This is a genomic window from Jutongia huaianensis (assembly GCF_014384985.1).
GTDB lineage: Bacteria > Bacillota > Clostridia > Lachnospirales > Lachnospiraceae > Jutongia > Jutongia huaianensis.
This window is the reverse complement of the sequence record NZ_JACRSX010000008.1, coordinates 1-57,671: the sequence shown is the minus strand read 5'-3', so window position 1 is coordinate 57,671 and position 57,671 is coordinate 1. Positions and strand designations below refer to the sequence as shown.

Annotated in this window: 42 protein-coding genes and 1 rRNA gene (1 of these 43 running past the window's edge); 8 read left to right on the top strand and 35 right to left on the bottom strand. The window is 44.7% G+C overall.

Annotation, left to right across the window (positions count from 1 at the left end):
• From yihA to glmM, 6 genes are all read right to left on the bottom strand, one after another.
• Positions 1-480, bottom strand: the 5' portion of a protein-coding gene (gene yihA, locus H8704_RS07805; RefSeq protein WP_118678062.1) for a ribosome biogenesis GTP-binding protein YihA/YsxC. It extends 138 nt beyond the left edge of the window; only the first 480 of its 618 coding nucleotides appear in the window; the start codon lies at positions 478-480; the stop codon falls past the left edge of the window.
• Positions 481-546: 66 nt separating this feature from the next.
• On the bottom strand, positions 547-2,889 hold the full coding sequence (gene lon, locus H8704_RS07800) for an endopeptidase La (RefSeq protein WP_249297883.1): 2,343 nt from the start codon (positions 2,887-2,889) through the stop codon (positions 547-549).
• 124 nt (positions 2,890-3,013) lie between these two features.
• Positions 3,014-4,303, bottom strand: coding sequence for an ATP-dependent Clp protease ATP-binding subunit ClpX (gene clpX / locus H8704_RS07795; RefSeq protein WP_022465406.1), 1,290 nt, complete (start codon positions 4,301-4,303; stop codon positions 3,014-3,016).
• An 80-nt stretch (positions 4,304-4,383) separates the two neighbouring features.
• Positions 4,384-4,971, bottom strand: coding sequence for an ATP-dependent Clp endopeptidase proteolytic subunit ClpP (gene clpP, locus H8704_RS07790; protein ID WP_022465405.1), 588 nt, complete (start codon positions 4,969-4,971; stop codon positions 4,384-4,386).
• A gap of 178 nt (positions 4,972-5,149) precedes the next feature.
• Positions 5,150-6,436 carry a trigger factor gene (tig, locus tag H8704_RS07785; protein WP_022465404.1) on the bottom strand — a complete coding sequence of 429 codons (1,287 nt, stop codon included), beginning with the start codon at positions 6,434-6,436 and terminating at the stop codon, positions 5,150-5,152.
• Between the two features lie 102 nt (positions 6,437-6,538).
• Positions 6,539-7,882 (bottom strand): phosphoglucosamine mutase, encoded by a 1,344-nt coding sequence (gene glmM / locus H8704_RS07780; protein ID WP_022465403.1) that lies wholly within the window; start codon positions 7,880-7,882, stop codon positions 6,539-6,541.
• 251 nt (positions 7,883-8,133) lie between these two features.
• On the opposite strand from glmM, the gene H8704_RS07775 reads away from it, so the two are divergent.
• Positions 8,134-8,484 carry a helix-turn-helix domain-containing protein gene (locus H8704_RS07775; RefSeq protein WP_022465402.1) on the top strand — a complete coding sequence of 117 codons (351 nt, stop codon included), beginning with the start codon at positions 8,134-8,136 and terminating at the stop codon, positions 8,482-8,484.
• 61 nt (positions 8,485-8,545) lie between these two features.
• Here H8704_RS07775 and H8704_RS07770 read toward each other — a convergent pair whose 3' ends face one another.
• Entirely contained in the window at positions 8,546-9,337 is a 792-nt protein-coding gene (locus tag H8704_RS07770) for a polysaccharide deacetylase family protein (protein ID WP_249297882.1), read from the bottom strand.
• 216 nt (positions 9,338-9,553) lie between these two features.
• Between H8704_RS07770 and H8704_RS07765 the strand changes: the two genes are divergently transcribed.
• On the top strand, positions 9,554-11,995 hold the full coding sequence (locus H8704_RS07765) for a GH36-type glycosyl hydrolase domain-containing protein (protein ID WP_249297881.1): 2,442 nt from the start codon (positions 9,554-9,556) through the stop codon (positions 11,993-11,995).
• Between the two features lie 116 nt (positions 11,996-12,111).
• On the opposite strand, the gene H8704_RS07760 is transcribed toward H8704_RS07765, so the two are convergent.
• From H8704_RS07760 to H8704_RS07710, 11 genes are all read right to left on the bottom strand, one after another.
• The gene (locus H8704_RS07760; protein ID WP_249297880.1) at positions 12,112-12,663 is read right to left on the bottom strand and encodes a hypothetical protein; all 552 of its coding nucleotides are present in this window, start codon (positions 12,661-12,663) and stop codon (positions 12,112-12,114) included.
• Between the two features lie 114 nt (positions 12,664-12,777).
• Positions 12,778-13,266 (bottom strand): dihydrofolate reductase, encoded by a 489-nt coding sequence (locus H8704_RS07755; protein WP_118678076.1) that lies wholly within the window; start codon positions 13,264-13,266, stop codon positions 12,778-12,780.
• A complete protein-coding gene (gene hflX / locus H8704_RS07750) occupies positions 13,266-14,540 on the bottom strand; it encodes a GTPase HflX (RefSeq protein WP_118678078.1) in 1,275 nt (424 codons plus the stop codon). The genes H8704_RS07755 and hflX overlap by 1 nt, the downstream gene beginning before the upstream one ends.
• A gap of 23 nt (positions 14,541-14,563) precedes the next feature.
• Positions 14,564-15,868, bottom strand: coding sequence for a tetratricopeptide repeat protein (locus H8704_RS07745; protein WP_249297879.1), 1,305 nt, complete (start codon positions 15,866-15,868; stop codon positions 14,564-14,566).
• Between the two features lie 182 nt (positions 15,869-16,050).
• Positions 16,051-16,431 carry a BlaI/MecI/CopY family transcriptional regulator gene (locus tag H8704_RS07740; protein WP_022465395.1) on the bottom strand — a complete coding sequence of 127 codons (381 nt, stop codon included), beginning with the start codon at positions 16,429-16,431 and terminating at the stop codon, positions 16,051-16,053.
• A gap of 242 nt (positions 16,432-16,673) precedes the next feature.
• Positions 16,674-17,108, bottom strand: coding sequence for an RrF2 family transcriptional regulator (locus H8704_RS07735; RefSeq protein WP_249297878.1), 435 nt, complete (start codon positions 17,106-17,108; stop codon positions 16,674-16,676).
• Positions 17,109-17,367: 259 nt separating this feature from the next.
• Complete coding sequence (locus tag H8704_RS07730; protein ID WP_249297877.1) at positions 17,368-20,022, bottom strand: hypothetical protein; 2,655 nt, start codon at positions 20,020-20,022, stop codon at positions 17,368-17,370.
• A 57-nt stretch (positions 20,023-20,079) separates the two neighbouring features.
• A complete protein-coding gene (locus H8704_RS07725; protein WP_249297876.1) occupies positions 20,080-23,409 on the bottom strand; it encodes a putative Ig domain-containing protein in 3,330 nt (1,109 codons plus the stop codon).
• Between the two features lie 98 nt (positions 23,410-23,507).
• A complete protein-coding gene (locus tag H8704_RS07720) occupies positions 23,508-24,674 on the bottom strand; it encodes a recombinase family protein (protein ID WP_249297875.1) in 1,167 nt (388 codons plus the stop codon).
• 131 nt (positions 24,675-24,805) lie between these two features.
• Positions 24,806-25,306 (bottom strand): hypothetical protein, encoded by a 501-nt coding sequence (locus H8704_RS07715; protein WP_118678090.1) that lies wholly within the window; start codon positions 25,304-25,306, stop codon positions 24,806-24,808.
• A 15-nt stretch (positions 25,307-25,321) separates the two neighbouring features.
• Entirely contained in the window at positions 25,322-28,069 is a 2,748-nt protein-coding gene (locus tag H8704_RS07710; protein WP_118678092.1) for a transglycosylase domain-containing protein, read from the bottom strand.
• 206 nt (positions 28,070-28,275) lie between these two features.
• Between H8704_RS07710 and H8704_RS07705 the strand changes: the two genes are divergently transcribed.
• From H8704_RS07705 to argH, 4 genes are all read left to right on the top strand, one after another.
• Entirely contained in the window at positions 28,276-29,175 is a 900-nt protein-coding gene (locus H8704_RS07705) for a prephenate dehydrogenase (protein ID WP_022465389.1), read from the top strand.
• 63 nt (positions 29,176-29,238) lie between these two features.
• Positions 29,239-31,719: a UvrD-helicase domain-containing protein gene (locus H8704_RS07700; protein WP_249297874.1), complete on the top strand. Its 2,481-nt coding sequence runs from the start codon at positions 29,239-29,241 to the stop codon at positions 31,717-31,719.
• Positions 31,720-31,761: 42 nt separating this feature from the next.
• Positions 31,762-32,028, top strand: coding sequence for a hypothetical protein (locus H8704_RS07695; RefSeq protein ID WP_334299408.1), 267 nt, complete (start codon positions 31,762-31,764; stop codon positions 32,026-32,028).
• Between the two features lie 164 nt (positions 32,029-32,192).
• Positions 32,193-33,566 (top strand): argininosuccinate lyase, encoded by a 1,374-nt coding sequence (gene argH, locus H8704_RS07690; RefSeq protein WP_022465386.1) that lies wholly within the window; start codon positions 32,193-32,195, stop codon positions 33,564-33,566.
• Positions 33,567-33,715: 149 nt separating this feature from the next.
• Here the strand turns inward: argH and H8704_RS07685 are convergent, their stop codons facing one another.
• The 15 genes from H8704_RS07685 to H8704_RS07615 form a co-directional block, all read right to left on the bottom strand.
• Positions 33,716-35,662: an ABC transporter ATP-binding protein gene (locus tag H8704_RS07685; protein ID WP_249297873.1), complete on the bottom strand. Its 1,947-nt coding sequence runs from the start codon at positions 35,660-35,662 to the stop codon at positions 33,716-33,718.
• 44 nt (positions 35,663-35,706) lie between these two features.
• Complete coding sequence (locus H8704_RS07680; RefSeq protein ID WP_249297872.1) at positions 35,707-37,449, bottom strand: ABC transporter ATP-binding protein; 1,743 nt, start codon at positions 37,447-37,449, stop codon at positions 35,707-35,709.
• A 2-nt stretch (positions 37,450-37,451) separates the two neighbouring features.
• A complete protein-coding gene (locus H8704_RS07675) occupies positions 37,452-37,931 on the bottom strand; it encodes a MarR family winged helix-turn-helix transcriptional regulator (RefSeq protein WP_249297871.1) in 480 nt (159 codons plus the stop codon).
• Between the two features lie 168 nt (positions 37,932-38,099).
• Positions 38,100-40,520: a leucine--tRNA ligase gene (gene leuS / locus H8704_RS07670; RefSeq protein WP_249297870.1), complete on the bottom strand. Its 2,421-nt coding sequence runs from the start codon at positions 40,518-40,520 to the stop codon at positions 38,100-38,102.
• A 44-nt stretch (positions 40,521-40,564) separates the two neighbouring features.
• Positions 40,565-41,074: a phosphatase PAP2 family protein gene (locus tag H8704_RS07665; RefSeq protein WP_249297869.1), complete on the bottom strand. Its 510-nt coding sequence runs from the start codon at positions 41,072-41,074 to the stop codon at positions 40,565-40,567.
• Positions 41,043-42,839, bottom strand: coding sequence for an aspartate--tRNA ligase (gene aspS / locus H8704_RS07660; protein WP_118678108.1), 1,797 nt, complete (start codon positions 42,837-42,839; stop codon positions 41,043-41,045). Before aspS ends, H8704_RS07665 begins: the two co-directional genes overlap by 32 nt.
• Before the next feature lie 147 nt (positions 42,840-42,986).
• Positions 42,987-43,655 (bottom strand): HD-GYP domain-containing protein, encoded by a 669-nt coding sequence (locus H8704_RS07655; RefSeq protein WP_243101887.1) that lies wholly within the window; start codon positions 43,653-43,655, stop codon positions 42,987-42,989.
• Positions 43,656-43,658: 3 nt separating this feature from the next.
• A complete protein-coding gene (gene hemZ / locus H8704_RS07650) occupies positions 43,659-45,236 on the bottom strand; it encodes a coproporphyrinogen dehydrogenase HemZ (protein ID WP_249297868.1) in 1,578 nt (525 codons plus the stop codon).
• A 56-nt stretch (positions 45,237-45,292) separates the two neighbouring features.
• Positions 45,293-45,928 carry an MBL fold metallo-hydrolase gene (locus H8704_RS07645; RefSeq protein WP_249297867.1) on the bottom strand — a complete coding sequence of 212 codons (636 nt, stop codon included), beginning with the start codon at positions 45,926-45,928 and terminating at the stop codon, positions 45,293-45,295.
• A 70-nt stretch (positions 45,929-45,998) separates the two neighbouring features.
• Positions 45,999-48,305, bottom strand: a complete 2,307-nt coding sequence (locus H8704_RS07640) for a RelA/SpoT family protein (RefSeq protein ID WP_022465501.1) — start codon at positions 48,303-48,305, stop codon at positions 45,999-46,001.
• Between the two features lie 76 nt (positions 48,306-48,381).
• A complete protein-coding gene (locus H8704_RS07635) occupies positions 48,382-49,356 on the bottom strand; it encodes a C39 family peptidase (protein WP_249297866.1) in 975 nt (324 codons plus the stop codon).
• Positions 49,357-49,374: 18 nt separating this feature from the next.
• Complete coding sequence (locus H8704_RS07630) at positions 49,375-49,551, bottom strand: hypothetical protein (protein ID WP_182439583.1); 177 nt, start codon at positions 49,549-49,551, stop codon at positions 49,375-49,377.
• Between the two features lie 68 nt (positions 49,552-49,619).
• Positions 49,620-51,332, bottom strand: coding sequence for a CDP-glycerol glycerophosphotransferase family protein (locus H8704_RS07625; protein WP_249297865.1), 1,713 nt, complete (start codon positions 51,330-51,332; stop codon positions 49,620-49,622).
• A 112-nt stretch (positions 51,333-51,444) separates the two neighbouring features.
• Complete coding sequence (locus H8704_RS07620; protein WP_249297864.1) at positions 51,445-53,361, bottom strand: fibronectin type III domain-containing protein; 1,917 nt, start codon at positions 53,359-53,361, stop codon at positions 51,445-51,447.
• A gap of 73 nt (positions 53,362-53,434) precedes the next feature.
• Complete coding sequence (locus tag H8704_RS07615) at positions 53,435-54,574, bottom strand: CDP-glycerol glycerophosphotransferase family protein (protein WP_249297863.1); 1,140 nt, start codon at positions 54,572-54,574, stop codon at positions 53,435-53,437.
• A gap of 162 nt (positions 54,575-54,736) precedes the next feature.
• Between H8704_RS07615 and H8704_RS07610 the strand changes: the two genes are divergently transcribed.
• Positions 54,737-55,675, top strand: coding sequence for a S8 family peptidase (locus H8704_RS07610; RefSeq protein ID WP_118689365.1), 939 nt, complete (start codon positions 54,737-54,739; stop codon positions 55,673-55,675).
• An 85-nt stretch (positions 55,676-55,760) separates the two neighbouring features.
• Here H8704_RS07610 and H8704_RS07605 read toward each other — a convergent pair whose 3' ends face one another.
• Complete coding sequence (locus tag H8704_RS07605; protein WP_022465494.1) at positions 55,761-56,663, bottom strand: chemotaxis protein; 903 nt, start codon at positions 56,661-56,663, stop codon at positions 55,761-55,763.
• A gap of 168 nt (positions 56,664-56,831) precedes the next feature.
• On the opposite strand from H8704_RS07605, the gene H8704_RS07600 reads away from it, so the two are divergent.
• Positions 56,832-57,344: a shikimate kinase gene (locus tag H8704_RS07600; protein WP_022465493.1), complete on the top strand. Its 513-nt coding sequence runs from the start codon at positions 56,832-56,834 to the stop codon at positions 57,342-57,344.
• 229 nt (positions 57,345-57,573) lie between these two features.
• On the opposite strand, the gene H8704_RS07595 is transcribed toward H8704_RS07600, so the two are convergent.
• Positions 57,574-57,671: ribosomal RNA gene (locus tag H8704_RS07595) — 23S ribosomal RNA — on the bottom strand; the annotation flags it as partial.

Here is a 57,671-nt window from a genome sequence, read left to right as displayed (position 1 = left end):
CTTGATCTGCTTGATCTGTTTTGCCTTCTGGGATCGTTTGATCTTATCCGCCTTCGTAGCAATGATAATGGGATTAAATCCATAGTGGGTACACCACTCATACATCTGCAGATCATTCTGGTTTGGCTTATGACGGATATCCACCAGCAAAAAGATCAGGCGCAGTACCTTGGAACCGTCCAGATAACGGTTGATCATTTTGCCCCACTTTTCCACAGTCTGCTGGGATACCTTCGCATAACCGTATCCCGGAAGATCCACAAAGTACAACAGATCATTAATATTATAAAAATTGACGGTCTGGGTTTTTCCCGGCTGGGATGATGTTCTCGCCAGAGACTTCCGGTTCATAAGCCCATTGATCAGCGTAGACTTTCCCACATTGGAACGCCCTGCAAAAGCCACCTCTAATTTATCGTTCTCCGGCATTTTACTGGTAATTCCACATACTGTTTCCAGATTTACTGATTTTATTTTCATTGTAACCCTATATTCCTTTCCCAGCCCATAACTACGGACTGCAAGCACACGATTCTCCACTCTGTTCTATGCAAGAGCCTCCTTTAGGACGTCTTCCACCTTCTGCACATACTTAAGTTCGATTCCATCCAGAATCTCTGCTTCCATCTCATCCACATCACGGCTGTTTTCCTTTGGCACCAGAACCTCCTGAATTCCGGCTTCCTTCGCCGCCAAAAGCTTCTCTTTCAGTCCCCCGATGGGAAGAACACGTCCCCGCAGGGTAACCTCACCGGTCATGGCTACATCCGCCCTGACCGCTTTTTCGGTCACTGCAGAATAGATTGCCGTAGTCATGGTAACACCGGCAGACGGGCCATCCTTTGGTGTTGCTCCCTCCGGCACATGGATATGGATATCATGCTTTTCAAAATAATCTTCGGATACCTGATCCTGTACCAGATATCGTACATATGTCAATGCAATCTTTGCAGATTCCTGCATCACATCTCCAAGCTTCCCTGTCAGCTCCAGCTTACCGGAACCTTTCAGAGACATCACCTCAATCTCCAGAGTTTCTCCTCCGACACTGGTCCAGGCAAGTCCCCGCACAATACCGATCTCCGGCTTTTCATTGGCTGCATTCGGCTTATATACCGGTTTTCCCAGATATTCTTTTACATTTCGGTCCGATATCCGGATCTTCGTCTTGGTATCCTCCTGTGCGATCACCTTCGCTGCCTTCCGGCACAAAGAAGCAATCCGCCGCTCCAGACCACGGACTCCCGCTTCCCTCGTATAACGAAGGATCACTGTCCGAAGTGCCTTGTCTGTAATGGTAAGCTGCTGTTTTGTGATTCCATTCTGCGCAAGCTGTTTTGTCCACAGATGCTCCTTTGCAATATGGAACTTTTCATTCTCCGTATAACCCGGAAGTTCGATCACTTCCATACGATCCAAAAGAGGTCTTGAAATGGTGTCTGTCCCATTTGCGGTACAGATAAAAAATGCTTTGGAAAGATCAAAGGACAGCTCCAGATAATGATCCGAAAAATGCTTGTTCTGTTCAGGATCAAGAATCTCTAACATGGCCGCTGCCGGGTCTCCTCTTCCATCACTGACCATTTTGTCAATCTCATCAAACAGAATTAGAGGATTTTTAACCTTTGCATTTTTTACTGCATTGATCACCCGTCCGGGCATAGCCCCCACATATGTTCTGCGGTGTCCCCGAAGCTCTGCCTCATCCCGGACACCTCCCAGGCAGATTCTCACATACTTTCTACCCAATGCCTTTGCCACCGATTTTGCAATGGAAGTTTTTCCTGTTCCCGGAGGTCCCACCAGACAGATGATCGTGCCGGTTCCATTTTTGTTGAGCTTTTTTACCGCCAGATATTCCAGAATTCGTTCCTTGACCTTTTCCAGACCATAATGATCTGCATCCAGAATCTCCTTCGCATGAGCCACATCTGTATTATCCCTGCTCATCTTTTTCCATGGCATGGCAAGAAGAGTCTCTAAATATCCACGGATCACAGCACTCTCCGAATTATTGGAACTGATCCGTTTATAACGGCTGATCTCTTCTTTGATCTTTTTCTTAACTTTGTCCGTTGCTTTCAATTTGGCAAGCTTCCGTTCAAATTTATCTGCCTCGGATTCTGCGTCGTCCTCTCCCAGTTCCTTATGGATCGCCTTGATCTGCTCCCGAAGATAATACTCCTTCTGATTATCCTCTACCTGCTGCTTTACCATTTCGGAAATGTCTCCCTGCAGACGCAGGATTCCAAGTTCCCGTTCCATCACAATCATCAGTTCTGTGAAGCGATCCTCAATGCGATCCGGCTCAATGATTCCCTGCTTCAGATGATAATGAATCGGAAGATTCGCTGTGATCATATAAATGATCCGGTCCAGATCGATACTTTCACTGACCATATCCTGAAGCTGCTGACCCATTTTCCCCTGACGGTCACAATATTCCCGGAACAGCTGCTTCAACTGCCGGATCATAGCCACGCGCTTCAACTGCTCTGTCGGTTCCCCATGATTGGACAATATATCCGCATTGTTCCAGACATCTTCCTCTTCCTCGGACTCCTGTATATTTGCAAGAATATATCCTTCATCAGTGCTTTCCAGAGACAGCAGATGAGCTCTTTTCTCGCCTTCCAGAACGACCCGGACATATTTATCCGGCATCCGGGCAATCTGTTTTACCTTTGCAATGGTTCCTACTTCAAATAAATTATCCATATTGACATCGCTGCTCTCTGCATCCCGTTTGGCTGCAGTAAACACCATCTGGTCATTTTCCATCGCCGCTTCCATCGCACTGACAGTCTCTGCCTTGGCCACCTCGATATATGCTGTAACCCCTGGCAAAGCCACCACATCCCGCAGTGCCATTAAAGGTTTCTTGATCATAGCAATTTTTGTTTCCTTTCTGCTCGGTCACGTCCCCATGACCTTTTTATTTTTAAAAAGAGGGTGCTCAAAAGCAGCCCTCTCTTTGTTTGGAGGACAAAACACTGGTTTTGCCCTTTTTCATTTACGCAATCTCATCCTTCGCATTGCTGTCGGAGGAAATTTCTCTTCGTTCATCATTTTTGGTAACAAGGATCGGCTCCGCCTCTCCCTTTGCTGCTGCCTCGGTGATAATACATTCTACCGCATCCTCATCGGACGGTACCTCATACATCGCATTCATCATAACTGACTCAATGATCGCACGAATACCTCTGGCTCCGGTTCCCCGCTCAATAGCACGTTTTGCGATTGCCTGAATTGCTCCATCCTGGAATGTCAGCTTAACATCATCCAGCTCAAACAGCTTCTTATACTGCTTGGTAATCGCATTCTTTGGTTCCACCAGGATACGCTCCAATGCTTTCTCATCCAAAAGATCCAGTCCTACATTGACCGGCAGACGACCGATCAGCTCCGGAATCAGTCCGAATTTCACAAAATCCTCCGGCAGAACCTGCTTGAACAGCTCACCTACATTCTCATCTTCCTTGTCGGAAATCTCAGAATTAAATCCGATGGATTTCTGTCCGATCCGGGAACCAATGATCTTGTCAAGACCATCAAAAGCTCCTCCGCAGATAAATAAAATATTCGTCGTGTCTAACTGGTAAAACTCCTGATGTGGATGCTTTCTGCCTCCCTGTGGTGGTACACTGGCTACGGTTCCCTCAAGAATCTTTAACAACGCCTGCTGTACACCCTCCCCGGATACATCACGGGTAATGGATACGTTTTCTCCCTTGCGTGTAATTTTATCAATCTCATCAATATATATAATACCGTGCTGCGCACGTTCCATATCATAATCTGCTGCCTGGATGATCTTGAGAAGGATATTCTCTACATCTTCACCTACATAACCAGCCTCTGTCAACGCCGTCGCATCTGCAATGGCAAATGGTACATTGAGAATCTTTGCCAGCGTCTGTGCCAGAAATGTCTTTCCGGAACCCGTCGGTCCCAGCATAATAATATTACTCTTCTGAAGCTCCACATCCATGCTTTTTTCAGACAGCACTCTCTTATAATGATTATAAACAGCGACAGACAATACCTTCTTGGCATCCTCCTGACCAATCACATACTCATCCAGAAATTCTTTCATTTCCTTCGGTTTCAGAAGATTGATTTCTGTTTCATTGTCGTAGGATAAATTGCCACTGTCCAGTTCATCTTCGATAATCTCATTGCACAGATCCACACACTGCTCACAGATATAAACCCCTGGTCCTGCGATCAGCTTTCGTACCTGATCCTGTGTCTTACCACAGAAGGAACATTTCAGTCTGCCTTCGTCTTTCTTTCCTGCCATTCTAATCTCCAATCATATTATAATGTGAGTGAAACCAACAACACTCACCGATATATTTGAATTACTTCGTTGTCACGCAGCTATGCCCGCTTCGTAATTACATGATCCACCAGACCGTAAGCCTTTGCTTCCTCTGCGGTCATATAATTGTCGCGCTCTGTATCTGCAACGATCACATCCAGAGGCTTTCCTGTATTGTCTGCCAGGATCTGATTCAAACGCTCTCTGGTCTTTAATATCTGCTCTGCCACAATACGGATCTCCGTCTCCTGCCCTTTGGCTCCGCCAGACGGTTGATGTATCATAATCTCTGCATTTGGCATAGCATAACGCTTGCCCTTTGCACCGCCTGCCAGCAGAAAAGCTCCCATACTGGCTGCAAGTCCCATACAATATGTGGCCACATCACATTTGATGTAGTTCATGGTGTCATAAATTGCAAACCCTGCACTGACAGAGCCTCCCGGACTGTTGATGTAAAGGCTGATATCTTTGCCCGGATCCTGTGACTCCAGAAACAAAAGCTGTGATACGATCAGGCTTGCAATATCATCATTGACCTCATTGCTCAGAAAAATGATACGATCCTGAAGCAGTCTGGAATAAATATCATAAGAACGCTCTCCACTGCTTGTTTTCTCTATGACGTACGGTATACTGTAACTCATTGCTACACCCTCCTAACTTTTTGTTCAAAAATGGCAAAACCAGCGTTTTGCCCTCCAAGAATTGCTTTGCAATTCTCGTTGGCTTTACTCTGCGCTACGAGCATTTTCCTATGCCCTAAAAAACGCCAGCCCTGCCTGTCAGATCGACAGGACAGCGGCTGACGCCGAAATACATGATTTATTTCTCAACTGCAGCGTCAACAACAAGTTCAACTGCCTTCTGTACAGCCAGATCAAGTGCAATCTGCTTTTTCTCTTCTTCGCCAACCAGCTCTTTTAACTTGTCTGCTTCCATCTGATACATCTCAGCCATCTTCTCAAGCTCTTTCTCCAGATCCTCATCAGATGTCTCAATATTCTCTGCAGCAACGACTGCCTCAAGAACAAGACGGCTCTGGATACGCTTTAATGCCTGTGGCTGCAGCTCGTTTGTCAGACTCTCCGGTGTCATACCTGTAAACTGCATATACTGCTGCAGAGACAGCCCCTGAGACTGGATACGCTGACTAAACTCCTGTACCATCTGACGAACCTGTGTATCTACCATAGGATCAGGAATCTCCATTGTGGCATTCTCAATGATCTTACCAACAACATCCTCTTCCTTCTCTCTCTTCAGAGCTGCTTCCTTATTTTCAAGAAGCTTCTTCTTCAGATCCTCTTTATACTCATCAACGGTATCAAACTCGGATACATCCTGTGCAAAATCATCATCAAGCTCAGGAAGCTCTTTTACTTTGATCTCCTTGATGGTTACCTTGAATACAGCCGGCTTGCCCTGCAGCTCCTCTGCCTGATACTGCTCCGGGAATGTTACATTAACCTCTGTCTCCTCACCAATGTTCTTTCCAATGAGCTGCTCCTCAAAGTTATCAATGAAAGAATGAGAACCGATGGTCAGAGGATAATTTTCACCCTTTCCGCCTTCAAACGGCTCACCGTCTACAAATCCCTCGAAGTCGATGGTTGTAATGTCACCATCCTGAACTGCTCTGTCCTCAACAGTGATCATTCTGGAATTGCTCTCGCGAACCTTATCGATCTCTGCCTGAAGCTCCTCATCTGTTACCTCAGCGGTTTTCTTCTCTACTTCAATCCCCTTATAATCACCAAGTGTTACCTCCGGCTTTACAGCAACTGTTGCTGTAAAAATGAAAGGCTTTCCCTTCTCGATCTGTGTTACGTCAATAGAAGGCTGTGCTACGATCTCAAGCTCACTCTCCTTTGCAGCAGACTCATATGCACCCGGGATCAGGTCATTGGCAGCATCCTCGTAAAATACGCCTGTACCATACATTTTCTCGATCATCGCACGAGGTGCTTTTCCCTTACGAAAACCCGGAAGGGAAATCTTATTTTTATTTTTCTTGTATGCTTTATCTAAGGCAGTCTCGAACTCCTCTGCACTCACCTCAATTGTAAGCTTTGCCATACTCTTCTCTAATGTTTCTACCTGTACACTCATTTTATAATTTCCTCCTTAATATTTCACGGCCTGCATGCCGCAATTAACCATTGATATACTATAGCATGAATAATTCCACAATAGCAAGTCTTTTTCACAAATTTATGGGATTACATGTCCCTTTTTGTACAATACTCTGACAACCTGATCGACATATTTCTCGCAGAGAGCTTCTGTTTCTGCTTCAACCATCACACGGATCACCGGCTCGGTTCCGCTTTCACGGATCAGAATACGACCGTTCTGTCCAAGTGCCTTTGCTACCTCCTCCGTGGCTGCCACCACATCCGGATCGTTCTTGGCAGCCGGCTTATCTCCAACCCGGACATTCTTCAAAAGCTGTGGATATATCGTCAGCCCCTTACGAAGCTCAGAAAGCTTCTGTTTCTTTTCCAGCATGACCTCCATCAGCATCAGGGAAGTCAGAACACCGTCTCCTGTCACTGCATATTTGCTGAAAATAATGTGACCGGACTGTTCTCCTCCGAGAGAATGGCCATACTGCATCATATTGGCATTGACATATTTATCTCCTACTGAAGTCTTCTCATAGGAAATTCCTACTTTATCAAAGGCTTTATATAATCCGAGATTGGACATGATCGTTGTCACAACGGTATTATTATTTAACTCTCCCTTATCCTTCAGATAGCATCCACACAGATACAGGATACAGTCTCCGTCAATAACCTGCCCCTTGTCGTCCACCGCCAGACAACGGTCAGCATCACCATCATAAGCAAAACCGATATCAAGATCATTGTCAATGACAAATTTCTGAAGATTCTCAATATGCGTAGAACCACAGTTATCATTGATATTGGTTCCGTCCGGCTCCATACCGATCGCATATGTCTTTGCTCCCAAAGCATCAAAAACCCCCTTGGCAACAGAATAGGAAGATCCGTTTGCACAGTCCAGGCCAACCCGGACATTTTTGAAGGAACGGGTTGCAAGAGACATCAGATATCCAATATAGCGGTGTCTGCCGATGGCATAATCAACGGTACGTCCGATTTTTTCACGGGTTGCAAACGGAATCGTATCCTCCGGGCTGTCAATATAAGTTTCGATCTTTTCCTCTACTTCAGCCTCCAGCTTATGCCCATTGCCGTTGATAACTTTCAAGCCATTGTCATAATACGGATTATGGCTTGCAGAGATCATAATACCACAGTCAAACTGCTCTGTACGCACTACATAGGACACACTGGGCGTTGGCGTAACGTGCAGCAGATAAACATCTGCTCCGCTGGCTGTCAGGCCGGAAGAAAGAGCATCTTCAAACATATAACTGGAACGGCGTGTATCCTTTCCGATCACGATGCGGGCTTTGTGCTCCTGCCCGTAATACCATCCAAGAAAACGTCCGACTTTATATGCATGTACCACATTGAGATCAACATTGGCCTCTCCCCGGAAACCATCTGTACCAAAATACTTCATATCTGATTTCATTCCTTTCCAATATATACATTATCGCGCATTATCGCATTATTTTAATCATATCATATCCATTTTTTGAAATCAATCCTTTTCCATTATACAAAATACACTCTAAAATACGCAAATAATGCGTATTTGCCCAAAAACGCAATTGCCGTGTCACACACGGCATATGTTATGTGAATAATTGGTAAAATAATTATAATGTAAATACAATAGTATTGCATTTTTTAATTTTAGGAGGTAAACAAATGAAAAAGAATCCTGTTCCACTGCAAGCACAAGATTTCGCCCTGCGGCTGTCCAAGCTGCGGGAATCAAAGGAAATCAGTGCCTGCACCATGAGCTATGATCTCGGTCACAGCAGAAGCTATATCAACGGTATTGAGCTCCAGAAATATCTTCCATCTTTTACGGAATTTATCGAAATCTGCAACTATCTTAATGTCACTCCCAACGACCTGTTTCTTCCCACATCAGACTCTCCGCCTCTGGAAATCTCTCCCACCCAGCTTCTGGCGATTCTGCTGCCACTCTGCGACGAATTAAATCCCCGTCAGGTCAGTTATCTGTATTACCTTCTGCGGGACTTTCTCCCCTAACAGATAATATATCTCCTTATTGATTTTACATATTATGAATATTTTTCTTCTTTCGCTGCTGTCATTGTCCAAAGTGACAGCAGTTTTCCCGCTGTGACATTGTTTCAAAACGATATCCCTGTTCTTCAAAAAGTGTGATGACCGCTTCCAGACTGTCTAATGTCGCCTGATTACTTCCGGAATCGTGCATCAGCACAACCGGATCCTTTACCCGGAAAGCGTCCTTCTTTACATTTCTTAGAATGCTGTCTACCGTAGGACTTCCAACCGAATCCTCTGCACTGACATTCCAGTCTGCATATTCCATATTCTGCTCCCCCAGTCTCTGTATGATCTCCTCCTTATAGGAATGGATATAACAGTTTGCACTGCCCCATGGAAAACGCCAGAGCTGCGGTTTATAATCAAATCTCTTTTCCAGCACTTCCCGCACCTTATTTACATCCTCATAATATGCCTGACAGGAAGCGTAAATCTCACAGGATTCATGAGTATATGTATGTACTCCGATCTCATGCCCCTCCTTCAGCTCCCGCTCCACAATTTCCGGCATTTCTTCCACCTGCTGGCCGATCAGAAAAAATGTCGCATGAATCTTATGTTTTTTCAGGATGTCAAGATATTTTTCTGTCAGACTGCTTGGTCCATCATCAAAAGTCAGATAAACCACAGGCTGCCGTTTTGCTCCGGCGGCACTTCCGGATGCAGCTGCTGCTGTATTGGATGTATTTTCCACATTTCTGCCAAGTACCTCCGTATACTGTTTCATCTGTCTCTGCTGAATTCCCAGCATTGCCAGCAGAGTTATCACTACAACCCCCAGAAAGATCACTTCTTTTTTTCTCTTTCCCATATCCTTTTTCCATCCTGATCGAACCTTTCCTTTTACCCTATTCGTGTATTTCGAATTCTATACATGGACTGCCTGAAATCTTTTGCGAACATTTGCGAAAATCTTTAAGTATTTTCTTGATTTCCCCACCGGATTACGATATACTTTAACTACTTAGGTCTGTTTTATGACCAACATTATTACTATATGCCGTAATACGGCGGAATGGAGGACTATATGAAATTTGGTTTTTTTGATGATCCAAATAGGGAGTACGTCATCACCACACCGAAGACGCCACTTCCATGGATCAATTATCTGGGAAGCACAGCTTTTTTCTCGCTGATTTCCAATACCTGCGGAGGATACAGCTTTTATAAGGATGCAAAGCTTCTCCGTCTGACCCGTTATCGTTATAACAATATTCCAAATGACGAGGGCGGACGTTATTATTACATCAAGGAAGGCGATACCGTATGGAATCCCGGCTGGATGCCTGTAAAGACAGAGCTCGATTCCTATGAGTGCCGTCATGGTATGGGATACAGCCGTTTTACCTCTGTCAAGAATGGTCTTGAAGCTTCCCTCCTTGCATTTGTTCCTCTGAATGACAACTGTGAGGTCAACCAGATCAAATTTACAAACAAAACTTCTGAGAAAAAGAGCTTTACTCTGTTCTCATATATTGAATTCTGTCTTTGGAATGCCATGGACGATATGACAAACTATCAGCGTAACCTCAATACCGGTGAAGTCGAAGTGATCGGTTCTGCAATCTATCACAAGACCGAATACCGTGAGCGCCGTAACCATTTCGCTGTTTATTCTGTAAACACTCCTGTTGATGGTTTTGATACAAGCCGTGACGAGTTTCTCGGTGCTTATCGTGGCGTGACAGACCCTCAGGTCGTTGAGGAGGGCAAGTCCCACGATTCCATCACCAGTGGATGGTATCCGATCGGATCTCATCAGATCAATGTAGAGCTTGAGCCGGGTGAGACTAAGAGCTTCATCTTCGTTCTGGGTTACTGTGAGAATCCAAAGGATGAGAAGTTTACCGCACCGAACGTGATCAATAAGAAGCCTGCTGATGAGCTTCTTGCCAAATACCAGACAGACGAGCAGGTAGATGCCGCTCTTGCTGCATTAAAAGCAAACTGGGAGGATCTCCTTTCCAAGTTTACCGTGAAGTCTGATGAAGAAAAGCTTGACCGTATGGTTAATATCTGGAATCAGTACCAGTGTATGGTTACCTTCAATATGTCCCGTTCCGCTTCTTATTACGAGTCAGGAATCGGCCGTGGTATGGGATTCCGTGATTCCTGTCAGGATCTTCTCGGATTCGTACATCTGATCCCGGAGCGTGCCCGTGAAAGAATCATTGATATCGCTTCTACCCAGTTCCCGGATGGTAGTGCATATCATCAGTATCAGCCACTCACTAAGAAAGGAAACGCTGATATCGGTTCCGGCTTCAATGATGATCCAATGTGGCTGGTTGCCTGCGTATCCGCTTATATCCGCGAGACAGGTGATACCACGATCCTTGATGAGATGGTTCCGTTTGATAATGACGAGTCCACTGCTGTTCCACTTCTGGAGCATTTAAAGAGATCCTTCGATTACATTGTAAATCACAAAGGACCTCATAAGCTTCCTTTGATCGGACGTGCTGACTGGAACGACTGTCTGAACTTAAACTGCTTCTCTGAGCAGCCGGGTGAGTCCTTCCAGACATTTGGTCCTAGTGAGGGACCTGTGGCAGAGTCTGTATTCATCGCAGGAATGTTTGTAAAATACGGCAAAGAGTACGCAGATCTCTGCGAATTCATCGGCAAGCAGGACGAGGCTGACCGTGCCCGCAGCGAGGTTTCCGCTATGAATGATGCGATCCTCAAGGACGGCTGGGACGGCGACTGGTTCGTACGTGCTTACGATGCATATGGACATAAGGTTGGTTCTAAGGAATGCGAAGAGGGTCAGATCTACATTGAGCCACAGGGCTTCTGTGTACTGGCCGGTGTCGGTGTTGAGTCCGGTGAAGCAAAAAAAGCCCTCGATTCCGTAAAAGAGAAGCTGGATTCCAAGTATGGTATCGTACTTCTGCAGCCTCCATATACCAAATATCATGTTGAACTTGGCGAGATTTCTTCTTATCCACCTGGATATAAAGAGAATGCCGGTATCTTCTGCCACAATAACCCTTGGGTTTCCTGCGCAGAGACTGTAATCGGTCGTGGTAACCGTGCTTTTGAGATCTATCGCAAGACATGCCCTGCTTACATTGAGGACATCAGCGAGATCCATTGCACAGAACCTTATGTATATTCCCAGATGATCGCCGGTAAGGATGCCCATTTCTTTGGTCAGGCAAAGAACAGCTGGCTGACAGGTACTGCTGCATGGACATTCGTCAATGTATCCCAGTACATCCTCGGTGTTGTTCCTACCTTGAAGGGTCTGAGCATTGATCCTTGTATCCCTGCTGAGATGGGTACTAAGTTCACAATGACCAGAAAATACCGTGAGGGCGTTTACAACATTACCGTTGAGAACGACAATAAGGTAGAGAAGGGCGTTGCAAAGCTGATCGTAGACGGCAAAGAGCTTACAGGAACAACTGTTGTTCCTTACGAGAAGGGCAAAACAGAATACAATGTAACGGTCGTTATGGGCTAAATCATAGCTACTGGAAAACGCTATAATATTGATACAAATACCGAAAGGGCTGCTGGTTCTATCAAAGAACCAGCAGCCCTTTTATTTTAAAATAATTTTTCAACAAAACGATAATATCAACCTACCGTATCAAACACCGGAAGTGCATCATATATCTCCGATAACGGGGTTCTTGCAAGCTCCGCAGGATCTCCCTCAAAAGCCTGCGATTTTCTTTTCCCCTGCTTTTCTTCCTCCTCCGCTTCCTTTCTGGTGTCCGGAAGACGACGATAACGTGCCGTTTTACGAAATTCCTGATAAGCCTCCTGATAAGTTGCAATAATCGCATCCCGGTCCGGATCCTTCTCTGAAACATGGGTAATGGCATTCTCTACCACTTCCCGGACCTCCTGCTTGGACTTGCATTTCTTCATCTGCTGCTCCAGCCACTGTCTCTTTTGCTCCATACGCCGTGCTTTCTGATATGCCATCGGATCATTTACCCGCAGATATGCCAATTCCTGTGAACTTAGCTTTTTTCCACTTTCAATCTTAGCAAGAATATTCTGATGATACCTTTCCCGCTCCTGCTCTGACATTCCCGGCTCCGGATCTGAAAACCGGGCAAGCTGTTCTTTAATCACCTGATTGGCATTCATGTTTTCTTCTTTCCTTACAGATGCATTCATTCCATTTCCTCCATCAATCTGAATATCTTTTTCTGGTTCTGACTCCGTGATATGTCTCCGGAATCATTTCTGGTGAATGCCATCCATTGCCTTCCCGATATGTATATCGGCATTTTATTTTCTTTGATAAATTGTAAAATGATACTCCAGATCATAATAGGTCTGTTCGTCAGAAATATGTGTCATCTCCCACTCCGGGTCCTCATCCAGATTCGGGAAATGTGTATCCGCCTCATAAGCATAATCAATCTTCGTAATGTACGCCTTATCACAGTAAGGAAGAAACTGACGGTATATCTGTTCTCCTCCGATAATATAAATCTGTTCCTCCGGAAACCGGCGAAGCTCCTCTAAAGCCTCCTCGACACTGTGTACGATCACTCCGTCAGAATAACGATAGTCACTCCGATTAGTCAAAATTACATTCTTACGTCCCTTGAGGGTTGTGCCGCCGGGAAGACCTTCCATCGTTTTTCTCCCTCCCAGGATCACTCCTCCCATGGTCAGCTCCTGAAACTGTTTTTTGTCCTGAGGGATGCTTACCAGAAGCTCTCCCTTATTTCCAATGGCCCAATTGCTGTCTACCGCCGCGATCAACTGCATTACCATTCCTCCTGTTTCTTCTTTTCAACAAACAAGTATTCATACTCTCTCGGAATCTCTGCCTTAATATAGATTCCTTCATTCCGGTAATCCTCTTCGAGAATCTTTCCAATGCTTCGGATCTGGCTTACCACAGATCCCTCTGCATAAGAAAACGTCTTTTCCACCACGAGCTTTCCTTCTCTCGCCACCTTGGATACTGTGTGAAGAAGCTCTTCCAGGCCCTCTCCGGTTTTGGCAGAAATCCGTACGGTTTCATCCGCATTCAGATCCTTGAGTACCCCGGCATCATCCCGCAGATCAATCTTATTAAATGCCGTGATCACCTTTTTGTCACCAACCTTCAGACGACGCAGCGTCTCATATACTGTAAACATCTGTGCATCCATATCCGGATTGGCACAATCCACCACATGCAGGATCATATCCGCATATTTGGCCTCCTCCAGCGTACTGCGGAATGCCTGTATCAAATGATGAGGAAGCTTTCGGATAAAGCCTACCGTATCCGTAAAAAGGAATTCTTCTCCCTCCTGTGTGGTCAATTTTCTGGTGGTAGGATCCAGCGTGGCAAACAGCTTATCCTGCGATAGAACACCTGCTCCGGTGAGATAATTCAGCAAAGTGGACTTACCGGCATTGGTATATCCCACAATAGCAATTACAGGAATCGGATTTTCCTGACGTTTTTTGCGTGTCAAAGTCCTTGTTCTCGTCACCTGCTCCAATTCCTTCTTCAACTGGGAAATACGGTTACGGATCAGACGTCTGTCCTGTTCCAGCTTCTGCTCTCCCGGTCCTCTGGTACCAATACCGCCGCCGAGTCTGGATAATTCTGTCCGCTCTCCGATCAAATGGGAGGAGCGATATCGAAGCTGCGCCAGTTCTACCTGTAATTTGCCCTCGTTGGTGGTTGCATGCTTTGCGAAGATATCGAGAATCATCACGGTTCTGTCAATCACCTTCACATCCAAGGCATCCGACAGATTCCGAAGCTGCGCAGGACTCAGCTCATCATCGCAGACCACAGTATCTGCATTGCACTGGCTTACCAGTGCTGCCACCTCTTCAATCTTTCCTTTACCAATATAGGTTCCCGGATGCATACGTTCCCGTTTCTGGATCACCATCCCCACAGTAACAGCCCCTGCTGTCTGACCAAGCTCCTCCAGCTCTTCCAGAGACTGCTTTGTATCATCTCCCTCCGCTGTCTCTACGCCTACCAGTATGATCCTTTCCTGCCGCTCTTCCGTGTCAAACAACTTTTCTGCCATAATGGTTTCCTTTCTGCCTGTGATCAGTTTACACTTTCCTCTGTATCCGTATAAGAAGACGTGGTTTTTTGCGGCGTTGCAGTTGGTGCTGTTGTTACCTTCTGCTGTGCAGCCGCCGGAGATCCTGCCGGGGTAGCCGTCTGAGGTCCCTGTGACACTTTTGAAGTCCGATCCACCCCAGTGGCCGCAGATGCCGCCGGCTCAGCCGTTTTATTCGAAGTCACCGGAGCTTTCGTGGCTGCCACACCGGAAACATCTTTTACGGTATGATCTCCATTCGGGCTGTCTGCGCCCCCAGAGGTATCTGTATCATCTATATCCACTGTGCTCTGTACCGCTTCATTTCCTTTGGCAATGGCATCCCGCGTCTTCAGAAAACGATATTCTCTCTTCATCGCCTTGTCTTCCGGATACTGCTTCAAATAATCCTGCGCAATGGTTAATGCCTCTCCAAACATTCCCTGTTTTTCCATCAGGATCATCTGATTCCTGCTTAATTCCTGCGCTGCGGCTCCTTTTGCTGACGCCCTTGCCTTCGAAAGATACTCCTCTGCGGCACTGTAATCTTCCTCCTGGATCGCCATGGCAGCAAGGGTATTATATGCAGTCTGCAGATATTCTCCACTTCCCTTCGAGACAAATTTGGTCAGATATTTTTTCCCTTTGTCCTTGTCCCCCTGAGATACCGAAAGCATCCCCAGATAATAGGTTGCCTCCTGATTCCCCTTTTGATACGCCGCATTTAAAAACTCCTGCGCCTGGCCTGCCGCATCATTATCTCCAAGCTCCTGATAAATTGCGCCAAGCCGATAATATGCCTGCCAGTTTTCTTTATTTTCATCCACGGCTTTCTGATATGCCTTCACGGCCTCGTCCTGTCTGCCAAGTGCCTCCAGAACCACGCCCTTGCTGCACCAGATCCTGTGATTCAATGATTCGGTATTCTTCAATTCCAACGCTTTATCACAGGCATCCAATGCCTTTTCGTACTCCTGCAGATGAGAATAGGCGATTGCCTGTCCTAAATACACCTGTTTGTTATTGACATTGGCAATGGTATTTTTTGTATCCTGATATGCATTCTTGAATTGTTTAAGTGCCTCGTCGTATTCGCCCTGTTCATTCAGATACATTCCATAGGCAATATAATACTCTGCTCTGTCTCCATTTTCTTTGGTCGCCTTCTGCAGATATTTCCCGGCATCCTCATATTTTCCCGCCTGCATTGCCTGAATCCCTTTTTGGTATGATTTATCGGCAGTACCGCAGCCTGCCATTAACACACTGCAGCCAAATATAGCGGCTGCCAGCCATGCCTGCTTTCTCATAATAATTTTCCATTCCTTTCTCACCCGCAAACTAATACATTCCTGTTGGATTTTAAAGTTATTATAGCATAAAAGTACTTAAAAGTAAAAAAGAGCATTCTCCCATACACTAAAAAAGGGAAAAACCAGCGTTTTTCCCTGCATTCTCTCTTTTTCATTTGTATTACACTGATGAACCAAGATCAGTCTTTCGCATCTGCGATGATACTCTTTAACTGCTTACGTTCTTTTGCGGTAAATGTCTTCTTATCCAGTAACTCAGAACAATACATCTCTAAACTGTCATCATCCCAAAACTCAACGTCATCGCGAATCATCTGGGTACGATATGTGTGCTTATCAATCAGAATGCGATAATAAAAATATCTTCCATCTCTGTACTGTTCAACAAATCCCTTACGAACTAACTTTCCAAGAAATGTCGAAACAGTCTGAGGTTTCCATTCCTTACCGTACTTGTCATTGGCTAATGTCATAATACGTGATAATCTTGCTCCATCCCCTATATCCCATACGCATTTCATCGTGATTTTTTCACTCTCAGTTAATGGCTTTGCTCTCATAACTAAATATCCTCCTAGTATGTCTGTTTAGTCCTCTCACCATCATGCATGGCATATTTTGCAATTTCTATTATATGCTTTACATTTATAATGGTATCAAATCCATATCATCAAATCAAGCCTTTTCCTAAAGTTTTTTTTGAACTTTCTTTGACCAAATTATGAATGAATTTACGACAAAATTCATAATAAAACATAAGCCATTTTATATAACTGTAAATACATTTTCTACCGGAAAATGATCATATACAATAGTTATCTCCACCGGCTCTGCTCCATTCCAATAGTTCTGCCAGGGTGATATGATCTACCACTCCATCAATCGCATCCTTTAACTGCTCCCAGACTCTTAAGGTCACACAGTCTTCACTGCGGTCACATGTATTTTCATCCCCCTCCAGGCAAGCTACCGGAGCCAAACTTCCCTCGGTCAGCCTCAGGATCATTCCCACCGTGTATTCCTCCGGCTTGTGCGTAAGCAGATATCCCCCCTGAGGACCCCGGATACTCCGAACAAAACCTGCCTTATTCAAGATAGAAATAATCTGCTCCAAATATTTATCTGAAATCTCCTGTCTTGAAGAAATGTCTTTGATGCGCACCGGACTGCCATTATTATGCTGTGCGATATCAAGCATCAATCGAAGTGCATATCTTCCCTTTGATGATATTTTCATATAAAACAACCACGCCTTTCTGTGTCTTGTTACACACTCTCTTTATTTACAACCCTTTTATTATAACGCATATTCTGCAAATTTTCCATAGTATTTATCTATGAAATAGCGGATTAGTGGAGATTCTGATCTTTTCAAATAATGGCATATATGATTTTTGTACAAAAAAGGAGAACCGTACAATCGTACGGTTCCCCCGGGATGGAGAAAGTATTCCTTCTCCCGTTATTTCTTTTCGATCTGCATACCGATCCGGATATTATTTCTCCGGTGCATCCGGCGTTGTTGTTGGTGATACAGACGGTGTTGCAGACGGTGCTGCAGATGGTGTTGCAGACGGTGTTGCTGTTGGCTCCGGTGTCAGTGTCGGTGCCGGTGTAACCGGTGCCTGCATTGAGATAGAAAGCTTAACCTCTCCCTGTGCCTGTGGAATATATGGATAATCGCCACGTACACCGGCAGGAAGAACCTTCACATAATATGTCTTATTAGCATCTAAGGTTATATTGTTCAGATATGCATAAAGTGTTGCATGATTCTCACTATCATCATTTTCTTTTACAGAAGTACCGGTAATGTACTGCATATTTGCGTCAAAGAGTGCTACGTCGCATCCCTTATTGACTGCATTGGAAATCTTGAAGTTATATTTTGCTGATACGGTTGGTGTGAAACTCCAGATCACATCATTTCCACCAGCAGAATTCAGAACAGATTCCAGTGCCAGCTCAGGAGATGCTGCATAAGCGGTTGCGCCTGCAGTATCCGTTGCAACAGTATATGTCAGATTAACATCCTTCTGGTTCTCCTTTGCAACAGTCACTGTACCTAAGGTACGCATTGCTTTTGCAAATTTAGCCTTTACAACATATGTGGCATCACCCGGAAGGAATACCTTGTAATATCCTTCTAAGTCAACCGTCGGCTGTGCAACACAAAGACCCTTGTCATTATAGAAATACAGTGTTGTGTCTGTGATCTTATCCGCAAACTGTGTCTGCTGATCCACAGAAGTTCCATTAAATACGACACCCTCTACCGAATAACGGGTAATGGTTGCCTTGATCGTACCAACTGTAATATCCTTATTGGTTACTGTGATCTTGCTTCCAAAATACTTTCGATTGCCCTTCTCATCCACAATATATGCAACATATGTGTTTGCAGGAAGTGCGATATTGAAGCTTCCCTGAGAATTCGTTGTAGTAGAGAACTCGCCACCATATGACTCATACTGCTGCTTCTGGCTCTCAAAATAAATTGTACGGTTTACAAGCTTATTGGCACTATTAGAATATGTCGCATTACCACTTACTGCGTAGAAACGCTCTGGTACAGTAACAGTTACGATTTTGTCTGCTTTGCCGATCTTTACCTTTTGTGTCATCTCATAGGCAACACCACCGTCTACCTTTACTATATATGTTCCGGCAGGTACTTCCATATCATAGACACCTACTTCGCTGTAAGCACCGGTACTGGTTCCATTTCCCCTAGACCTGCTGTAGCAGCGATAGGTATCGCCCTTTGTCTTACCGGAAGTAGAAATAAAGCGAACGCTCGTTCCGCTGATCGCAAGTCCATTGTTACTCTTTACAATACCTGTCACATCATAGATCGGTACGATCTTAACTGTAATAGTAGCCGTACAGGTGCGGTTTGCATCCATTACATCTGCTGCTGTTACTTTATAAGTATGTGTACCTGCAGAAATAGAATATGGAATGCAAAGCTTTGTAGAACTGCTGCTCTCCTTTGTAACAGTCTTCGCTGCATCATCAGATACCTTGTCTGTGCTCAGTCTGACATCTGCATTATCCGGTGTATCAAGCGTAAATGTGTAATTGCCTGATCCACCCATTGGCTCAATGGAATAAGTATCTACATAGCTATCCAGGACATCACTGCGTTTATCCACATCAAGCTTTGTGGCATTGGCTGCAACCAAAGCTGCTGCCTCCTCCTTCTTCTTCTGACCCCACTGAATTTCCTTACTTCCGTTTCCTACAGCAAGTACTGTATCATCATATACACCAAAGTTTACCTTCAGGGATGCCTTTCTTCCAAGCTCATCCACACCCTGGACCGTAATCTGGGAAGAAATACTCTCGGCCGGAATACCCTTGATCGTGTACAGCTTCTTATCCAATGTCAGACCCGCCGGAAGCTTTCCTTTTGTCACACTGAACTTAATTGCTCCAATGTTACCGGTAAAATAATCAGACAGATCTTCATTTAGTGTACCGCCCTTTTTCAGAAGAACGTTAACTTCTTCATCCTTTGCTTTAAAATCTTCTTTATTCTGTGTAGATGCTTTGCTCACACCGGATGTAATCTGCACATAAGTACCATTTGCAAGCTTCTCACGCAGATATACACGATACTGCTTTGCATTTACCTTAAGAAGTTTCTCCACATTAACTGCACTGTTATATGCACCGGATGACTCTACTCTTCTTGTAACCGTAAGATCTGTCACCTTCAGGGAAGAATCCTTCTTCTTTAATTTCAGTACAAGACAGGACTCATCAAATGGGTCTACAGAAACAGATTTGAAATTCGGTTTCTGTTTCTTTACCGTAATCTTGCATTTTACTTTCTTTTTGCCAACCTTGGCAGTTACAACGGTCTTACCCTTTTTGAGACCCTTGATCTCTACTTTTTCATTTTTCTTTCCACTTTTATTGGTAATCTTGGCAATCTTTTTCTTTCTGATCGACCATTTCACTTTTTTCTTGGCATTCTTTACTGTCAGAGTTGCTGTCTTCCCTGCAGTAATGGTCAGTTTGCTTTTACTAAGCTTTGGCTTTTTGGCAGCCGTAACGATGCTGGAATCAACACCGCTGCCGGACACCACCATGCTCAGAGCTAAACCAAAGGCGAATGCGCGCTTTTCGAAATTATTTAATTTCATCGGTTCATCTCCTTTATTATTGTTGAAACAATTCTGTCTCTTTGCTTTTCCACAAAACTACTTTGCAACTGCACTTACATCAATTGTTGTGTACAGAGTAGAGTCTGTCCTGAATTCCAGATATACATCACCAGAGCCATCTGCACGGAATGTAATCTTTCCGGAACCATCTGCATAAGACGAATCTATATTAACATCGCCATCATAATAATCATCATCGCCGTCGTTGTATACAAAGCTATTGGTATAATGCTTGTAATTTGAAATCAGGCTGTATGAAACCGGTGTTACAGACAGATTCTTCACACCGATCGTCTTTGCTGCATAGTTGATCTCATATGTCTGACCTTCTACAACCGGAACCTTTACATAAGCACAATATCTCAGATCTGTATCCTGTACATTCTTTGCACAAACTACCGATACCGGTGTGCCATCCAGTGTAACAGCTGTAGAACTCTTCTCATAACCCTGCAGATGCTTTGATACCTTCACGTTTACATTACCAATTCTCTGACTTGAAGGTGTTGCAGGAGTTACATTCATAATATAAGTACCTGCTGCCAGACTTAATGTATTCTCAACAGAATAGAGTGTATTCTCTTTCTCGTATGTCTTCTGCGCATCTCCGGACTCTTTATAAATAGTAATTTTCTTGAATCTTGAAGTACTATCATTAAATCTTGCCGTGATATCGTAAGAAGTATATGCCTTGTCCGGTGTCTCCGGAATCGTAAAACGTACCAGAAGATCATTATTACCTGTAGAAGCATATACTGTATCCTGCTCCAGTGTCAGAACTGCTGCATTTGCATACTCAGCGGTAATACCTGCGTCCAATTTGTTGTAAACGAAATCCTGCTGCACATCGGCACCGTTTACAGTAATCGTACCGATCGTTGACAGGCCTCTTCCGTAATTGCTGCCATCATAATAACGAACCGTATATGTTCCGTTATCCAGAAGAACTTTATCGAAAGAACCATGTTTTGCGCCATCTACGAATTTGCCCTGAGCTCTGTCATAATGAGAATCGTATTTAGTACGTGTTGATACAACATTTCCCTTTGCATCATAGAAATACAGGGATTCATACGGTGCCAGTTCGTCAACTTCTGCATCTGTATAATAATCTTTCTGATGGATCTTAAAGATTCCTGATACCTCATATCTGGATACTGCCAGCTTCTGCTCACCAATCTCAGCATTTGTACCATCTTCTACTTTAATGGAATTTGCAAAATACTGTCTCTGCCCCTTCTCATCAACCCAGTACATTTTGTAGGTTCCTGCCGGGAGTGATGCAGAGAAGCTTCCCTGGTAATCTGTGTCTGCACAGAGCTTCCAGCCTTCATACTGCTTATTTTCTGTTTCAAAATAAATTTCATCGTTCATTACAGCCTTATCATTTGCAAACTTCGCAATACCCTTAATGTTTGCAAAACGAACAGGCATTGTCAGATTCAGCGCAGCCACCGCATCACCGGCAACAGTCACCTTATCATTCATCTCGTATTTTACACCGTTATTTCCCATCAGCTTCACTGTGTAAGTACCTGCCGGAACCTCTGCAGCATAGGTACCTGCCTCGATCGGCTGTATTACAAATGGTGTCGTCGACGGTGCTGCTGTAGCAGCTGCAGGATCAACAGCTGGTGTTGCCGTTGGAGCCTCCTTGAGAATAGTCGGTACAGGGAATGGACCTACCTTTGTTGTCTCTCCACGTTCATATACCTCATAACGGTCTCCGTTTGCACAATCTACACTATAGTTTTCATCAGCAATGTAACCATCCGGATGATTGCCTGCCATCAGAGAACGATACTCATCGTTTGCTGACTTGAACGCATACATCTTGAAATCACGTCCATATACATACTCACTGCCATTCTTTGCATCTGCCGGATAGAAATACAGACTCTCATTTCCGGATACCGGATTGTCTGCCATATCCTTCACAGTACCGCTTACATTGAAGTTATCAATCACCTTCACTACAACAGTAGCTGTCGTAGTACGTGTTGCATCCGCTGCATCTGTAATGGTAATGGAATAGGTGTGATCTCCTGCTGCCAGTCCATAAGGAATATAAAGCTCTGTACTTCCGGCAGCCTTCTTTGTAACCTGATTGTTTGAATCCGTTACATCAGTAGAAAGCTTTACGCCTGCATCCGTACCGGTCTGAACAAGATCATACTTATAGCTTCCGGAACCACCCTTTGGCTCAATCTTGTAGCTTGTATAAACGGTATTGGCATCCGGTGTCACCTCTGGATTTACTGTGGCATCCGGTGTCTTTGTTGCCGGGGCCGGAGTATTTACGCCAGGGTAATCCGGATCCATTGTATACTCAGGCGTAGCAGTTGGTGTCGGTGCCGGAGTAGCAGTTGCCAGACGGCTTGCATTCAATGCTGTCATATAATCATCCAGCTTGATCTTATTGTCTGTAGAATCAGAAACGGCGATGGTTGACTCATCATATACCTTAAAGACTACCTTTAAAGTTGCCTTTCTTCCTGCTTCATCCTGACCGATCAAAGTGGTCTCTGTAGTACCTGCCTCTGTTGGAATACCCTTAAGAAGACCTCTCTTACCAACCAGAGAAAGTCCCTTTGGAAGCTTGCTTCCCTTCTTCAGGGAATATGAAATAAAACCAACCGGCTGGTAGAAGCAATAGTCCAGCTTGCCTTTTACTACAACATCCTTCTCAAGAAGATATGTAATGGTATCCTTCTCCACGCCAAATGCCTGCTTGTTCTGTATCTCTTTGGAATTCTTTCCAATGGTAACACGAACATAGTCATTCAGTCCTGCTGCAGAAGTCAGATAAAGACGATATGTCTTCTGATCCTTGGTAGACAGAGCCTCAACCTTTGGATTCAAATTGTAAGAACCAGACTTATATGCCTTTATTGCAACCTTTACTGCACTTGCATTTAATGATGTCTTTTTGGCAAACTTCACTGTCAACGCAGAATAATCAAGCTTGTCAACAGATACAGACTTGATCGCATTTGCCTTAACTTTAAGCTTACATTTCAGTTTTACCTTTCCTACCTTTGCCACTACAACAGTAGAGCCCTTCTTCAGGCCCTGAATTGTTGCACGATCCTTTTTCTTGCCGCTGGTAGATTTGATCTTTGCGACTTTTTTGTTTTTGATGGACCATTTAACCTTTTTGCCGGCTTTCTTCACCTTTAAGGTTAATGTCCCGCCTGCTGTAATGCTGGCCTTTTTCTTGGACAATTTTGCTTTTGTCTTTTTTGCAGCCTTTTTTGTCTTTTTCGCGGCAGATACATTTACAGAGGAATAATTTCCACTGGTCACAACCATAGCCACTGCAAGACCACATGCCAGCACACGCTTTGCAATGTTCTTATGCTTCATTTTTTCTCTCCTTTGATTTTATTTTGTAATTCATGAATACGAAAAACACGGCATGAATATGCCATTCTCCACAGGAACTACAATTGTTTTAAATTATATCATAATATAAGGTCATTTTCAATAATGACTTTCGCCTGAATCCTTATATTTCTACCATCAACAAAAATTTTTTGAACAAAAATTTTCATAAAGATCCGGGAACTATTTTCATTGTTGAGGTCAAAAAACTCCCGAAGAATTTCCCACAGGCATGAGATCGAAATCTGAACCTGTTCCGGATGTTTGTTACAGATCAGCAAACCTGCCCTGTTTCTATGACGGCATAATGCCATGCCGCACACGCCGCACTTCGTTATGCCATGAAACATATGACGTTTTCTTCGTTTTTTGTTTTCTCCACCTGTTTCCGGATATCTGGTTTTAATCTTTTCATACACTTCCCTGTCAATAATCGCCGGATGGCTTTTATCCCGCACATTCCATTTTTCTTTCGGGAGCTCCACCCGGGCAAATCCATTTCGGTAAATGCTTTCACTTTTGTGCCATAGATCCTGGCCCATATATACCGGATCATGCAGCATCCTCCATACAACCGCCGCACTCCATCTCCGCATATTATTTTCTTTTGCCATCTGTTCTGCAATCTCCGGACAATTCTTTTCCTCCAGACACAGATCAAAAATCTTTCGGACAATCTCCGCCTCCACCGGATTGATCATAAGCTGCCCCTGTGGATCCCTCTCATAACCAAACGGACATTTCCCGGTCCGCCCTTTTCCATTCTGCCGCTTCACCTGCAGTGCCTTTTTTGTTTTATTGGAAATATCCCTGCAGTAATACTCATAAAAAAGATTTTTAATGCCATTTTCCAACCCCGGCCGGTCGTGATCACTGTCAAAATGATCCGCAATAGAAATAACCCTCACGGGATAACGAAGAAATATGTTTTCCAAAAGCTCCGCTAACACCAGATGATCTCTGGATAACCTGGAAAAATCCTTCACAACAAGAGCTTGTATTTTTCCTGAAAAAATACCGGCAAGCAGCTTTTTTACTGCCGGCCGGTTCATATTTGTTCCTGTATAACCATCATCCGAAAAATAACAGATCCGGTATTGTGACAACACCTCATCCTGCGCAATCTTGTCCCTTGCAAGACAACGCTGATTCTCAATGCTTCTGCTTTCCCCTTCCTCCCTTTTTGAAACCCGGCAGTATACTGCCACAACCTTACCCGATCTCACTGCAGGCCGTTCTTTCTCCATAACCCACTGTCCCCTCTCTCCACCTGCAAGCCCGGAACCGGAAGTGTATCACTGCTATGCAGAATTCGTTTCAAACCGGCAGCCATCTCGCAGATTTTCCTTGTATCTTATGCCGGCAGCAGGAGTAAATATTACTTTACAAAGGATAACATCTGATCGATAAAGTTTAATCCTATCTGATATAAAACATATAATACCGTCACCGACAATATCAGTACAAGACAGCGATAGATCAGATATCCTCTTGCAAAATTCTTTTTAGCCGGGTGTGTCTTCTTGCTTAATGCGAGAACCAAAACATAAATAAATCCAATCACCGGAATCTTGATCCAGCAGACACTTAAAAACCATTCGCTGACAGAAACTCCCTCTGCATCATCAAATGCAACGGCCTTCTGAAATGATTTGGAAAATCGTTTTTTCTTTTTTTCCTGTTTTTCCTGACGGATCTCTAACTGCTTCTGCTGTTTTTTCAGAACCTGTTCCTGATGCTTTTTTTCTCTCTGCTCCCCGGAACGGCCTCCTGAAATATTATACTCCGCACGGGCCTGTCTCTTTTTTTCCAAAAGCTCCTGTTGTCTCGCCGCCTTTTCCTGCTTGGCGATCACGGAATCCTGTACTCTCTTGTCCATGCTTTTTCCCCCATCTTACTCTGTATCACTGTTATCTGTCCCGGAATCAGTATCCGACTGTCCGGACGTCGGATCCCCTTCCTTTGGCAGAGCCAGAAGCTTCTGACGACTCCGGATGTAATCACTATGAAGTGTATTATATTCCGAATATGATTTACATGCTTCCACCGCCTGTTCCGCCTTTTCCAACAAATCTTTCACATTCGACGGCTGAGAATCGTATCCCGCCAGTTTTTTTATTCTGGTTTGTGCCAGGGCGATTCTTGTCTTCCGGGTCTGCGTCTCTCTTTCTTCCTTCGCCTTTGCGGCTGCCTCCTCCGCAAGACGGGTATTTTCCTCAGAACGCTGCTCCTCGTATGCCTTCACAACATCCTTCCACTTTACAGATTCATCCTTGAGGCTGTCGTATTTATCCTTACACCTTGTGCTGTATTCCTTCCGTACATCGTCATCCTTTATCACAGCGATCATATTTTTTAACGTGTTGTATGTCTCTGTAAAAGTATAATAATCGGCGATGCTGGTAATGGTCATCTTTTCAAATTTTTCCAGCTTACTCCTCGCCTTATTCTGCCTTGACTGATCTGTCTCATTATCCACATACTCCGTGGTATCCTCCAGAATATCCGTTGCGAAATAGTCCATTCCATAACTGCGTTTCCGGTCCCCCGTCACCTCAGTTCCTTCGATAATATTTCCTTTACTGTCATATTTTGCCAGACATACCGTATCCGGCTTTTCAAAATCCTTCGGAGGCAGATCCTGATGGATCTGATTCATATAATTCTTCCAGATGGCACCGGAAAGTGTTGCCCCATATGTTCCCGGCATGGCTCTCGGTGTATCATAGCCACACCATACCACCGTGGTATAATAGGCAGAATAGCCACAGAACCACACATCCTTGCTGGAGTTTGTCGTACCGGTCTTCCCGGCAGTAATCTGACCACCATTCAGCTTTAAAGCCCTGGCAGTGCCATAGCTCTCATTAAAAACGCCTTTCAAAACATCCGTCATTATCCATGCCGCTCCCTTGGAATAAACCTGTGTTTTTTCCTCTGCATCTTTATAGATCACACCGTCGGATACATGACTGATCTTTTTGATGCAGGTACGGTCACTGTACTCTCCGTTATTTGCCAGAGTGGCATATCCCTTTGCCATATCCACAACACGGACACCCTCTGTAAATCCTCCCAGGGAAAGCGCCATATTGCCATTATCTACATAACTGAGGTTATGAAAGTGCATCTTATCCAGAAAAGACAGACCATACTCCGGAGTAATTGCCTCCAGCACCTGCCATGCAATGGTATTAATCGAACGAGCTACCGCTTCTCGGATATGAACATTTCCACGATAGCCTCCCCCGGAGTTTTTCGGTCCGTTTTTGATCGCATGGTCATTTACGACTGTGGAAGGAGAAAACTGTCCTGACTCAAATCCCGGAGCATAATCAATCAGTGGTTTAATGGAACTTCCCGACTGACGTGCAGACAGATATGCCCTGTTGTAGGCGTCCTTTGTGCCGCGCCCTCCCACAACAGCCACAACATAGTTCGTATTGTTATCTACACAGACCGCCGCTCCCTGCAGGGCATACTTGCCGCTGTCTGCATTTTTCTCTGTATTGTATGCCAGACCGCTGTCAACCGCCGCCTGAAGCTTTTTCTGTTTTTTCTGATTTAAGGAAGTATAAAGCTTATAACCGCCGGAACGGATATCATCACACTTTGCACTATACACAGAAGCATATTCTGCCTGATAGTTTTCGTATTCTTTTTTATTTTTAAATGTATATTTAAATTCAAAATTTTCCTTTTCCAGCAGAGATAATGCCGCACAATGTACCGCATAGCTGAGCAAATAACTTTCATTAGATGTTTTCTCCATAAGCTGCAGAACCTCTAGCTTTGTTTTAACCGCTTTTTTGTATTCCTTCTGAGTGATCGCTCCTCCCTCATACATTTTCAGCAGAACATCATTTCTCTTTTGTTTTGCCTCTTTGGGATGGGCGACCGGATTATATGCCGCCGGTGAATTGGACAATCCGATCAGAAGTGCCGCCTCCGCCGGCTCCAGATCTGCCGGTTTCTTTCCAAAATAATATTTACTGGCAGAAGCAACTCCGTAGCACCGGTTACCATAATAATTGCTGTTGCAGTAAAACTCCATAATCTTGTCCTTGCCAAACTTCTGCTCCACCGAAGGTGCCAGCAGAATCTCCGCCACCTTTCTGGTAAATGTCTGCTCCTGGGACAAAAGGTTATTTTTGATCACCTGCTGCGTGATGGTACTTCCCCCCTGCGTAATCGCTCCTCTGTTTTTTAAGAGTGCCACGCTGGCACGCATGGTTGCCAGAAGATCCACGCCCCCATGGGTTTTGAAACGTTTATCCTCCACGGCAATATATCCGTTATAAATATACGGAGAAATTTTTGAAATCTTTGTATACTTAAATCTGCCCGCATTGACAGAACCAATCTTGTTTCCTTTGTCATCAAATACCTGGGTGTCCTCATTCATAACAAAGTCTTCCTCTGTCATATTGACCAGATTGTCAAAGACCACCTCTCTTGCCTCCGTAAACATAGGTATTACCTTTACATAGACGCAGATTCCCGCAATCAGACATACCACCAAGATGGACGCCATAATTCCCAGCATTGTTCCCAGAATCGTAGAGATAACCCCCAGATATCCACCGATCACACCGACCAGTGCTTTTATCCCCATTTTAACCCGATTTATACCCTTCTTCATTCGTGCTCCTCCATTTTGAAGCGAATCATTATATTTCTTTAATCAAACGTTTTTTCATTATAACCCCATCGATTGAAATTATCAAGTTGACACCCTAAATTCTGTCGATTAGAATATAATTTACGGATGTTTACACCGTACAGGTGTTCACCATATATTTTACCAGACACACGTTATACAACAGAACAGAAAGGTACTGAAAACTTATGGATCTATTAGACTCAAAAAAACACTTTGGTTTCATCGGTCTGGGACTGATCGGCGGCTCTGTGGCACGCTGTATCCGTCAGGAGCTTCCCAAGGCACGCATCTCAGCATATAACTACTATGAAACGAAAAAACATCCCCGGCTGGAAATGGCTTTGTCCGACGGAGTCCTCACAGATATCACCACAGATATTACAGCAGTCCGCGACTGGGATGTCATCTTCCTGTGCACTCCGGTCCGCACCAACGTGGCATATCTGAAAAAACTCAAGCCATATCTGCAAAAGGACTGTATTCTGACAGATGTTGGCAGCGTCAAGGGAGAAATTTACGATGCCGTTCATCGGGAGGGATTAGACCACTGCTTTATCGGGGGGCATCCTATGGCCGGCACAGAGCATATCGGCTATGAATATTCCTTCGCGTCTCTTCTGAAGGATTGTTATTACATATTAACGCCGACTGATCAGGTCCCGGAGGAAAGTATCCGGTGGATGCAGGAATTCGTCCAAAACGTAACCCGATCCCGCTGTGTAACGATCGATGTAACGGAGCATGATGAGGCAACTGCCGGTATCAGCCATGCACCGCATATTATCTCTGCTGCTCTGGTAAATGCTGTCCGGGCACGGGACGACAAGGGGATGTACCAGCTTCTTGCCGCAGGCGGTTTCCGGGATATCACAAGGATTTCCTCTTCTTCTCCTGAAATGTGGACAAGCATCTGTCTGGCAAATAAGGACGCGATCCTTGATTTTCTACATGAGTACAGAGGGCTTCTTGACACCATGGAGCATGCTGTTGAAGAGGGAAATGAGACAGAGATCAATCATTTCTTTGCCACGGCAAAGGAGTATCGTGACAAGCTGTTTCCATCCGAACTTTCCACTGAAAAGTAGAAATAATATTGTCAATCTCCTACCGACATTTTAAACTGTATACATAGAAAGGACCTTTTATTTATGTTGGAAAATATATTAGAGGGATTAAATCCCCAGCAGGAAGAAGCCGTAAAGCACTTTAAGGGACCGCTTCTGATCCTTGCCGGTGCCGGCTCCGGTAAAACAAGAGTTCTCACACACCGCATTGCCTATCTGATCGATTATTATGATGTAAATCCTTATCACATTCTGGCACTGACCTTCACCAACAAGGCTGCCGGCGAAATGAGAGAACGTGTGGACCAGATCGTGGGCTACGGCTCCGAAAATATCTGGGTCAGTACCTTCCATTCTACCTGTGTCCGGATCCTGCGCCGTTATATTGAGGTACTGGGTTATAAACGAAGCTTTACGATATATGATGCCGACGACCAGCGCGCCCTGATGCGGGAAATCATCAAATTTCTTGATCTGGACCCCAAAAAATACAAGGAACGTGCTTTCCTGAATGTAATTTCCAATGCGAAGGATGAATTGATCGGTCCCGAAGAATATGCCCGGAGAGCACAGGGCGACAAAATGCGGGAAATCTATGCCCGCGCCTATCAGGAATATGAAAAACGTCTCCGGGATGCCAATGCTCTGGATTTCGATGATCTGATCTGCAAGACGATCCAGATGTTTCAGGAAAATCAGGACATTCTGTCTTATTACCAGAACCGTTTCCGCTACATTATGGTGGATGAGTATCAGGATACCAATACCGCACAATTTAAGCTGATCAGTCTGATGGCAAGTACTCCTTCCGAAAACGGTGGTGTGGAGCACAACCTCTGCGTCGTAGGTGATGATGACCAGTCCATCTATAAATTCCGTGGTGCCAATATTATGAATATTCTGAACTTTGAGCAGGAGTATCCGGATACCCGTGTGATCCGTCTGGAAGAAAATTACCGCTCCACTCAGAATATCCTGGATGCAGCCAACGCTGTGATCCACAATAATACAAAACGTAAAGAAAAGGCTCTCTGGACCCGCAAGGACAAAGGAGATTCCATCTACTATTCCCAATTTGAGAATGAATATGAGGAAGCGGAGGCAGTTTCCTCTGCCATCGCCCGCGCCGTAGAAAACGGAGAGGCTTCTTACAAGGACTTTGCCGTACTGTACCGCACCAACGCCCAGTCCCGTGTCTTCGAGGAGAAGCTGATCAATTACAATATCCCCTACCGCATCGTTGGTGCCGTCAACTTTTACCAGCGCAAGGAGATCAAGGATATTCTTGCTTATCTGCGCACCATTGAAAATGGCATGGATGATATCTCTGCCAAACGAATCATTAACGTTCCAAAACGCGGAATCGGCCTGACCACCATTGACCGGGTCAGCAATTATGCGATCATCCATGGCATAAGCTTTTATAATGCCTTACGGGATTATGAATATATCGAAAACATCGGCAGGAGCGCCACAAAGCTCGGAAGCTTTGTAGGACTCATCGAATCCTTCCGTACCAGTCTGGAGGATCCGGACTACTCCATTGAGCAGCTTGTCCGTGATGTGGTGGAACAGACCGGATATGAAGCAATGCTGTCAGAGGATGACACAGAGGAATCCCAGGCACGTCTTGAAAATATCGAAGAGCTGATCAATAAGGCTGCATCTTACGAGGAGGAACATGAGGAAGACGGCGCCACGCTTGGAGGCTTTCTCGAAGAGGTTGCCCTGGTGGCAGATATTGACAATGTAGATGACAGCACCGATATCGTTCTGCTGATGACTCTCCACAGTGCCAAGGGACTGGAGTTTCCTTATGTTTATCTGGTGGGTATGGAGGACGGAATCTTTCCGGGTGCCATGGCTGTTTACGGCGAAGATCCGGAGCAGGCTGCCGAGGAAATGGAGGAGGAACGACGTCTTTGCTATGTGGGCATTACCCGTGCCATGAAAAAGCTCTCCCTGAGCTGTGCCAGAAGCCGGTTCCGCAACGGAGAACACCAGTATAACCGGCCTTCCCGCTTTATCAGCGAGATTCCCCGTTACCTGATCCATGCCGGCACCGGCTCCTCCACGGCCTCCTCCGGTGGTGTCAGTGCAGCTGAGTTTTTAAAACACCAGCCGGGTGGAATTTCCTTCGGGACCGGCCAGAGTAATCGAGGCAGCTTTTCTAACACCAGCAACGGTTTCTCCGGCAGCTCCTACGGTAATGGCTCTGCCGGCAGATCTTACGGCACCGGCACCTGGAATCCTGCTGCCGAGCAGCGTGTCAAGCAGTCCGGCCACACCCGCGGCAAAAGCGGGCTGGACCTCCTCGCAGGCAATCCTATGATCTCCAAGGGCTTTGGCAGCTCTTATGCTGCACCAAAATCAAAAGCACCTGTATCCGATACATCTGTCACCCTCAACTATTCCGAGGGAGACCGTGTCCGTCACATGCGCTTTGGCGAGGGTGTTGTACAGACGATCAATCCAAGTGATTCTGATTTTGAAGTAACCGTTGCCTTTGACAATGGCAACACCCGAAAAATGTTATCTTCATTTGCAAAGCTAAAAAAGGTATGATATACTGATGATAATATATAGCTGGATTGGAGGTATTGTATGATGAATAATTCAAAACTGGAAGAACTTTTAAACACTGCACGCATCAATGAGCTCCTTCACAAAAAGGAGTTAGAAGAGAAAAACAAAAACGGCATTCTGGTTGCTCTTGCTATCGTTGGTGCAATTGCCACAGTTGCAGCGATCGCATATGCTGTTTACCGCTATTTTACACCGGATTATCTCGATGATTTCGATGATGATTATGAGGATGATTTCGATGATGATTACATCGAGTTTTCCGACAGCAAACCTGAGGCTGAGAATTAATCCGTAGATACGGTCTTTTCAGCAATTGAAACAAGTCAAACCGAAATGGATCTCCATTTCGGTTTGTTTTTGCCGGTTTACAGCCAATGATTCTGACAGTGTGCTGCCTGTCACCGACACCATATCATTGATCAAAATACCCGCAGCACAGAAATGAGGACATTATGAAGCTTTGGGGCGGACGTTTCACCAAGGAAACAAATCAGCTTGTACACAATTTTAACGCATCTCTTTCCTTTGACCAGAAATTCTACAAAGAAGACATCGAGGGAAGCATTGCCCATGTAACCATGCTTGCCAAACAGGGTATTCTGTCTGACGAGGATAAAGAAAGCATCATCAAGGGACTGGAGAGCATCCGTCAGGACATTGACAACGGTACTCTGACCTTTACTGCAGAGCACGAGGACATTCACAGCTTTGTGGAGGCACATCTGATCGAACGCATTGGCGATGCCGGAAAACGTCTTCATACCGGACGAAGCCGTAATGACCAGGTTGCACTGGATATGAAGCTTTACACACGCCATGAGATCGAAGAAATGAACGATCTCTTAAAAAGCCTGCTGGACAGCATCCTGCGCATTATGAAGGAGAACCTGCACACGATCATGCCGGGCTTTACACATCTGCAGAAAGCACAGCCAATTACCCTGGCACATCATATGGGAGCCTATTTCGAGATGTTTAAGCGTGACCGTTCCCGTCTTTCTGACACCCTGGAGCGTATGAACTACTGCCCTCTCGGTTCCGGTGCCCTCGCAGGTACCACATATCCGTTAGACCGGGAAGAAACCGCCAGGCTTCTTGGCTTTACAGGACCAACCTTAAACAGCATGGATTCTGTTTCTGACCGTGATTATCTCATCGAGTTTTTAAATGATATGTCGATCATTATGATGCATCTTTCCCGTTTCTGCGAGGAGATCATTACCTGGAATACCAATGAATATCAGTTTGTGGATATTGATGATTCCTACTCTACCGGCAGCAGCATTATGCCACAAAAGAAAAATCCGGATATCGCTGAGCTTGTCCGCGGCAAGACCGGCCGTGTCTATGGTGCCCTGATGTCTCTGCTGACTACGATGAAAAGCCTTCCTCTGGCATATAATAAAGATATGCAGGAGGATAAGGAATTTGTCTTTGATGCCATTGACACCACAAAAGGCTGCATTGTCCTGTTCCACGGTATGCTGGACACCATGACCTTCCGCAAAGACCGTATGCGCGCCAGCGCAGAGGGTGGTTTTACCAATGCTACCGATGCTGCTGACTATCTTGTAAACCACGGTGTTCCATTCCGTGACGCCCACGGCATTATCGGACAGCTTGTCCTTTACTGCATCGACAAGGGCATTTCTCTTGGCGAAATGAGTCTCGAGGAATACAAGGCAATCAGTCCTGTCTTTGAAGCGGATATCTACGATGCCATCTCTATGGAAACCTGTGTCAACAAACGTAATACCATCGGTGCTCCGGGTCCGGAAGCTATGACAAAGGTCATCGATTCTTACGAAAAATATCTGGCAGAATAATCCGATGTTTCACCGATAAAGTTTTATATATTTTTTCTAAAACCAAAAGCACTCTTGTAACATTCATTTACAAGAGTGCTTTTGTCTTACCACAGATTGAAAAGAAATATCTTTCAACCTGTTTGGCATATTGCTGCTGTATTGTTATATCAAGCCAGACCGGTTCCTGCCTTACCGGTATAAAGCTGATAATATTTCCCCTGCTGCTCGATCAGCTGGTCATGAGTACCTCTTTCGATAATCCGTCCCTGCTCCAGAACCATAATGCAGTCACTGTTCCGAACCGTAGAAAGACGGTGGGCAATAACAAAGGTCGTTCTCCCCTTCATCAGACGATCCATACCGTCCTGTACCAGCTTCTCTGTACGGGTATCAATGGAGCTGGTTGCCTCATCCAGGATCAATGCCGGCGGATCTGCAATGGCTGCTCTGGCAATTGCCAGAAGCTGACGCTGACCCTGGCTTAGATTTCCACCGTCTCCTTTGAGTACCGTATCATACCCTTGCGGCAGATGACGGATAAAGGAATCTGCATTGGCAAGCTTTGCAGCTGCCTCCACCTCCTCATCCGTCGCATCCAGCTTACCATACCGGATATTGTCACGGACTGTTCCCGTAAATAAATGAGTATCCTGAAGAACGATTCCCAGCGAATGACGCAGATCCTCTTTTTTGATCTTATTGACATTAATTCCATCAAAACGGATCTTACCATCCTGAATATCATAAAAGCGGTTGATCAGATTCGTGATCGTTGTCTTACCGGCTCCTGTAGCACCTACAAATGCAATTTTTTGTCCCGACTTCGCATACATTTCCACATCATGAAGAATGATCTTATCATCATTGTAACCAAAGTCTACATGGTCAAATACCACCTCACCACATAATTTCTGATATGTCACGGTATCGGTATCCTTATGATAATGCTTCCATGCCCAGAGACCGGTTCTCTTTTCACTCTCCGTAATATGACCCTTTTCGTCCTCATTGGCACGTACCAGCTCTACATAACCGTCATTCACCTCCGGCTTCTCATCCAGCAGTTCAAAGATACGGTCTGCTCCTGCCAGTGCCATCACAATACTGTTTAACTGCATACTTATCTGATTGATCGGCATACTGAAAGACTTATTATATGTCAGAAATGCCACCAGGCCACCGATGGTAAAACCTCCCACCTTGTTAAATGCCAGAAGACCTCCTATCATAGCACAAAGCACATAACTGACATTTCCAAGCTGGGCATTGATCGGCCCCATCACATTGGCAAAAGTATTGGCATTATCCGCACTATGAAAAAGTTCATCATTTAACGCATTAAACTCATCCATACTCTCCTGCTCACGGCAGAATACCTTTACTACCTTCTGGCCATTCATCATCTCCTCAATATGACCATTTACTTTTCCCAGATCCTTCTGCTGCTGAATAAAGTAAGCTCCGGAAAGTCCGGCTACCTTCTTTGTTACCAGCAGTGTCACACCCACCATAAACAATGTAACCAGTGTCAGAGGCACATTGATCATGATCATTGCCGCCAGTACGCTCACAATGGTGATCACACTGGAAAAAAGCTGTGTCATACTCTGGCTGATCATCTGACGGAGCGTGTCAATATCATTGGTATAAATTGACATAATATCTCCATGGGAGTGTGTATCAAAATATTTGATAGGCAGAGACTCCATATGAACAAACAGATCGTCTCTAAGCTTTCGCAGAGTTCCCTGTGTGACATTAACCATCAGGCGGTTATACGCCCAGGTAGAAAATACACCCAGCCCGTAAAAACAGGCAACCTGCGCAATTTTATGCAGCAACGGACCAAAGTCCTTATGTTCTGCCTTCATTAACGGCGTGATATATTGATCGATCAAGGCCTTGGTAAACATAGTTCCCTGGACATTGGCAAGAACGCTGACTATGATCAGAATTAACACCAGCACCAGATAAACTCCATAGCTTTTACCGATATAATTCAAAAGACGTTTTATGGTCTGTCCGGGATGCTCCAGTTTCATTCTTGGTCCCATTCCCCTTCGTCCGCCGGGTCCCTTTGGTCCCCTTGGCTTTTCTGAACGATTTTCTGCCATCTCTCATTCCACCTTTCTTATTTCTTTTCTATTCAAGCAATTTTTTAAGATGCCTCGTCAAAATCTCCGTTACCGGATGTCTGTGACTCATATACATCACGATAGATCTCATTATTTTCAAGCAGCTCCTCGTGGGTTCCAAATCCGTTGACCTCTCCATTTTCCAGCACAATGATATGATCTGCATTCTGGATACTGGAGACACGCTGTGCAATGATCAGCTTCGTGGTTCCCGGAATCTCCTCTGCAAATGCCTTCCGGATCTTGGCGTCCGTTGACGTATCTACAGCACTGGTGGAATCGTCCAGGATCAATACCTTCGGCTTCTTCAAAAGAGCTCTTGCGATGCAAAGTCTCTGCTTCTGCCCGCCGGACACATTGGTTCCACCCTGTTCAATATAGGTGTCATACCCCTTTGGCAGCTTTTCAATAAACTCACTGGCACAGGCAAGATCGCAGGCATGCATACATTCTTCCTTTGTTGCCTCCTTGTCTCCCCAGCGGAGATTGTCAAGGATCGTGCCGGAGAAAAGTACATTATTCTGGAGCACAACAGCAACCTGATTCCGGATTACGTCAATATCATACTCTCTGACATCTCTGCCGCCCACCAGCACACTTCCCTTTGTCACATCATAGAGACGGCTCAGCAGAGAGACCAGACTTGACTTTCCGCTTCCGGTTCCTCCCAGAATACCGATTGTCTCACCGGAACGGATCTTCAAATTGATATCCTTTAATACCGGTTCCTTTGCATCCTTCTTGTAGCTAAAATCTACATGCCGGAATTCAATAGAGCCATCTGCCACTTCCATTACCGGATTCTCCGGATTTGTAATGTCCGGTTTCTCATTTAATACCTCTGCCACACGTCTGGCACTTGCCACACTCATGGTAACCATCACGAAGATCATGGACAGCATCATCAGGTTCATCAAAATGTTCATACAATAGGTCAGCAGCATAGACAGACCACCTGTCGTTAATGTATTGCTGACGATCATATGTGCTCCCATCCAGCTGATCACCAGAATGCATGTATACACCGTAAACTGCATGATCGGCATATTCAGACAGATCATCGCTTCCGCCTTTGTAAACAGCTTATATACATTGCCGCTTGCCTTTGTAAACTTCTCTTTTTCATGATCCTCACGCACATATGCCTTTACCACACGGATGGCAGATACATTTTCCTGTACGCTTTCATTGAGATCATCATATTTCTGAAAAATACTTCTGAAATACTTTGTGGTCCTGGTTATCAGAACTCCAAGGATCACTCCCAAAACCAGTACCGCAATCAAATATATCGTTGCAATTCTTGTATTAACCGCAAAGGACATTACCATGGCACAGATCAGGCTGAACGGTGCTCTCATACACATACGAAGCAGCATCTGATATGCGTTCTGAATGTTCGTAACATCTGTGGTAAGTCGTGTGACAAGTCCTGCTGTACTGAACTTATCAATATTGGAAAAGCTAAAGGTCTGTATATTTTCATACATTGCTTTTCTCAGATTTCTGGCAAAGCCTGTGGATGCCCTTGCACCATACTTTCCTCCCATAAAACCACTAAAAAGACTAAAGCATGCCGCTGCCAGCATCAGGGCTCCCATCTTATAAATATGTCCTGCATTTCCCACCGATACGCCATCATCAATGATTGAAGCCATCATCAGTGGAATGATCGTTTCCATGATAACCTCCAGGATCATAAAGATCGGAGTCGCAATGGAAGCCTTTTTATATTCCTTGATCTGCGACGCTAATGTTTTGAGCATAATCAGAAATCCCTCCTTTTCTTTTCTTCCTTCTGTCTCTCTGCACTGTGGTTGATATTTCTGGCAACTCTTCCCAGATACTCCTTAAACTGGGTCAGCTCCTGTGAAGTAAAGCCCGCCGCCAGAAGCTGTTCAAACTTTGCAATCTCCCCTTCCACCAAACGGTGTGTTTCCAACACCTTTGGTGTCAGCGTCAGTTTTTTGAGCCGTGCATCATAGTCCACGGGAGAACGCATGATCAAGCCCTTATGGACCATCTGATCCACAGCCTTAGACACATTGGATCGGGTCATTGCAAGAGCTCGTTCCACATCCTTCTGAAACACATCCTCCTGCTGATGATCCAGCATATAATGAATGATCCAGCTGTCCATCCGGCTGAGCTTTTCTCCCGGCATCGCAGCAATACGCTGGTCAATGCTTCTCCGGATCATATTAGAAACACAGTTGATCTCCATTCCTAATGCTCCATCCTTCTTCATGGACTCCTCACTCCCTTCTGTATGTACCAATATTCTCTCCTCTATACTGTTGAAAAGTGAATTGTTTCCATTTCAACAATAGGCGTGATTATTATTATATGACAAAAAAAGATAAAGTCAATAGACTTTATCTTTTTTTAATGATTATGAAATGTTGATCACATTTTATTATTTCGCAACGATATTAACAATTCGTCCCGGAACATAAATTTCCTTAATAATATTCTTGCCTTCCAGCTTATCTGCGATGGTCTCCTTTGCTTTTGCAAGTACATCGTCCTTCGCATCCTCCTTGCCGATCTTCAGAGTTGCGCGGGTCTTTCCATTGACCTGAACAGCAATCTCCACCGTAGATTCTACCGTCTTTGCCTCGTCATACTCCGGCCAGGTATTCAGATATACACGTCCCTCGCCTCCGATGATCTGCCACAGCTCTTCTGTAATATGTGGCGCAACCGGATTAAGAAGGGTGATCAGAGTCTTGTACTCGCCCTTTGTGACCGCATTCTTCTTGTAGAAATCGTTGATCAATGCCATCATTGCAGCAATCGCAGTATTATACTTCAGGCTCTCAAAATCCTGGCTTACCTTCTTAATGGTCTGATGCATCTTTGTCTCCATATCGGCCGAGTAACCTTCCTCCCCGGTCATAATGGTCTGCAGCTTCCATACACGCTCCAGGAAACGACGACAGCCCTTTACGCCATCCTCTGACCAGGATGCACTCAGATCAAAGGCACCGATGAACATCTCATAAGTACGCAGGGTGTCTGCACCATAGGCCTGTACAATATCATCCGGATTTACAACATTACCACGGGATTTACTCATCTTCTCACCGTTTTCACCAAGGATCATTCCGTGAGAAGTACGACGCTGGTATGGCTCCTTTGTTGGCACAATTCCCTGATCATACAGGAATTTATGCCAGAAACGGGAATAAAGCAGATGAAGTGTTGTATGCTCCATACCACCGTTATACCAGTCAACCGGCAGCCAGTATTTTAATGCTTCCTTGCTTGCCAGTGCCTCTTTATTATGAGGATCTGTATAACGAAGGAAATACCATGAAGAACCTGCCCACTGAGGCATTGTATCTGTCTCTCTCTTTGCCGGACCGCCGCAGCATGGACAAGTGGTATTTACCCAGTCTGTCATGGCTGCCAGCGGAGACTCTCCGTTATCGGTCGGCATATAGCTGTCTACCTCCGGTAGAAGCAGTGGAAGCTCACTCTCATCCAATGGCACATATCCACATTTCTCGCAGTGTACGATCGGGATCGGCTCACCCCAGTATCTCTGTCTGGAGAATACCCAGTCACGGAGCTTATAATTTACCTTACGGTTTCCAATGCCCTTCTCCTCCAGAAAATCTTTCATCTTTTCCTTGGCTTCTGTGACCTCCAGGCCATTCAGAAACTCGGAATTGATCATCTTACCGGTTGCCACATCCGTAAATGCAGCTTCATTAATATCTACCGGACCTTCCTTTCCTTCGACTACCTGGATCATCGGCAGATCAAATTTCTTGGCGAACTCCCAGTCACGGGTATCGTGTGCCGGTACTGCCATAATAGCACCTGTACCATAAGACATCAGCACATAATCAGAGATCCATACCGGAATCTCCTTGCCATTCACCGGATTGATCGCTGACATACCGCCAAGTACAACACCTGTCTTATCCTTTGCAAGCTCTGTACGCTCAAAATCAGATTTTCTCGCTGCCATCTCACGGTATTTCTGAATCTCATCCCAGTTGGTGATCTCATCCTTATACTTATCGATCAGTGGATGCTCCGGAGAAATAACCATATAGGTTGCACCAAACAATGTATCCGGACGTGTCGTATAAACGCGGAGCTTCTCATCCTTGTCCTTGAGGGCAAAGTCTACCTCGGCGCCCTCAGAACGGCCGATCCAGTTCTTCTGGGAAACCTTTACCTTCTCAATATAATCCACATCATCCAGATCCTTAATGAGCTTGTCTGCATATTCTGTGATCTTTAACATCCACTCGCTTTTTACCTTGCGGACAACAGGTGCTCCACACCGCTCGCAGACACCGTTGACAACCTCCTCATTGGCAAGACCAACCTTACATGAGGTACACCAGTTGATCGGCATTTCTTTCTTATATGCCAGTCCGGCATTAAACAGCTTCAGGAAGATCCACTGTGTCCATTTATAATAATCCGGATCTGTTGTATTGATCTCACGATCCCAGTCAAAGGAATAGCCCAGTGACTGAAGCTGTCCCTTAAAACGGGCAACATTATTCTTTGTTACGATCTTCGGGTGGATATGATTCTTGATCGCATAATTCTCTGTTGGCAGACCAAACGCATCCCATCCCATTGGGAACAATACATTATACCCCTGCATTCTTCTCTTACGGGAAACAATATCCAGAGCGGTATATGGTCTCGGATGTCCCACATGAAGTCCCTGACCGGAAGGATACGGGAATTCTACCAATGCATAAAACTTCGGCTTGCTGTAGTCTTCTGAAGCCTGAAATGCTTTCTCCTCCTCCCAGATTTTCTGCCATTTCTTTTCCACCGTATGGTGATTGTACATTTCTGCCATGATAATCCTCCAATTCTGCTAAAACTCAATCCTGTTGTATCATATCAGACCAGATAAAATCCGATCCAGCCAAGCAATACTGCGATCAGACAGCCAGCAGCCACATCCTTCGGAAAATGAACTCCCGTGATCACTCTTAAAACTGCCAGTAACAGTCCACATACTGCTGTAAATATCCCCAGAGGCAGGTTAACATATAAAGCTGCTGCCGCTATGATCATATTTGAAAACACATGACGGCTGGGAAAGGAATTTGCCCTGGTATCCTTCTGTAAAAGAGGCGTGAAACCGTATATTTCATAGGGGCGCTTCGCCGCAATAAGCTTTCGCAGGATCGTTACTGCCACAAAGCCGGCTGCCGGCACCAGCAGAAATCGAAAGATCCGTTCATCCCTCTGTGCAAAAAGCCACAAAGCTATTGCCATATAGATGGCTGCTGTCACTGCCGTGATCGCCTTTACCATAAGACATACCGCCGTGATCCCGATATTCCTTTCGGTCCATTCCATGCATTTTTGATAACTATTCTTCGTCATTTGTCTCGGTAATTCCAATACAAAGCTCTTCTAACTGCTTGTCATCTACCCTGGACGGAGCCTCTGTCATCAGACAGGACGCATCCTTCACCTTCGGGAAGGCGATCACATCACGGATACTGTCCTCCTTTGCCATCAGCATGACAAGACGATCCAGGCCGTAAGCCAGTCCTGCGTGAGGTGGTACTCCGTACTTAAATGCGTTCATCAAGAAACCAAACTGCTCATATGCGGATTCCTTTGTAAATCCAAGAGCCTCAAACATTCTCTCCTGAATATCATCCTGATGGATACGGATAGAACCTCCACCAATCTCAGTACCGTTCAATACAATATCATAAGCACGGGCACGTACCTTTCCAGGTTCCGTCTCCAGAAGCTCCAGATCCTCTTCCATTGGCATAGTAAACGGATGATGCATTGCCACATATCGCTGCTCCTCCTCAGAATACTCGAACTGAGGGAATTCTGTTACCCAGAGGAAACGATATTCATTCTTGTCCAGAAGATCTAACTGTCTTGCCAGCTCCAGACGAAGGTTACCTAACACATCATATACGACTTTATTTCTATCAGCCGCAAAGAGAAGAAGATCTCCCGGCTGTCCATCCATCTTATCCACCAGCGCATGTAACTCATCCTCAGTCATAAACTTGGCAAAGGATGACTTGTATGTGCCGTCCTCGTTGATACAAAGATAAGCAAGTCCTTTTGCACCGAAATCCTTTGCAAATTTCACCAATGCATCAATCTTCTTACGAGGCATGCCGCCCTGTCCCTTTGCGTTAATACCGCGAACAGAACCACCGTTTTCCAAAGCTCCGGTAAATACACCAAAGCCACAGCCCTTTACAACGTCGGATACATCATTTAACTCCATACCAAAACGAAGATCCGGCTTATCGCTGCCGAAACGGTCCATTGCCTCCTGCCAGGTCATTCTCTGAATCGGCAGTTCAATATCAATATCCAGAATCTCCTTGAAAAGCTTCTGAAGCAGACGCTCGTTGACATCCATCACGTCATCCTCGTCCACAAAAGAAAGCTCCATATCGATCTGTGTAAACTCCGGCTGTCTGTCCGCACGAAGATCCTCATCACGGAAACATCTTGCCAGCTGGAAATAACGATCATAACCGGAGCACATCAACAGCTGCTTAAAAAGCTGTGGCGACTGCGGCAATGCATAAAAACATCCCGGATGTACACGGCTTGGCACCAGATAATCTCTTGCCCCCTCCGGTGTGCTCTTGTTGAGCATTGGTGTCTCAATCTCCAAAAAACCCTCATCTGCCAGAAACTGCCTGGTCAGTGTCGCAATCCTGCTTCTCATAATGAGATTTCTCTGAAGATCCGGACGACGAAGATCCAGATAACGGTATTTCAGACGAAGCTCTTCTTTTGTCTTGATATCCTCCTCAATCGGAAATGGAGGGGTCTGTGCTTCTGACAGTACACGAAGCTGTGTTGCTACGACTTCGATTGCACCGGTAGGGATGTTCTTATTGATGCCACCCTCTCTTGCCACAACAGTACCTACAACAGCAATTACAAACTCGCTGCGAAGCTTATATGCCTTATCAAATAGCTCCTGTCCCAGTTTGTCCTCCTGAAAATTGATCTGAAGAAGTCCGCTGCGGTCGCGGAGATCCACAAAGATCAAGCCACCGGTGTTACGGGCCTTCTGGACCCATCCCATCACGGTAACCTCCTGTCCGATATTCTTCTCACTCAATTCGGCACAGCGACAGGTACGCTTTAAGCCTCTCATTGATTCTGCCATGATAATCCTCCATTGATTGATATATTTGTCACTTTATAAACATTCCATCATGATCTTTGCAGACCATACCGTATAAGATAATACACCGAAACCCCAAAACATGCAAGCCACCGTTGCCGAAACGGCGGGATCTTATTCACATTGAAATCATAAAAGCTCTGCTTCTTTCACAAATAAAGGCAGATGTTCCTTCTGCAGCGTGGACAGAACGGTGCATAATGCACGAAGCTTTTCTCCCGCTTCATTGTGCAGCACTCTCTGAAATGCCAGAAAGATCTTCATATCATAATCCTCGGCCTCATCGATCATAATTTCCATAGCCGCCGCCCGGTCAAAGGCACGACGATAGCTCCGGTCCGTCGTCAATGCACAATACACATCACAGATCCGCAGAATCCTCGCCATCCACGGTATCTGATGCCCCCGCAGATTTTCCGGATACCCCGTTCCATCCACGTTTTCATGATGATAAAGCACTGCCTCGGTGATCCGCTCCGGATATTCCTCCCGTTTGAGCATTTCACAGCTATGGGTCGGATGCATCCGCACGATCTTCATCCTCTCGATCGTGAGTGTTTCTCTGTTTCCAGCCTCCTCCATATGCTTTGATACCCACAGCTTTCCAATATCATGTAAAAGTCCTGCCACAGCAATATCCCGGCAAAACTCCTCATCCTCTCCAAGCTCCCTCGCCACAGCCTCCGCAAGATTGCTTACCTTTACCCCATGACTCATCTCAGTATAAAGATACTCTCTCATCTGACTGCTTAGGGAAGTGTTTTCCATCACAAGCTGTTCCAGATAATCCTCTTCCATGTTCTAATCCCCCATACCATGTTCTTGTTTTCGCTGCAGCATCTCATCAATACGTGATATATAGTCTGTAACGCTTTTCACGTTTTCCACCCGGCTGACAATATGACGCTGTCTGTCATAACACTTTGTACTTGCTCCGGCCCCCAGTGCAGCAATACTCTGCATTTCTTCCATGATCAGAATATTATAAAGACATTCTTTTCCTTCTCGTGCAAAGCCAATATTCTCCTGCCCGGAGCTGCCGGCATATCCTGCCGTGTTTTTCTGACGGTACATATAATAAGGCTGATATCCATTCTCCGCAGCAAAGGTTAATCCCAGCTCCATCATTTTTTCCATGCGGTGTGCCCGTTCCTCCTCCGGTACGGCTCCCTCATCCAGCAGGCGGCGCAGTCTGGAAGCCCGCTTTACCACCAGTGAATGAATCGTAATACTGTCAGGATCCAGTTTCCTGATCTGCTCCAGTGTATTTTCAAAGTCCTCCGGCGTCTCCCCCGGAAGACCAATGATCAGATCCATATTTATATTTTCAAAACCACATTCCCTTGCAAGAGCAAACACTTCCTTTGTCTGCTCTACGGTGTGATGGCGGCCAATGCTCTGCAATGTCTTATCCTGCATTGTCTGCGGATTTACCGAGATCCTCTCCACATCAAATTTCCGAAGCACCATCAGCTTTTCCCTTGTAATACTGTCCGGTCTCCCTGCCTCTACGGTAATCTCTGCAGCCTCATTCACCGGAAAACTTTCATATAGACACTGTAACAACTCCTCCATCTGTCCTGCCGATAACGTTGTCGGAGTACCTCCTCCAATATAAACCGAGGTCAGACGTTTCCCCCTCTGCAGTCCGGCACAAAAACGAATCTCCTTTTTCAGCGCCTCCAAATAATCCGGAATCAGTGCCTGAAACCGTTCCAACGGATAAGACGGAAAAGAACAGTACAGACATGTAGATGGACAAAACGGAATGGCAATATACAGACTGTAGCCTTTATCATATTCTGCTTTTTGCAATAGCTTTGCTTCCCGGACAGCAATGTCCAGACAAAGCTCCGCCTTTCCACCACTGCAGCAATATTCCTCTTCCATACTACGCCGCACCTGTTCCAAAGGTTCCCCCTCCAATAACCGGTTCATGGGAATCTTTGTGGGACGAACCCCTGTCATAGTTCCCCATACAGGAATACTTCGCTGTATCCCCTCCGGCAGCTCCTCCTCCGGAATGCTGCTGTATAATTCAAATAAAAGTTTTTTAAGTTTATTTTTGTAGGTTGTCCGGTAAGGATGCGTCGTCTTGTCCACATGCTTGTGAAAATCCTGCCCACCACTGACAGATACACTATTGCGATGCAGATGCCCCTTTCCAAGCACCCATCCCCGGATTTCATACTGTCCCAGGAAAACACCGGTCAGCAAAGAAATGCCGTCCCCGGACTCCCGTTCTGCCAGCTCAAACAAAGCTGCATCCTCCTGCTCCGGCTGTATGAGCACCCGGTTATGCACTCCCGGAAAAAATCCTGTAACCAATGCCTGAAGCTCATAATCAAAATCCCTCTCAGACAAAACGATATCTATCATTTAAATCCTCTTTTCTGCATTTCAAAGACAAACATATGTCCATCCATTGACAGTCTTTATTGAACGGCATACGGATTAAACATCTGCTCGTCACGGATCGTTGTCATTAACCCATGTCCCGGATATACCCGGACCGCCTCCGGAAGCACCAGAAGCTTCTCCCGCACAGAACGGATCAGTTCCCGGCTGCTGCCGGTAGGAAAATCCGTTCTGCCCACCGACTCCTGAAACAATGTATCCCCGGAAAATAACATACACGCCTTCGGAAAATAAAAACACATACCGCCTCCTGTATGTCCCGGTGTTAAAATACAGCGCATAGTCTCTCCGAGCATTTCCAGCTCCTGACCATCCTCAAGCCAGACATCTGCCTTCAGGCTCACACTTTCTCCCATCATCACAGAAACATTCATCCGGGGATCAGCCATCAGCTCTTTCTCCTTCCCGGAGGCATAAATCTTTGTCTGAAACTTCTTTCGCACCTCATCGGCCGCTGTAATATGATCAAAATGTCCATGAGTCAGTAAAATTCCTGCCACATGAAGCTGCTTCTTCTGTACATAGGCTTCAATCTTATCCGCCTCGTAGCCCGGATCAATGATCAGACATTCCTTTGTGTCCTCCCGGTACAAAAAATAACAGTTGGTCTGTATCGGTCCTACGACCCGAAAATCACATTTTAATAAACTCATATTAATCCTCATTCTCTATTTAACCAGCTTTGATTCATCTGTTTCAAAGCTGTGATGTATTTTTACTCCACTATGCACGGCTTCTCTCAATATCTGTCACATTCGGTACATTCCGCAGTTTTTTGATCAGCTCATTTAAGGCTTCCACGCCACGGATTGCAAAGCTGACATTGATCGTTGCGATTCCCTGCTTGCTTGTTCTGGTATTCATAGCCTTCACATCAATTTTATTCTCCGTGAGTACCCTTGTAATATCCATCAGAATACCCATACGGTCATACGCATAGATCACAATCTCTGCATCATAATCTTCATCTGCAGAGCCCTGGGAATCCACGCTCCACTCTGCCTCAATGATCCTCTGGCGGTCTGCCTCAGACAGATTCATCATATTGACACAGTCGGTCCGGTGAATCGATACTCCTCGTCCTCTCGTCACAAATCCAATAATCTCATCACCCGGTACCGGACTGCAGCACTTAGAAAAACGCACGGATACATCCGAAAGACCTGCTACCACAATACCACTCTTGGATTTGACCGCAGCCGCCGGCTTGGAAGCACCTGCATTTTCGGTACTTTTTGCCACAGCATCCAGAATCTCCTGATCCGTGGTATGCTTCGGATTCTTCTTATCATATGCACTCTGCAGACGGTTCACAATCTGTCCCTCTTTCAGACCTCCATGTCCCAATGCAGCCAGAACAGAATCCCAATCCCGGAATCCATATTTCCGCATACAATAATCCGTATACTCGCTCTTGAGCAGATCCGATAAAACAACACCCTGCGCCTTACAATAATTTGCCAGAAGTTCCTTCCCCCGGACAATATTCTCTTCCTTAAACTGGGATCGGAACCACTGATTGATCTTATTTTTGGCCTGTGGGCTCTTAACCAGAGCCAGCCAGTCACGGCTTGGTCCTCTGGAATTCTGTGAAGTCATAATCTCAACCCGGTCACCATTCTGGATCTTATAATCAATCGGTACCAGATTTCCATTGACTCTTGCTCCCACCATTTTATTTCCCACGGCACTGTGCACGGCATAGGCAAAATCAATGGTTGTAGATCCTGCCGGAAGGTTCTTAACATCTCCGTCCTTTGTAAAGCAGTATACATGATCGGAAAACAGATCCAGATCACTCTTTAATAAACTTAAAAATTCCTTATTGTCCGACATATCCCGCTGCCATTCCAAAATACGGCGCAGCCATGCCAGCTTCTCTTCCTCGTTATCTCTGTCCTTGCTTCCATACTGATTCTCTTTATATTTCCAATGAGCAGCAATACCATACTCTGCTGTACGGTGCATCTCGTAAGTACGGATCTGTATCTCAAACGGCTGTCCCATAGAACCGATCAGTGTTGTATGAAGGGACTGATAATTATTCGGTTTTGGCATGGAGATATAATCCTTGAAATGTCCCGGAATCGGCTTATAGATCTCATGGATCACACCCAATGCAGTATAACAGTCTCGCTCCGTCTCTACGATAATACGCACTGCAAAAAGATCATAGATCTGATCCAGCCTCTTATTCTGTGTCACCATTTTCTTGTAGACACTGAAATAATGTTTCGCTCTGCCATCAATCGTCGCCTTGATCCCAGCCTCCTCAATATGGTGGCTGACCTCCTTAACGATCTTGCGGATCAGAATATCTCTCTGCTCCTTTCCATTGGCAATACTCGACACAAGCTGATTATACATTTCCGGCTCCAGATACTTAAATGCCAGATCATCCAGCTCTACCTTCACCTTGGAAATTCCCAGCCTGTCTGCGATCGGTGCATAAATATCCAGCGTCTCCCTTGACTTTTCTTTCTGCTTTTTCGGTGTCTGATACTGCATAGTACGCATATTGTGAAGACGATCCGCCAGCTTGATCAGAATGACACGGATATCCTTTGCCATAGCAAGAAACATCTTTCGAAGATTTTCAGCCTGCACCTCTACCTTATCCGCCACATAATCTAACTGGGTCAGCTTCGTGACACCATCTACCAGCAGTGCAACCTCATCTCCAAACTCAGCCGCCAGTTCTTCACTGGTCATCACAGTATCCTCCACCACATCATGGAGCATACCGGCCACGATCGTTTCTTTATCCAGCTCCAGCTCTGCCAGAATAATGCAGACACACACAGGGTGAATGATATATGGCTCTCCTGACTTTCTGAGCTGCCCATCATGCGCTTTGTAAGCAATCCTGTATGCCTTTTCGATCATAGAGATATCATCGGATGGATGATACTGTCTGATCATTTTGATCAGCTTTTCATACAGCACCTGAGGCTCTGTAAAATCTTCCGGTATCATACTTGTGGCAAGCTCTCCATTGTCAATTTTGATTTCAGGTCCGTTTTTATCCATATTAAGTCACTCCATTCTGCATCTGAATCTGCCAGTTTCCTAATCGTATCTTCCATCCTATTTTATTTTTGACGTATTACGGCACAGTATATGTCCATGCCGATTTCATCTGCCCCACCACTGTTTCTATATTCCATCGCTTATTGCTTCTTGTAATGCTGTTTGGATCATTTAACATCAGCTTTCCATCCTCTGTCAGTCCGGTCAGCACGATAAAATGTCCGGTCGTCGTAAAGTCTCCCGGCTTCATACTACAGATCACCGGCTGCTTTTTTTCCAGCACAGACCGGAGGGAATCACTTCCCACCACCACAGACTCTGCTTTTAGTCCCAGCTTTTTGGCACCGGATGACATCAGCGACCAGGCCGTTCCGGAAGCTACAGTACAATAATTATTTTCTACGCTGAATTCTGCAATGGCATCCGGAGATTTAGAAGTATCCTTTAACAATCCTGCTGCCACCATAGAAAGACATGTAGGACCACAGCCGTTTATTCCTATATTATCATTTCCATAGGTCAGATATCCCCAGCGGCTGTCCCACTGCTGAAAACGCGGAATTCCGTTTTCTGCGGAATCAATTTCCTCCTGTGTTACACTACCGGATGGTTTGATATCTGATTTATGCTTCGGATAATTCTCCACAAAATCCAGTGTGTCCGGATTGTTTGCAGCCAGCTTCAGCATACTCTCACTGTATTCATAGAGATTCAGCAGAATATTCTCAACCTGAGGATATTTTCCTCTCATTTTCTCCAGACTGTCCGCATACTCTTCAAATCCCTCCGGAACAGAATAATCCAGTGTCTCTGCTGTAGGCGTGGCACTTGCCTCTACCTGCTTATTTTTGCCTGTATCACTTCCTGCATTCTGTACTGCCTTGACTCCCATCCGGATCAGCCCCACCATCAGAAGAAGGAGCATCACTCCTGCTGTCCCGGCAACGACCCGCGCGATCATAATCTGTCTCCGGCGTTCTCTTCTCCGTTTCAATCGATGAAGGTATCTTCGATATTCTCTCTCTTCCTCTTCCGTCCTTTGTCTTTCCATGTTTTTCCCCCTTTTCTATTACAACTCACAGTCTATATCCATAAGCCGCCGCATCAGGGTTTCAAACTCCTGTTCACTTATTTTCTCGTCCTCAAGCCGATCTGTGATCAGTTCCTCAAGTTCATCCCAGCTGTACTGACTTTTTCCCTGCTCCAGACGATCCAGTTCCTTGTCCCAATTCCGGTACTCTGACATATATTTCCTCCGTTCTTTGATCCAACTATACACCTATGTTACATAATATAATAACTTTCTATTTTCTGTCAATCTGTTGTCAACAGTTGTTTCACAAGTTCCATGGTTCTTTCCGTGGATTTTCCGTCCAATGACCCCAGAAAAAATCTACAAAACTGTTCTCTTGATATCGATCTCTCTTTCGTTTCCTCCCCTTCTCCCTGAAGTATCTCCATAATTTCTTTTTCCAGTGTCTGCCGGTCCCCTACGATCTTTCCCGGAGCAAAAGAAGCAAAATCAAAATAAATATCCCTGCTGTCCAGATATTCCTGAAGATCAAAGGTATAAAATACTATCGGCAAATTCAAAAGAGATGCCTCAAAAATAACCGAACTGTAGTCGGTAATCAGCACGGAAGCGATAAACAGAAGATCGTTAATATTTTCCTCCGCTGACAGATCAAAAATCCTTTCCTGATATTCCAATGGTATTTCGTATGTTTTTTTCACAAAGGGGTGATTCTTCAGAATCATCACGGTGTCCTGCGGCAGTTGATCCATAATATCTGCTGCCGGGAATTTTTCCCACGGATAATACGCTGTCTTATTGCCGCTTCCCCGAAACGTAGGTGCAAATAAAACAATTTTTTTGTTCTGACACGCCGGATATTTTTGAAAAAGTCTCTGCCGGACCTGACTGACATATTTCTGATCAAAAAATATATCCGTCCTTGGCACGCCAATGGGTTTTATAATATGATCATCTACTCCGAAAGCTTCACTGTAAAATGGCACTACCCCGTCGCTGCTTGCCAGTGCAGCGGTGTAACTTCTGTGATTTCTTGTGGACTGATTCAGATGATCTACAATTCCAAGCTCTGACAGACCGAACAGCTTAAATGCCCCACATGCATGCCACATCTGCAGAAGCTGCGTGTCCCGTCGCAGAGACAACGAATGAAGCTGTGGCACAAAATCCTCCAGAATAATTAGTTTTGCAGCAGCCACCAGACCGGCGCAACGCCTGATCTCCTTCCGGCTCAGCTTATGAATCGGCGTTTCTGTTAAAAACTCCCGGCTCACATACCCTTTCTTTTGTACTTCCTGCCGGATCCGGTCCAGATTTCCACCGGCATCCACTCTTCTCTCCGATAAAAACAGGATTCCCTTGGTCCCCGGCTCATTTCGACAGGCGCGTTCATAACATTTTTTGAAATAATTCGTCTTATATTCCCTGATGCTATATCCATATCCGGTCCAATCCTTTACAAGACCATGAGCATGATAAAATACCGCCTGTTTTCCCTGTCTGCCATCTGCTGCACGGTGAAGCCGATGAAGTCCTTTCTGTGCCAGCACTCCATCCAGAATCCAGACCGGCAGCAGTATTGTACAAAAAATATACAATATCCTGTCACTGATCTCACGAATTGCCGATCTACGCCGCTCCTGCGGTTGAAATAATTCTCCCGGTAATTCTATCATTGGAGCCATATTGATCCATAACATATCCTCGTTACAAAATACTGCTGATACCGTAACCTTTTCCTCCGGTAATGGAAAATGCTCGAAAAATATATACGGAAGCTCTATCCGGACACTCGCCATATACCTTCTGCAATCGTCAATCTCCTGCTGATATTGTGCCGATACCGGAAAATATCTTTTTCCGCAGGAGCCCTCGAATACCAGTGAAAATCTTATCTTTCCTGCTTTATGTTCTTTACCCGACTCACATTGCAGATCTATATTTAATATTTTATTTTTTTCATCTATATGATAGTTTCTCATGTTGACTGTCATTCCGATTTTCCTCCATACAATTAAATGATCAAATAACAGTGTATCATAAATGGCTGGTATTTCATAACTTTTTTGAAATACCAGCCATTTGCTAAATCAGAACAATATATATTTATTTCTTCAACTTGGTTACATAACTGACAGGCAATGCACAAACTCTATCCACACGCTGCTCCGCGGTATAAAATGCAACAGATTCAAATACAATATAAATCCGTTTTCCACTAATGGTGATCTCCTCATTCATCGTTGGAACCTCCACGGTACTGCGTACCTTTCCCAAGGAAATAATTCCCTTAGAAGCTTTCTTTAAATTTGGCTTATATACATCAAGCTGATGCATATAACCACGCTTTTTCGGATCTGTCTGACAGGATCTTGATACGATCAGACGTCCATTTCCGGAAAATGCAATTCCCTGTACACGGGTCGGCATAGAAATAGTCTTTAACGGTGTCAGCTCCGGTTTTGATCCTTTCTTGGCAATCTTATAACTTACCAGATATCCCGGCTTTAACTCATCATAGGATGCAACCCAGAGAAGCTTCTTATAATATGTCACGGTAGCTGCCTGCTGCGGCAGATTGATCTCCACGCCATATGCACTAAGCTCCAGATATGGTTCCTGATTATCAATCGCATCTTTTACCGCAGAAAACGGAATGCTTCTTAATGTTTTGGCCTGTGTGATCCAGAGGTTTTTACCATCAAATGCAATACCTCCTGCATGAGATTTATTTGGCAGGATGATTGTGGTCATAAGCTCTTTATCTGCCTTAGACAAAACATAAACAACAGAATTTTCTATCCCCTGACTGTCATACGCCGTGATAAAGAAATAAGATTTCGCTACGGTAATTCCCTGTGGAATCATTGTTCCACATCCAAATTCTGCTACATTCGTATTTAACATACCCGGCATTGGAAAACTCTTTGCATAATCCAGCTTCTTTGTGAAATCTTTATTTTTCTTGCAAGCCTCTGATTTTTTAAATGTTGATTTCGTTTTAAATAATTTTGCCTTTGTACTTGTGTCACTAACCTCTGCTGCTATCGCTGATTTTTCAGCAGATTCCTTGCTTTCATAAACAATACCATTGTAGGTACGATAAGCCTTTACATAATATTTATATGTCTGACCATTTTCAAGATTCGTATGAATAAACTTTTTGCTGGTCTTTCCCTCCAGTGTTGTCAGTAATACATACTGTCCATTCTGGTTAATATAAACATTATATCCCATAGCTCCGGTAATGGCATTCCAGGTCAGACGTACTCTCTGATTACCTCCCTTGATCACAACCGTCGGCGACTTCGGCAGAGAACAGGTAAATATCGCCGGCGACTCTTCGCCCACATTTGTCTCCGGTCCGGCATAGGCCACGATCTTATACTGATATGTTTTTCCTGCTGTCAGCTTTGTATCCTTATACTCCCCTGTAACAGAAGTTCCAATCTTTTTGAAATTGCCGCCGGTTCCTGCCCTGTAAATAATATATCCTGTGGCAGACGGAATATCCAGCCAGCGTAAAACTACACTCGTAGTAGTATTATCGGAAATTGTAAAGGTTTCTACCTTCTCCGGTTTGGTAAATACAGACTCTGTTACCACAAAATCACTTCGACAGGCTGTATCATCATTTACTGCATAAACCGCCAGATAACATTCCTCACCTGCCGGCAGTCCCTCCACGCGGATACTGGAACCACTTGTCGCACCATAATATTCGTAACTTTCCTTCGGAATATCATACTTATAAATATAATAACTTGTTGCGTTTGCCACCGGAGCCCACTGATAGGTGATGGAATTCTTCGTAATCTCCACCGCATTCACAGCAGACATTACAATTCCGGGATCTACCGTAACTGCAGAACCGGAAACAACAATTGTTGATGTATCCTGTGGACCGGTTGCCGCTTTCACGCTCTCCCTCTGTCCTATCCCTGCCGATGACACCAATTGGAGCGTAAATAATACAGCCACCAATACAAATGCTAATTGTTTGTGATTTCTGATTTTTCCCATTTCATCCTCATTTCTGTACTGTTTATTCTCCCATCCCAGTCTGCCACAGTACAGGCAGCTGCGATCCGGCTTTTCAGCCTAATATCTTCAAGATCCGCCCGCAGGCGTCTCCCTCCGTATTATCATATTGAAATTTGACAAAATTTTGTCGTTTTGGTAAATTATCACATTTTTTTAGTAAAATCCCATATAACTCCTCCTGCGTATGGGCAATCTTCCCAGGCATCATCTGCTCGTAATCAAAATAAAATCCTCTGTCATAATCCGGCAGGTCATAAGCAAATAATACAATCGGTTTGTTTAACAGCACATACTCCACAACCGAAGAAGAATAATCCGTCACAAGCATGTCGGATACCAGATAAAGATCTGTAATATCATTATAGTCTGTCATGTTATAACAAAAACTATTCTCTGTGATATTTTCCATTGGAAATTTTGGATGCATCCGGATCAAAATGATCCAGTCCGGTCCTAATATATCGTGAACTCTTGAAATATCAAACTGTTCCATAATATTTCTGTTTTCTTCCTCTGTCCTGCGAAATGTCGGCGCATAAAGAAGAAGCTTCTTTCCCTCAAATGTCGGATGATTTTGATAAAATTTTTCTTTTCTGTGCCGAATCCGGTCCTGATCAAAATAAATATCCGTCACAGGAATCCCGGTGGGATAGATTTTGTCTTTCGCAACAGAAAATGCCTCCTGATAAAAGGGAATCACATTCTCCGAGGTTACAAACAGATGCGTAATTTTCTGGTTTGCCTCTTTTACGATCTGATATACGGAAGGATCATCCTCTGTAGAGAGTCCAAAACGTTTAAAAGCTCCGGCTCCATGCCATAACTGCACAAATTGCGTCTGTCTGTTCGCTGTCTTCATATAACACAAAGGCAGAAAATTGTCATTCATAAAAACTTTGTCCGCCGTTGCCATATGATATGGAAACACGAAAAAAAATAATATCATATCCGCAAACAGTTTCCCTATGCTCTTTCGCTTTCCGTTTTCCGGATCACGGAACAGATCTCTTTTTACCAGCAGCTTTATTGTATATCCCTCTTTGTGCTGTAATGCCTCATATATTTCCTGCAGATTTCCATTCAGGCCATGATTATGTCCATTCCATAAAACAATCTTTCCAGAAGCAACCCTGCAGAATATACAACACAGGTTATATACACTTGCAAATATTATATATCCAATTGTTTTCATAATTTTCTTCTTTTCCTGCTATTTTTAAACACCTATTTTTTATTATAACAAATTTCCTCCTTTATTACCACATGAAAATAAAAGATCTGTCTTTGATAACATATTTTAAAAAAAAGCATAAATTATTTATAGCCGACAATTTTTTAAATCAGGAGGAATCCTATGCAGCGTGTTGCATCTCTTATCCACCTTAATGCCGCCCGCAGTCTGAAGCTGACAGGAAAAGGAGTCGGTATTGCCGTTTTTGATACCGGAATCGGCAGGCATCCTGATCTTACGATGCCTGGAACCAGATTGCAGGCATTTGTAGATATCGTAAACCACAGAAAGGATTATTACGACGATAATGGACATGGCACCCATATTACCGGTATTATTGCCGGAAGCGGCCAGGCCAGTCAAAGAAAATACGAGGGAATCGCACCTGACAGTCATTTTATAATGATCAAAGTATTAAATCAAAAAGGGGAAGGAAATATCGAAGATGTGCTCGCCGGTATCCGCTGGCTTCTCGCTCATTATAAAGAATACAATATCCGTATCGTAAATATTTCAGTGGGAAGCAGTCGTGGAAAACATTTTGATGAAACCTCTCCTCTTGTCCGCGGTGTAGAAGCACTCTGGGAGGAGGGGCTGATCGTACTCACAGCAGCCGGAAACCATGGTCCTGCTCCCCATACGATCGGTGCTCCCGGCAATAGCCGGAAAATCATTACCGTAGGAGCATCTGATGTAATGCAGGCAGGAAACGGACGGGACTACTCCGGACGCGGTCCCACGGAAAGCTGTATCAAAAAACCGGATATCGTTGCCCCCGGCTCCAATATTATAAGCTGTCAGCCGGTTCCTTCCACCCCTTATGGTTTATATGGCTACTCCTATGACACCATCTCCATGGAAAAACTGTATCACAGCCGCAGCGGTACCTCTATGTCAACTCCGGTAGCCAGCGGCTGCATTGCCCTGCTTCTGCAACAGAGACCATATCTCTCCAACCGTGAAGTCAAGATCCAGCTCAAAAAAACAGCAGTTGATCTCGGCTATGACCATTCCCGCCAGGGCTGGGGAATGATACGGCTGGATCGACTGCTGTATATGTAGTCATCAAAAATCTTACACTATAAATTCAGGCACGGAAATCTGCCTCCCGGTATAAATCGTTTTATCTCCGTATACAAACTAAAATTTACTGCAGAAAACTATCAACTGCCTGTATAAATTCACTCATCTGACTCTTGGAAAGCTGGGCATCTGCTCCCAGCATTTCCCCTTTCCGTCGCATGTCCTCGTTGATCAGGGAAGAGAAAATAATAACCGGTATCTCTTTAAGCTCCGGATCATCCTTCATCAGCTTTAACAAACGATGGCCATCCATCTGTGGCATCTCAATATCTGTTATGACACAACGCACCCGTTGCTGCAGCGTTCCCTCTTCTTTGTACTTCTGCAAAAGGTTCCATAATTCCAGACCATTATTCATCGGAATCACATTGGTATATCCTGCTTGGGTCAATCCATCATAAATCAGCATACTAAGCAGATGGGAATCCTCCGCAAATAAAATCGGTGCCGGATTATCCTTCCGATTGCCAATATGACTCATATCAGACATATTCATACCAACATCCGGCGCAATCTCTGCTACAATCGCCTCAAAATCAAGGATCAAAACAAGCTTGCCATCCAGATTGACAATTCCGGTGATCATACTCTTGGAAGAGTTACAGATCATGCTATCCGGCTGAATGATCTGTCCCCAGTTCACTCTATGTATCCCCACGACTCCATGTACATGAAACCCTGTGCTTACCATATTGAAATTGGTGATCAAAAACATATCCTGTGTCGGCTCGTCCATCTTTTCTTTCATTCCCAAAGCTCTCGCCAGATTCACGACCGTAATCGTTTCTCCACGAGTGCTAAATGCCCCCTCTACATTGGCATGGCTGTTTGGAATCGGCGTCAACGGCTGACACGATATAATCTCCCGGATCTTTGCTACATTGATCCCATAATAATTTCCTGCCACCATAAATTCAAGAATCTCCAATTCATTTGTTCCGCTTTCCAATAAAATATTTGTATCCATAATCTGCCTCCCTCACGCAAATTCCGTTTCATAAATTCTTAACTATAATTTTACAATAGCGCCCATTGTTTTTCAAGTGACTTTTGACTTATCCTGTAATATCCTTTAATATATGATAGGATAAATTGCATATATTGTTTGCAAAATATACATAACGGAGGAAAATCCATGAATAACATCATCCTTATTGGCATGCCCGGATGTGGTAAAAGCACGATCGGCGTTGTTCTGGCCAAAAATCTTGGATTTCGTTTTATTGACTCAGATCTTTTAATCCAGGAACGGGAACATCGTCTTCTTCATGAAATTATTACACAGGATGGCTTAGAAGCCTTCAATCAAATAGAAAATCAGGTCAACGCATCCATCGAAACCACTTCCTCTATCATTGCAACCGGAGGCAGTGTCATCTATGGTCAGGAAGCTATGCAGCATTTAAAAGAAATTGGAACGATCATTTATCTGCGTCTTCCGGAAAATTTACTGGAAGAAAGACTCGGAGACCTGAATCAGAGAGGTGTATCTATAAAAGCCGGTCAGACTCTTCATTCTCTCTATAAGGAAAGAATCCCTCTCTATGAAAAATATGCAGATATCACCATTGATTGTGCCGGAAAGGGAATCAGAGACTGCGTTTATGAGATCACCCATACGATTCAAAGTGGAGATCATAAACCTTGATGGATTCATATCCGCTCAAATAACTCCTAAACCAAATAACAAATACAAAAGGTGCTCCTGAATCATCATGGAGCACCTTTTAGATATATAAAAAGTATATCTGCATTTTTTATTACATAAAAAAACTCTTTCAGCAAATCTGCCAAAAGAGTCTATATATAGTACCTTCAAAACTGTATACCGATTATAACATCTTCCCGCTGCTTCCGCAACCAGCTTCCCGTTTCTTTTGGATAAGCCTTCGACCTATTAGTGACAGTCAGCTGCATACGTTACCGTACTTCCACCTCTGCCCTATCTACCTCATCGTCTCTAAGGGGTCTTATG

Coding starts and splice junctions, on each gene's coding strand:
- lon (WP_249297883.1), bottom strand. CDS start 2,889: ATGATCAAGAAACCTTTAATGGCACTGCGGGATGTGGTGGCTTTGCCA.
- clpX (WP_022465406.1), bottom strand. CDS start 4,303: ATGGCAGGAAAGAAAGACGAAGGCAGACTGAAATGTTCCTTCTGTGGT.
- clpP (WP_022465405.1), bottom strand. CDS start 4,971: ATGAGTTACAGTATACCGTACGTCATAGAGAAAACAAGCAGTGGAGAG.
- tig (WP_022465404.1), bottom strand. CDS start 6,436: ATGAGTGTACAGGTAGAAACATTAGAGAAGAGTATGGCAAAGCTTACA.
- glmM (WP_022465403.1), bottom strand. CDS start 7,882: ATGAAGTATTTTGGTACAGATGGTTTCCGGGGAGAGGCCAATGTTGAT.
- H8704_RS07775 (WP_022465402.1), top strand. CDS start 8,134: ATGAAAAAGAATCCTGTTCCACTGCAAGCACAAGATTTCGCCCTGCGG.
- H8704_RS07770 (WP_249297882.1), bottom strand. CDS start 9,337: ATGGGAAAGAGAAAAAAAGAAGTGATCTTTCTGGGGGTTGTAGTGATA.
- H8704_RS07765 (WP_249297881.1), top strand. CDS start 9,554: ATGAAATTTGGTTTTTTTGATGATCCAAATAGGGAGTACGTCATCACC.
- H8704_RS07760 (WP_249297880.1), bottom strand. CDS start 12,663: ATGAATGCATCTGTAAGGAAAGAAGAAAACATGAATGCCAATCAGGTG.
- H8704_RS07755 (WP_118678076.1), bottom strand. CDS start 13,266: ATGCAGTTGATCGCGGCGGTAGACAGCAATTGGGCCATTGGAAATAAG.
- hflX (WP_118678078.1), bottom strand. CDS start 14,540: ATGGCAGAAAAGTTGTTTGACACGGAAGAGCGGCAGGAAAGGATCATA.
- H8704_RS07745 (WP_249297879.1), bottom strand. CDS start 15,868: ATGAGAAAGCAGGCATGGCTGGCAGCCGCTATATTTGGCTGCAGTGTG.
- H8704_RS07740 (WP_022465395.1), bottom strand. CDS start 16,431: ATGAGAGCAAAGCCATTAACTGAGAGTGAAAAAATCACGATGAAATGC.
- H8704_RS07735 (WP_249297878.1), bottom strand. CDS start 17,108: ATGAAAATATCATCAAAGGGAAGATATGCACTTCGATTGATGCTTGAT.
- H8704_RS07730 (WP_249297877.1), bottom strand. CDS start 20,022: ATGAAATTAAATAATTTCGAAAAGCGCGCATTCGCCTTTGGTTTAGCT.
- H8704_RS07725 (WP_249297876.1), bottom strand. CDS start 23,409: ATGAAGCATAAGAACATTGCAAAGCGTGTGCTGGCATGTGGTCTTGCA.
- H8704_RS07720 (WP_249297875.1), bottom strand. CDS start 24,674: ATGGAGAAAGAACGGCCTGCAGTGAGATCGGGTAAGGTTGTGGCAGTA.
- H8704_RS07715 (WP_118678090.1), bottom strand. CDS start 25,306: ATGGACAAGAGAGTACAGGATTCCGTGATCGCCAAGCAGGAAAAGGCG.
- H8704_RS07710 (WP_118678092.1), bottom strand. CDS start 28,069: ATGAAGAAGGGTATAAATCGGGTTAAAATGGGGATAAAAGCACTGGTC.
- H8704_RS07705 (WP_022465389.1), top strand. CDS start 28,276: ATGGATCTATTAGACTCAAAAAAACACTTTGGTTTCATCGGTCTGGGA.
- H8704_RS07700 (WP_249297874.1), top strand. CDS start 29,239: ATGTTGGAAAATATATTAGAGGGATTAAATCCCCAGCAGGAAGAAGCC.
- H8704_RS07695 (WP_334299408.1), top strand. CDS start 31,762: ATGAATAATTCAAAACTGGAAGAACTTTTAAACACTGCACGCATCAAT.
- argH (WP_022465386.1), top strand. CDS start 32,193: ATGAAGCTTTGGGGCGGACGTTTCACCAAGGAAACAAATCAGCTTGTA.
- H8704_RS07685 (WP_249297873.1), bottom strand. CDS start 35,662: ATGGCAGAAAATCGTTCAGAAAAGCCAAGGGGACCAAAGGGACCCGGC.
- H8704_RS07680 (WP_249297872.1), bottom strand. CDS start 37,449: ATGCTCAAAACATTAGCGTCGCAGATCAAGGAATATAAAAAGGCTTCC.
- H8704_RS07675 (WP_249297871.1), bottom strand. CDS start 37,931: ATGAAGAAGGATGGAGCATTAGGAATGGAGATCAACTGTGTTTCTAAT.
- leuS (WP_249297870.1), bottom strand. CDS start 40,520: ATGGCAGAAATGTACAATCACCATACGGTGGAAAAGAAATGGCAGAAA.
- aspS (WP_118678108.1), bottom strand. CDS start 42,839: ATGGCAGAATCAATGAGAGGCTTAAAGCGTACCTGTCGCTGTGCCGAA.
- H8704_RS07655 (WP_243101887.1), bottom strand. CDS start 43,655: ATGGAAGAGGATTATCTGGAACAGCTTGTGATGGAAAACACTTCCCTA.
- hemZ (WP_249297868.1), bottom strand. CDS start 45,236: ATGATAGATATCGTTTTGTCTGAGAGGGATTTTGATTATGAGCTTCAG.
- H8704_RS07645 (WP_249297867.1), bottom strand. CDS start 45,928: ATGAGTTTATTAAAATGTGATTTTCGGGTCGTAGGACCGATACAGACC.
- H8704_RS07640 (WP_022465501.1), bottom strand. CDS start 48,305: ATGGATAAAAACGGACCTGAAATCAAAATTGACAATGGAGAGCTTGCC.
- H8704_RS07635 (WP_249297866.1), bottom strand. CDS start 49,356: ATGGAAAGACAAAGGACGGAAGAGGAAGAGAGAGAATATCGAAGATAC.
- H8704_RS07630 (WP_182439583.1), bottom strand. CDS start 49,551: ATGTCAGAGTACCGGAATTGGGACAAGGAACTGGATCGTCTGGAGCAG.
- H8704_RS07625 (WP_249297865.1), bottom strand. CDS start 51,332: ATGACAGTCAACATGAGAAACTATCATATAGATGAAAAAAATAAAATA.
- H8704_RS07620 (WP_249297864.1), bottom strand. CDS start 53,361: ATGGGAAAAATCAGAAATCACAAACAATTAGCATTTGTATTGGTGGCT.
- H8704_RS07615 (WP_249297863.1), bottom strand. CDS start 54,574: ATGAAAACAATTGGATATATAATATTTGCAAGTGTATATAACCTGTGT.
- H8704_RS07610 (WP_118689365.1), top strand. CDS start 54,737: ATGCAGCGTGTTGCATCTCTTATCCACCTTAATGCCGCCCGCAGTCTG.
- H8704_RS07605 (WP_022465494.1), bottom strand. CDS start 56,663: ATGGATACAAATATTTTATTGGAAAGCGGAACAAATGAATTGGAGATT.
- H8704_RS07600 (WP_022465493.1), top strand. CDS start 56,832: ATGAATAACATCATCCTTATTGGCATGCCCGGATGTGGTAAAAGCACG.